At 63.6% G+C, this 56,360-nt stretch carries 56 protein-coding genes and 1 pseudogene (1 of these 57 running past the window's edge); 18 read left to right on the top strand and 39 right to left on the bottom strand.

All coding sequences use genetic code 11. The features are described from left to right. Together rffA and ING15_RS19985 are read right to left on the bottom strand one after the other, a co-directional pair. On the bottom strand, positions 1–260 hold the 5' portion of the coding sequence (gene rffA / locus ING15_RS15710) for a dTDP-4-amino-4,6-dideoxygalactose transaminase (RefSeq protein WP_206455782.1). 886 nt of this gene lie to the left of the window's left edge; only the first 260 of its 1,146 coding nucleotides appear in the window; its start codon is at positions 258–260; its stop codon lies beyond the left edge, outside the window. A gap of 291 nt (positions 261–551) precedes the next feature. Beyond that, positions 552–707 (bottom strand): annotated as a pseudogene (locus ING15_RS19985) (IS30 family transposase); the annotation flags it as partial. Positions 708–1,348: 641 nt separating this feature from the next. Here ING15_RS19985 and ING15_RS15705 point away from each other — a divergent pair. Then, positions 1,349–1,636 (top strand): hypothetical protein, encoded by a 288-nt coding sequence (locus ING15_RS15705; protein WP_206455781.1) that lies wholly within the window; start codon positions 1,349–1,351, stop codon positions 1,634–1,636. A 103-nt stretch (positions 1,637–1,739) separates the two neighbouring features. Further along, complete coding sequence (locus ING15_RS15700) at positions 1,740–4,643, top strand: S8 family serine peptidase (RefSeq protein ID WP_206455780.1); 2,904 nt, start codon at positions 1,740–1,742, stop codon at positions 4,641–4,643. A 277-nt stretch (positions 4,644–4,920) separates the two neighbouring features. On the opposite strand, the gene ING15_RS15695 is transcribed toward ING15_RS15700, so the two are convergent. From ING15_RS15695 to ING15_RS15665, 7 genes are all read right to left on the bottom strand, one after another. Continuing rightward, entirely contained in the window at positions 4,921–6,372 is a 1,452-nt protein-coding gene (locus ING15_RS15695; RefSeq protein ID WP_206455779.1) for a hypothetical protein, read from the bottom strand. After that, on the bottom strand, positions 6,360–6,548 hold the full coding sequence (locus ING15_RS15690) for a hypothetical protein (protein WP_206455778.1): 189 nt from the start codon (positions 6,546–6,548) through the stop codon (positions 6,360–6,362). The genes ING15_RS15695 and ING15_RS15690 overlap by 13 nt, the downstream gene beginning before the upstream one ends. Positions 6,549–6,997: 449 nt before the next feature. After that, on the bottom strand, positions 6,998–8,215 hold the full coding sequence (locus ING15_RS15685; protein WP_206455777.1) for a glycosyltransferase family 4 protein: 1,218 nt from the start codon (positions 8,213–8,215) through the stop codon (positions 6,998–7,000). After that, positions 8,212–10,194 (bottom strand): acyltransferase family protein, encoded by a 1,983-nt coding sequence (locus ING15_RS15680; protein ID WP_206455776.1) that lies wholly within the window; start codon positions 10,192–10,194, stop codon positions 8,212–8,214. The genes ING15_RS15685 and ING15_RS15680 overlap by 4 nt, the downstream gene beginning before the upstream one ends. 82 nt (positions 10,195–10,276) lie before the next feature. Beyond that, entirely contained in the window at positions 10,277–11,422 is a 1,146-nt protein-coding gene (gene wecB, locus ING15_RS15675) for a non-hydrolyzing UDP-N-acetylglucosamine 2-epimerase (RefSeq protein ID WP_232845809.1), read from the bottom strand. 66 nt (positions 11,423–11,488) lie between these two features. Continuing rightward, positions 11,489–12,631 (bottom strand): polysaccharide biosynthesis C-terminal domain-containing protein, encoded by a 1,143-nt coding sequence (locus ING15_RS15670; RefSeq protein ID WP_206455775.1) that lies wholly within the window; start codon positions 12,629–12,631, stop codon positions 11,489–11,491. Continuing rightward, complete coding sequence (locus ING15_RS15665; protein WP_206455774.1) at positions 12,628–13,677, bottom strand: polysaccharide biosynthesis protein; 1,050 nt, start codon at positions 13,675–13,677, stop codon at positions 12,628–12,630. The genes ING15_RS15670 and ING15_RS15665 overlap by 4 nt, the downstream gene beginning before the upstream one ends. A gap of 795 nt (positions 13,678–14,472) precedes the next feature. Between ING15_RS15665 and ING15_RS15660 the strand changes: the two genes are divergently transcribed. The 3 genes from ING15_RS15660 to galE all read left to right on the top strand — a co-directional run bounded on the left by ING15_RS15660 (position 14,473) and on the right by galE (position 18,139). Further along, on the top strand, positions 14,473–15,762 hold the full coding sequence (locus tag ING15_RS15660) for an MATE family efflux transporter (protein WP_206455773.1): 1,290 nt from the start codon (positions 14,473–14,475) through the stop codon (positions 15,760–15,762). A gap of 136 nt (positions 15,763–15,898) precedes the next feature. After that, positions 15,899–17,119 (top strand): glycosyltransferase family 4 protein, encoded by a 1,221-nt coding sequence (locus ING15_RS15655; RefSeq protein ID WP_206455772.1) that lies wholly within the window; start codon positions 15,899–15,901, stop codon positions 17,117–17,119. A gap of 18 nt (positions 17,120–17,137) precedes the next feature. Continuing rightward, complete coding sequence (gene galE, locus ING15_RS15650; RefSeq protein WP_206455771.1) at positions 17,138–18,139, top strand: UDP-glucose 4-epimerase GalE; 1,002 nt, start codon at positions 17,138–17,140, stop codon at positions 18,137–18,139. A gap of 117 nt (positions 18,140–18,256) precedes the next feature. Here the strand turns inward: galE and ING15_RS15645 are convergent, their stop codons facing one another. From ING15_RS15645 to ING15_RS15620, 6 genes are all read right to left on the bottom strand, one after another. Then, positions 18,257–19,267, bottom strand: coding sequence for a glycine--tRNA ligase subunit alpha (locus ING15_RS15645; protein WP_206455770.1), 1,011 nt, complete (start codon positions 19,265–19,267; stop codon positions 18,257–18,259). Between the two features lie 108 nt (positions 19,268–19,375). Next, positions 19,376–20,545 (bottom strand): zinc-dependent alcohol dehydrogenase, encoded by a 1,170-nt coding sequence (locus tag ING15_RS15640; protein WP_206455769.1) that lies wholly within the window; start codon positions 20,543–20,545, stop codon positions 19,376–19,378. Between the two features lie 153 nt (positions 20,546–20,698). Then, a complete protein-coding gene (locus ING15_RS15635) occupies positions 20,699–20,881 on the bottom strand; it encodes a hypothetical protein (RefSeq protein WP_206455768.1) in 183 nt (60 codons plus the stop codon). A gap of 91 nt (positions 20,882–20,972) precedes the next feature. Then, on the bottom strand, positions 20,973–21,848 hold the full coding sequence (locus ING15_RS15630) for a S49 family peptidase (protein ID WP_206455767.1): 876 nt from the start codon (positions 21,846–21,848) through the stop codon (positions 20,973–20,975). Positions 21,849–21,939: 91 nt separating this feature from the next. Next, on the bottom strand, positions 21,940–22,755 hold the full coding sequence (locus ING15_RS15625; protein WP_206455766.1) for a tRNA1(Val) (adenine(37)-N6)-methyltransferase: 816 nt from the start codon (positions 22,753–22,755) through the stop codon (positions 21,940–21,942). Beyond that, positions 22,742–22,960, bottom strand: a complete 219-nt coding sequence (locus ING15_RS15620; protein WP_206455765.1) for a putative signal transducing protein — start codon at positions 22,958–22,960, stop codon at positions 22,742–22,744. The genes ING15_RS15625 and ING15_RS15620 overlap by 14 nt, the downstream gene beginning before the upstream one ends. Before the next feature lie 240 nt (positions 22,961–23,200). Here ING15_RS15620 and ING15_RS15615 point away from each other — a divergent pair, with 240 nt between their 5' ends. From ING15_RS15615 to moaB, 4 genes are all read left to right on the top strand, one after another. After that, on the top strand, positions 23,201–24,217 hold the full coding sequence (locus ING15_RS15615) for a polyprenyl synthetase family protein (protein ID WP_206455764.1): 1,017 nt from the start codon (positions 23,201–23,203) through the stop codon (positions 24,215–24,217). A gap of 131 nt (positions 24,218–24,348) precedes the next feature. Then, positions 24,349–26,274, top strand: a complete 1,926-nt coding sequence (locus tag ING15_RS15610) for a tetratricopeptide repeat protein (RefSeq protein WP_332873844.1) — start codon at positions 24,349–24,351, stop codon at positions 26,272–26,274. A 16-nt stretch (positions 26,275–26,290) separates the two neighbouring features. Continuing rightward, on the top strand, positions 26,291–27,175 hold the full coding sequence (locus ING15_RS15605) for a 4-(cytidine 5'-diphospho)-2-C-methyl-D-erythritol kinase (protein WP_206455763.1): 885 nt from the start codon (positions 26,291–26,293) through the stop codon (positions 27,173–27,175). 18 nt (positions 27,176–27,193) lie between these two features. After that, a complete protein-coding gene (gene moaB, locus ING15_RS15600; RefSeq protein WP_206455762.1) occupies positions 27,194–27,742 on the top strand; it encodes a molybdenum cofactor biosynthesis protein B in 549 nt (182 codons plus the stop codon). A 24-nt stretch (positions 27,743–27,766) separates the two neighbouring features. On the opposite strand, the gene ING15_RS15595 is transcribed toward moaB, so the two are convergent. Next, positions 27,767–28,294: a glycosyltransferase family 2 protein gene (locus ING15_RS15595; RefSeq protein ID WP_206455761.1), complete on the bottom strand. Its 528-nt coding sequence runs from the start codon at positions 28,292–28,294 to the stop codon at positions 27,767–27,769. Between the two features lie 124 nt (positions 28,295–28,418). Between ING15_RS15595 and ING15_RS15590 the strand changes: the two genes are divergently transcribed. Beyond that, positions 28,419–29,576 carry a PA0069 family radical SAM protein gene (locus ING15_RS15590; RefSeq protein WP_206455760.1) on the top strand — a complete coding sequence of 386 codons (1,158 nt, stop codon included), beginning with the start codon at positions 28,419–28,421 and terminating at the stop codon, positions 29,574–29,576. Between the two features lie 116 nt (positions 29,577–29,692). Beyond that, on the top strand, positions 29,693–30,403 hold the full coding sequence (locus ING15_RS15585; protein ID WP_232845808.1) for a ribonuclease HII: 711 nt from the start codon (positions 29,693–29,695) through the stop codon (positions 30,401–30,403). Positions 30,404–30,513: 110 nt separating this feature from the next. Here ING15_RS15585 and ING15_RS15580 read toward each other — a convergent pair whose 3' ends face one another. The 8 genes from ING15_RS15580 to ING15_RS15545 all read right to left on the bottom strand — a co-directional run bounded on the left by ING15_RS15580 (position 30,514) and on the right by ING15_RS15545 (position 37,132). Continuing rightward, on the bottom strand, positions 30,514–30,993 hold the full coding sequence (locus ING15_RS15580; RefSeq protein ID WP_206455759.1) for a F0F1 ATP synthase subunit B: 480 nt from the start codon (positions 30,991–30,993) through the stop codon (positions 30,514–30,516). Positions 30,994–31,003: 10 nt separating this feature from the next. Then, entirely contained in the window at positions 31,004–31,609 is a 606-nt protein-coding gene (locus tag ING15_RS15575) for a F0F1 ATP synthase subunit B (protein ID WP_206455758.1), read from the bottom strand. A 73-nt stretch (positions 31,610–31,682) separates the two neighbouring features. Further along, a complete protein-coding gene (locus ING15_RS15570; RefSeq protein WP_206455757.1) occupies positions 31,683–31,910 on the bottom strand; it encodes a F0F1 ATP synthase subunit C in 228 nt (75 codons plus the stop codon). Positions 31,911–31,993: 83 nt separating this feature from the next. Further along, on the bottom strand, positions 31,994–32,752 hold the full coding sequence (locus ING15_RS15565) for a F0F1 ATP synthase subunit A (RefSeq protein WP_206455756.1): 759 nt from the start codon (positions 32,750–32,752) through the stop codon (positions 31,994–31,996). A 130-nt stretch (positions 32,753–32,882) separates the two neighbouring features. Beyond that, the gene (locus ING15_RS15560) at positions 32,883–33,254 is read right to left on the bottom strand and encodes an AtpZ/AtpI family protein (protein ID WP_206455755.1); all 372 of its coding nucleotides are present in this window, start codon (positions 33,252–33,254) and stop codon (positions 32,883–32,885) included. Positions 33,255–33,274: 20 nt separating this feature from the next. Next, positions 33,275–34,285 (bottom strand): TerC/Alx family metal homeostasis membrane protein, encoded by a 1,011-nt coding sequence (locus tag ING15_RS15555; RefSeq protein WP_232845807.1) that lies wholly within the window; start codon positions 34,283–34,285, stop codon positions 33,275–33,277. A gap of 285 nt (positions 34,286–34,570) precedes the next feature. Next, on the bottom strand, positions 34,571–35,863 hold the full coding sequence (locus tag ING15_RS15550) for a sensor histidine kinase (protein ID WP_206455753.1): 1,293 nt from the start codon (positions 35,861–35,863) through the stop codon (positions 34,571–34,573). A gap of 288 nt (positions 35,864–36,151) precedes the next feature. Further along, the gene (locus ING15_RS15545; protein ID WP_206455752.1) at positions 36,152–37,132 is read right to left on the bottom strand and encodes an aldo/keto reductase; all 981 of its coding nucleotides are present in this window, start codon (positions 37,130–37,132) and stop codon (positions 36,152–36,154) included. Between the two features lie 269 nt (positions 37,133–37,401). Here ING15_RS15545 and ING15_RS15540 point away from each other — a divergent pair, with 269 nt between their 5' ends. Further along, positions 37,402–39,939, top strand: a complete 2,538-nt coding sequence (locus ING15_RS15540) for a heavy metal translocating P-type ATPase (RefSeq protein ID WP_206455751.1) — start codon at positions 37,402–37,404, stop codon at positions 39,937–39,939. A gap of 55 nt (positions 39,940–39,994) precedes the next feature. Beyond that, positions 39,995–40,477 carry a DUF305 domain-containing protein gene (locus ING15_RS15535; protein ID WP_206455750.1) on the top strand — a complete coding sequence of 161 codons (483 nt, stop codon included), beginning with the start codon at positions 39,995–39,997 and terminating at the stop codon, positions 40,475–40,477. A 28-nt stretch (positions 40,478–40,505) separates the two neighbouring features. Here the strand turns inward: ING15_RS15535 and ING15_RS19765 are convergent, their stop codons facing one another. The 6 genes from ING15_RS19765 to ING15_RS19565 form a co-directional block, all read right to left on the bottom strand. Beyond that, positions 40,506–40,631 carry a hypothetical protein gene (locus tag ING15_RS19765; protein ID WP_269812752.1) on the bottom strand — a complete coding sequence of 42 codons (126 nt, stop codon included), beginning with the start codon at positions 40,629–40,631 and terminating at the stop codon, positions 40,506–40,508. Continuing rightward, positions 40,628–41,731 (bottom strand): alcohol dehydrogenase family protein, encoded by a 1,104-nt coding sequence (locus tag ING15_RS15530; protein WP_232845806.1) that lies wholly within the window; start codon positions 41,729–41,731, stop codon positions 40,628–40,630. The genes ING15_RS19765 and ING15_RS15530 overlap by 4 nt, the downstream gene beginning before the upstream one ends. 106 nt (positions 41,732–41,837) lie before the next feature. Then, positions 41,838–42,698: a 3-hydroxyisobutyrate dehydrogenase gene (gene mmsB, locus ING15_RS15525; protein WP_206455749.1), complete on the bottom strand. Its 861-nt coding sequence runs from the start codon at positions 42,696–42,698 to the stop codon at positions 41,838–41,840. Further along, positions 42,695–43,741, bottom strand: a complete 1,047-nt coding sequence (locus tag ING15_RS15520) for an enoyl-CoA hydratase/isomerase family protein (protein WP_206455748.1) — start codon at positions 43,739–43,741, stop codon at positions 42,695–42,697. The genes mmsB and ING15_RS15520 overlap by 4 nt, the downstream gene beginning before the upstream one ends. Positions 43,742–43,761: 20 nt before the next feature. After that, the gene (locus ING15_RS15515; protein WP_206455747.1) at positions 43,762–44,904 is read right to left on the bottom strand and encodes an acyl-CoA dehydrogenase family protein; all 1,143 of its coding nucleotides are present in this window, start codon (positions 44,902–44,904) and stop codon (positions 43,762–43,764) included. 73 nt (positions 44,905–44,977) lie between these two features. Next, positions 44,978–45,226 carry a hypothetical protein gene (locus ING15_RS19565; protein ID WP_232845805.1) on the bottom strand — a complete coding sequence of 83 codons (249 nt, stop codon included), beginning with the start codon at positions 45,224–45,226 and terminating at the stop codon, positions 44,978–44,980. Positions 45,227–45,294: 68 nt separating this feature from the next. Between ING15_RS19565 and ING15_RS15505 the strand changes: the two genes are divergently transcribed. Then, positions 45,295–45,558 (top strand): BrnA antitoxin family protein, encoded by a 264-nt coding sequence (locus ING15_RS15505; protein WP_206455746.1) that lies wholly within the window; start codon positions 45,295–45,297, stop codon positions 45,556–45,558. Between the two features lie 33 nt (positions 45,559–45,591). Here ING15_RS15505 and rpe read toward each other — a convergent pair whose 3' ends face one another. From rpe to ING15_RS15470, 7 genes are all read right to left on the bottom strand, one after another. Continuing rightward, positions 45,592–46,260: a ribulose-phosphate 3-epimerase gene (rpe, locus tag ING15_RS15500; RefSeq protein WP_206455745.1), complete on the bottom strand. Its 669-nt coding sequence runs from the start codon at positions 46,258–46,260 to the stop codon at positions 45,592–45,594. After that, positions 46,257–47,279 carry a CbbX protein gene (gene cbbX, locus ING15_RS15495; RefSeq protein WP_232845804.1) on the bottom strand — a complete coding sequence of 341 codons (1,023 nt, stop codon included), beginning with the start codon at positions 47,277–47,279 and terminating at the stop codon, positions 46,257–46,259. Before cbbX ends, rpe begins: the two co-directional genes overlap by 4 nt. 136 nt (positions 47,280–47,415) lie before the next feature. Next, positions 47,416–47,838: a ribulose bisphosphate carboxylase small subunit gene (locus tag ING15_RS15490; protein WP_206455744.1), complete on the bottom strand. Its 423-nt coding sequence runs from the start codon at positions 47,836–47,838 to the stop codon at positions 47,416–47,418. A 112-nt stretch (positions 47,839–47,950) separates the two neighbouring features. Continuing rightward, on the bottom strand, positions 47,951–49,411 hold the full coding sequence (locus tag ING15_RS15485) for a form I ribulose bisphosphate carboxylase large subunit (protein WP_206455743.1): 1,461 nt from the start codon (positions 49,409–49,411) through the stop codon (positions 47,951–47,953). Between the two features lie 163 nt (positions 49,412–49,574). Next, entirely contained in the window at positions 49,575–50,657 is a 1,083-nt protein-coding gene (fba, locus tag ING15_RS15480) for a class II fructose-bisphosphate aldolase (protein ID WP_206455742.1), read from the bottom strand. Positions 50,658–50,724: 67 nt separating this feature from the next. Further along, positions 50,725–51,600 carry a phosphoribulokinase gene (locus ING15_RS15475; RefSeq protein ID WP_206455741.1) on the bottom strand — a complete coding sequence of 292 codons (876 nt, stop codon included), beginning with the start codon at positions 51,598–51,600 and terminating at the stop codon, positions 50,725–50,727. A 55-nt stretch (positions 51,601–51,655) separates the two neighbouring features. Further along, positions 51,656–52,696 (bottom strand): class 1 fructose-bisphosphatase, encoded by a 1,041-nt coding sequence (locus ING15_RS15470; protein ID WP_206455740.1) that lies wholly within the window; start codon positions 52,694–52,696, stop codon positions 51,656–51,658. A 131-nt stretch (positions 52,697–52,827) separates the two neighbouring features. On the opposite strand from ING15_RS15470, the gene ING15_RS15465 reads away from it, so the two are divergent. Next, positions 52,828–53,778: a LysR family transcriptional regulator gene (locus ING15_RS15465; RefSeq protein WP_206455739.1), complete on the top strand. Its 951-nt coding sequence runs from the start codon at positions 52,828–52,830 to the stop codon at positions 53,776–53,778. A gap of 254 nt (positions 53,779–54,032) precedes the next feature. Here ING15_RS15465 and ING15_RS15460 read toward each other — a convergent pair whose 3' ends face one another. Further along, positions 54,033–54,470: a ferritin-like domain-containing protein gene (locus ING15_RS15460; RefSeq protein ID WP_332873843.1), complete on the bottom strand. Its 438-nt coding sequence runs from the start codon at positions 54,468–54,470 to the stop codon at positions 54,033–54,035. A 249-nt stretch (positions 54,471–54,719) separates the two neighbouring features. Beyond that, the gene (locus ING15_RS19980; RefSeq protein ID WP_210348917.1) at positions 54,720–54,797 is read right to left on the bottom strand and encodes a DUF2019 domain-containing protein; all 78 of its coding nucleotides are present in this window, start codon (positions 54,795–54,797) and stop codon (positions 54,720–54,722) included. On the opposite strand from ING15_RS19980, the gene ING15_RS15450 reads away from it, so the two are divergent. The 3 genes from ING15_RS15450 to ING15_RS15440 form a co-directional block, all read left to right on the top strand. Further along, positions 54,764–55,063 (top strand): type 2 periplasmic-binding domain-containing protein, encoded by a 300-nt coding sequence (locus ING15_RS15450; RefSeq protein ID WP_206455737.1) that lies wholly within the window; start codon positions 54,764–54,766, stop codon positions 55,061–55,063. The two genes, ING15_RS19980 and ING15_RS15450, sit on opposite strands and share 34 nt — an antisense overlap. Positions 55,064–55,183: 120 nt before the next feature. Continuing rightward, on the top strand, positions 55,184–55,384 hold the full coding sequence (locus ING15_RS19975; RefSeq protein WP_206455736.1) for a KTSC domain-containing protein: 201 nt from the start codon (positions 55,184–55,186) through the stop codon (positions 55,382–55,384). Further along, positions 55,381–56,360 (top strand): AAA family ATPase (locus ING15_RS15440; RefSeq protein ID WP_206455735.1); only part of this gene is annotated, 980 nt, incomplete at its 3' end. The genes ING15_RS19975 and ING15_RS15440, both read left to right, overlap by 4 nt.

Here is a 56,360-nt window from a genome sequence, read left to right as displayed (position 1 = left end):
AACGTATAAGACGGCATGATCACCTCATCGCCCGGCATAATGTCGAGCAGCAGCGCCGCCATTTCCAGCGCCGCCGTACAGGAATGGGTGAGCAGCGCTCTCGCCGCTCCGGTTTCCCGTTCCAGCCACGCATGGCAACGTTTCGTGAAATCGCCGTCACCAGCGAGGTGACGAGCAGCTACGGCCTCCGCCACGTATCGGAGCTCTTTGCCGGAGAGGTCGGGGGCGGTGAGAGGAATCGGAGCGGGGGAAGCAGCCATTCCCGCACAACTATCCTACCGACTGCGCCGGAGCAATTACGGATGCTGCCTTATGGCGTGATGTAACTGGCGCCGATCGTCACCGTGGTGTGTTAGGCGCGGGCCTGCTTGGTCAGGATGCCACGGCAGGCCGGCCGATGACGGCATCATCGCCCATGGGCGCGACGGTTGCCAGCGCCGTGTAGCGTGCGCCGGCCGGCCGATGCATCGCTGTGTTCCAGTAGCGGCGTGCCGACGAGGCGCACAACGGCCGCGTCATTCGGGAGGAGGCCGACGCCGTTCGTGCGGCAGCAGTTCCGGAGGCAAGGTTACGATGGTGCGCGTGCTCGCGTCACGACGGCATCGACGCCATGACCTGCGAGAGCCCCGTCCATTCTTGGCTCGCGGCGCGTTGTCATGACCTTCCGGTCGCGGCAGATGCAGCAGCATCATGAAGCGCGTTGTGCGCCCGGCGTTCTTCTCGCCATAACCGCCGCCGGTCGCAACGCCGACCTCCAGGTTCCATCAGCCGTTTGGCGGTAAAGCCGATCGTCTCGCGCGAAATGGCGGCGTCAGCCCTCTTCTCGATCACCTCGTGCAGGTCCATCATGATTTTGGTCATCGGCTCTGCGATCGGTTCGGTTGGGTCAGCAACTCGACCCTACCGCGGAACCTCGATGACGGCTCAGCTACACCGCCACGCGGGACACGACCCATGCCTCCCGCCTTCCGGCCTCCCCGGGGCGCCGGCAGGAGCCGACATGGCCGCCGCAACCGCAGCATCCTCGCTGGACATCCCCTCGGCGGCCTCCTTCATCTGCCCGTGACTGTCGTTTTCTACAAATCTTGACGCAACGTCGTTTTGGCCTTAGCCTCGTGATGCGGCCCAGTTCGATGGAAATTTCGACGGTATACTTTCGATGGAATTGGCTGCGGTATAATAATGGATGCCTTTGGTCCATTCTGCATCTACCAGTTCACGAAGTAACCAGGGGGATGGCGTGACGGGACCTATTCGAGCCTTCATACCGGCGGCGGTGGCGGTCATTTTCGCCGCCATGTTGTCTGCCTGCGGAGTGGAGAACGGTGGGTCTCCGCCGGATTTGCCCTTGGCGGAGATCGACGGGCTGCGCGCCGACAGAATGGGAGACCGCGTGGCGGAAGCGGAAAAGCCGGCCGGGTCGCAGGAGCGCGTGACGGTGACGGGCACCTACGCGACCCGCGGCGACGGCGTCGAATGTCCCAAGATCAGAACAGACGGCGGCGAGCTTGTCGGCGTCTCCTACGTTGCGACGGACGTGCCCCTGGGCGCGCGCGTCGAGATCTCCGGCTATTACGTCAACATGACGACCTGCCGCGGCCCGGTCGTCTATGCGGAGCAATTGCGGAAACTTTGAGCGGCCCCGCGCCAGCCGTTAGCAGCTGGTCGCGCGGACCTAAATTGGGACAGACGCCGCAGGCCATGCGCGTTCTGCCGAACCAGAAGAAGGAATCCGATCGATGTCCCTCCCCAACGACCCGATGTTCGGCCAGCAATGGCATCTGCGCAACACGACCCCCGGCCTGCTCGATCTCAACATCGTCAATGCGAACGGCCTGAACTCGCTCTGGGACGATTACACCGGCGCCGGCGTCAAGGTCTTCGTGATCGATGACGGTTTCGACTATCTGCACGAGGATCTGGCCGCGAATTACGACACCGTCTTCGACTACGACTGGTTCAACAACGACGGCGATCCGTTCGGGCTGAACAACAATTCCCACGGCACGGCCGTCATGGGAATCATCGGCGCGGTCGGCAACAACGGCATCGGTGTCACCGGCGTCGCCCACGGTGCGACCATGGTCGGGTACCAGACCGCTGCGTTCATCAACGATGGCTGGCTGCAGGACATTCGCGATTCCATTTACAGCGCTTCGGCCAATGGCGGCGACGTCATCAATATCAGCCAAGGCATCGCCAACGATGCCAATTCGGAATTCGGCTTCGGCTACAACGCGTTGCGTTTCGCCGAGATCGACAATTCGATCAATCTGGCGGTCAGCGCCGGGCGCGGCGGGCTCGGCACCAACATCGTCAAGTCGGCGGGCAATTCCCGCTTCGACAACTACGACGTGAACTCCGACCCCTGGACGAACAACACGCAGCAGATCGTCGTCGCGGCGGTCGACCAGAACGGCTTCGTCTCCTCCTATTCGTCCTTTGGCACAGCCAATCTGGTCTCCGGCTTCGGTACGCCGGGACAGGTGGTGACGACGGACCGGACGGGCGCTGCGGGCTATAACGCCACCAATTACACCAGCACCTTCAACGGAACCTCCTCGGCCGCGCCGATGGTTGCCGGCGTCGTGACGCTGATGGTGGACGCCAACGCCGGGCTCGGCTGGCGCGACGTGCAGGACATCCTGGCCTATTCCGCCCGCCACGTCGGCAGCGTTGTCGACGACGCGACGATCGCCGGTTCCGAACGCACCCCCTGGCACTTCAACCAGGCCGACAACTGGAACGGCGGCGGCCTGCATTACAGCAATGACTATGGTTACGGGCTGGTCGATGCCCACGCGGCGGTGCGTCTGGCCGAAACGTGGAATTTCTTTAATGCCGCGCGAACCAGCGCCAATCAAGTGATGACGACGGAAGACGCGATCGCCGGCGCCCCCGTGGTGATTCCGGATGGCAATTCGACCGGCACCTCGTTCACGCTGAACGAGGAGCAGGCCATCATCGTCGAGCGGCTGACGCTGGAGCTGGATTTTTCGACGACAGCTCTTGCCGACATGGATATCTACCTCACATCGCCAACCGGGGCGGAGCATGTCCTGATCAATGACCAGGCCGGCGGTGCCGCCTTTGATGGCCGCTACACCTTCGAAAGCCAGGCCTTCCGCGGCGAGTCGAGCTTCGGCGACTGGACGGTGCGGATCGTCGATGACGCAGGCGCTGACGTCCTCACCGTTCGCGACATCGACCTGAATCTGTACGGCCGTGCAGCCAGCAATGACGACCGTTATGTCTTTACCGAGGAATATTCCCAATACGCCGGCATGGCGGGGCATGGCACTAGCTTCAATGATCTCAATGGCGGCAGCGACGTCGTGAACGCGTCGGCGGTCATCTCCAACTCCACCATTCAGTTGACCGGGGCGGTGAGCACGATCGACGGTGTCGAGTTGCAGTTCTTCAATGTGGAACACGCGATCGGCGGCGACGGGGACGATTATCTGGTCGGCGACGCCGGGCAGAACACGCTCTTCGGCATGCGGGGAGACGATCTCTTGCAGGGCAATGCCGGTGCCGACACTTTGATCGGCGGCGCCGGCTCGGATACCGCTTATTTCATTTCCGCCCATCAAGGCGTCGTCGTCGATCTGTTCAGCGGCGTTTCGGACGACGGACTGGGCCTTGATACGCTGATCTCGATCGAGAACGCCATCGGTTCCAATTTCGCCGATCTGCTCATCGGATCGAACGAGGACAACGTGTTCATCGGCATGGGCGGCTCGGACATCATCAACGGATATGGCGGCTCCGATACGGTCTCCTTCCTGTTCACCGCGCTGGCGGCCGGTCCCTTCACCGCGCAGGTCGATCTGACCGCTCAGCTGGCCTATGATGGCGTGGCGCAGGACATTCTCATCTCGATCGAGAATGCCATCGGCTCGCAATTCGCGGATGCCTTGTTCGGATCGGCCGGCGACAACGTCTTCAATGGTATGGGCGGTGCCGACCTCATCAACGGGCTCGGCGGCATCGACACGATCAGCTATAGCGGTGCGGTAGGCGGCGTCTTCGTCGATCTTCTCGGCGGCGTGGGGGATGTCGGTAGCACGCGGGACCGCATCTACGAGTTCGAAAACGTCGTCGGCACCGATTTTACCGACCTGCTTTTCGGAACGAACGGCGACAATATTTTCGAAGGCGGAGCCGGTACGGACTTTCTCTATGGACTTGGCGGCAGCGACACGGTCACGCTCGGCAACGCCGATCGCGGTGTGCAGATCGATCTGACCGGCAACGTAACCTATGATGGAGTCAGCCAGGATTTCCTGAATTCGATCGAGAACGCCGTCGGATCGGCGTTCAACGACATCATCGCCGGCTCCGGCGGCAACAATTTGCTGACCGGCGGTGGAGGGGATTTCGACGTGCTGATCGGCGCCGGCGGCAACGACCGCTTCGTCTACGACGTCGCCGGTTCGGGTGTTGATCTCATCACCGATTTCGATGCCGATCCCGTAGGCGGGCAGGATCTTATCGACCTTTCAGGCCGCGGACTGACCTTCGCCGATATCGCCGTAAACCAATATGGGGCGGTCACCTATCTCACCTTCGGTGGCGATACCGTCATTCTGTCCGGCGTCAACGCCGCCGACATCTCCGCCAGCGATTTCGACTTCGTGTGAGAGCGAGGGTAAGCGGAATTCACAGCCGGTCCTGTAGCGCGCACAATCAAATGCCCACGCGCGCTACTTCAAATCACTCCGTTTTCGGCTTCGGATGATCGCTTCGAAGCCGGTTTGAACGATCAGCCGGCGAAGGCCCGTTGGCACCATGCCTAAGCGGCAGTTTTGGTGTCGACGCAGATCTCTGTGGCAGATTTTCGAAGTCTCGTCGAATGACGGTCCAGCGTGAAAATGTTGCTGGTGATAGTCGACGCTTGGCCGCGAGGTGGAGTCGCTGTCAGCGGGGTCGAACTGGCACCCCAACCCCAATGAATAGCTTATACGCGAGCCAGATCAGCACCCATGCGATCAGGGCGGCGTAGCCGTCGCCGATCTGCATGATCTGATTGCCTGCGGGGAGGTACACGAAGAACAGCGCCAAGAGGCAGAACACGACCCCGCCGGCCTGATTTCCAGCGAGAACCGCATCCTTCCACGCCGAGGCCCAAATCAAGGCGATCAAGCCAATAACCAACGCCGCACCGTAGACGCCGAAGTCGTTCGCCAGCCATGTGTAGGCGCTCGCCCACTGATAGCGCTGATCCCATCCTTCTTCGCCGATGCGATATGTGAGCGCCCGATCCGGGAAATCGACATCGCCGGTCAGTGCCACGTAGACCCGTGTCAAAATGTTCGAGTGGCCGAATCCGTACATCGAGAGGGTCGGCTTTTCCAGTGCGAGAGATAGCCCGTAATATCCCTGCGTGGCATAGGCGGTCGCCATCGAGAGGGCGAACTGGCGACCGACCTCCGCCTCCGATGCTACACCGGCCTGCGATGAGGCTTTGGCGCACACGTCGCCGGACATACAGAATAAATTTGGCGCTGCCTTGGCGCTCGCGGGCGGGACTTCAGCGGTCCCACCCGCGCTCGCGGGCGGGACTTCAGCGGTCCCACCGGACTCCCCCTCAACTGCTGCTGCGGCTTCGGCCTGCTCTTCCACGACCTCCGCTGCGTCAAATCCCAGCCGCTGCGCCTTTCTCTCGATGAAACTGCCGGCTGCGAAAAAGGCCGTCAACGCAGCGACCAGACCGAACATCACAAGCCGTTGCAGTGAAGGAAAGCCGGACGTGACGATGCGCCGACACAACACCACGGCGACGGCGGCGGCCTGCAGGATCAGAAGGTCAAAGATTTCCTTGTCGGTGCCCCGGAAGATCGAAAACGAGCAAGCCGCGAAGATACCTATCGCCGCGAGTACCTTGAGCCGTGAGCCGAGAGATCCCCACGTCAAGATTGCCAGAGCCGGTAGAACGAAGGTGACGGGGCCAAGCAGCATTCGCGCCGTGGCCACGACAGAACGCAAAGACTCAGGCTCGCGAAGCGTCTGCTGCATCTTCTCGTAGGCGAGCCGCTGATCGCCAAGCAGCGAAAAGAAATCCCAGGGCGCACTGTGCGTATAGACGTAGGCCGACGGAAACAGAAGAAGGATGCTGCCGACCGCGCCGGCCAGGACGGCGTACCTTACCCAGGGCATAGGCGCTGCTACCGGTGGCGTCATGATCCCGACCGCGAAGCCGCCTGCGATCAGAGCGAGCGCCGCCAGAAGATAAGCGGTCGTCAGAGACCAGTCGGGCACCGGCCAATCTATCGGGCCGAGGAGAAACAGGCCGATACCGGCTGCGAAGTAGACCAGTGCGAGGGTGACAGGCGTCACCAGAACCGCGTTCCTGAGCGTCACACCAGCCATAGGACAACCGCCCAGATCGTCGCAGCCAAGGCGTACATGCGAGACCACACGCCGACATGCAACGGTCGCCCATCTTCATCGACCGAGATCATCTGGGCGAGAAAAAGAGCACCGGTGGATATGAAGACCGTCGATATGAGCAATGACATGATGAAACCGTCTAGCGTGTCGCCCACGCCGGCTGCTCGTCAGGGGCACACGCTCTGTCATGACAGAACTCGGTCGAAACGGCGTTGATCACGATAGCGAATATGAAAAACGCCGCTGTTGCTGCTGCGATCGTAAGCGATTTCCCGCCGACCAGGAAGAGTGATTTTGCCATTTCATTTCCCGATCTAGAAGACGAGGGTAGTCTATCAGAAGCCATGCCAGAAGGTCCAGCAAATCAACTTCCGTAACGTTGTGCTCGCCTCATTGCTGGCTTGGATCACAAGGCGCCCGGATTCTGTTTCGCGCATAATCTCGACCGGGAAGCCTTCGGCGTACTCCATCACCCCACCCTGAGCGCTATCCGGATCGGTCAAGTATATAAATTGGCTTTGTTGGCGCGGCAACCTGGGCAATCGTCGGAAACGGATTCAGATGCGCCGGCACTTTCGGCTTGAAGCGCCCGTCCGCGACGGCGTCATCGCTCGGCCCCGGACCGGTCTTGCTCAGAAATATCGCTGCTATGCCCTTGTCCGGTTTCCAGCGTCCCGAACAGATCGAGCCAGCGGCGCCGCGCGGCCTCGCGCGAATAAAGCGGACGCCCGCTCTCCACCGTGCTCGCCCCGCGCCATCGCGCCGCCATGTTGACGACAATGTCGACCAGGCGGTCCATCTCGATGTCCCAGGGTGCCGTAACCCCGAGACGGTGTTCCTCGATATCCCGCGCCAGCGCGCTCTGCGGCTCGACCAGCGCCAGCACGGGAAGCCCCGCGGCGAGGTAGCTGAAGGTCTTGCTGGGGTAGGCAAACCGATAAAGCCCTGGCCGCAGGGTCACGATGCCGACGTCGTATTCCGCCATCAGGCCAAATGCTTCCTCGGACGAAACGCCGGGACGAAAGCGTACATTCTGGATGCCGTCGTCCTTCACCCGTTCCTCGAGGCTCCCCTTTTCGCGTCCCTCCCCCAAAATGTCTAGGACGGCGATGTTCGGATCGACGCGCGCGAAGACGTCGACGAGAGTCGAGAGATTCTGGAAGCGGCCGACATTACCGGCGAACAGGAAGCGGGCGGGGCCGCCCTCGTCGCGCGGCGCCCGTTCGCCAACGGGTTCCTGGGCGGAGAAATTGTTGATCGCGACGAGACGCCTGGGGCGCGTTCCGCGCTCGCGCACCACCGCCATCATGTCGTCGGACAGCACCACCACCACATCCGCGTGGTTCATGACGAAGCGGTCCAGCGCGACGAGAAGGCGCGACAACAGGCCGGGCTTCATGATCCCCATCAGGATCGCGATATCGGGATAGATGTCCTGCAGGAAATAGACGAAGCGCGCGCCGCGCAATTTCGCGGCCAAAAGCAAGGCGAGAGCCTGGACCACCGGCGGGATCGAGGTCGTCCAGACGACGTCGCGCCTGCGCCCGAAGACGATCGCCGCGCTGGCGAGCATCACGAACAGGAGGCCGTTGACGGCGCGCACCAGCCCATAGCCGCGCTCGGGCAGAAGCGGCAGCCGGCGAACCGTCGCGCCGTGCCATATGCTTCGCGAGGGTTGCCGGGGCATTTTCAGATGGGGACGGTAGTCCGGCTGGCCGGTCAGCACCTCGACCTCGTGTCCAGCCTCCACAAGCCAGCGCGCGATGTCGTTCATCAAAACCGTCTCGGGCCAGAAATACCGGAAGACGAGCGTCGCTTTCAATGTCCTGCTTCCTGCCTGAGGCCGAACTGCGCCGGCCAGTCCATCGTTGCAAGACGCTCCCCCAGATAAGCGGCGCCCTTTGGAGTCAGGTGAGCGAGATCGTAGGAAATCAGTACGCCCTCCTTTGTCACCCTTTGGCAGCCATCCTCATTGCACAGCGGTTGCAGGAGATCGATGACAGTCACAGCGGGGAGCGCCCGGAGTTTCCTATTGATTGCCAAATTGCCTTCGAAGTACGGCGTGCGGATCTCGTGGGCATCGGGTTTGCCGGCGTGATGAGCGAAGAACTCGATTCCGGTTCCGGTCAGTATTCTCCTCGCCGTGACAGCGATCTTTGCCGACGGATTGAGTGTGCGCAACACCGCCAGTTGCTCATCGAGGATATCTGCTGATGCATCGCTCCACTCGAACGCGACGACGATCGCGTCTGCTTCCGCGAAGATCGAACGGCGGAGATTCTTCGCATGCTGTCGCCGGCAGCTTTCTTCTACCTTCGGCAAATATGTCTTGTAATACTCGTCGGAGACCGGGAACAGCGTCTTGCAATTATCCACGACCGGAACCGTCGCGAGGTCCACCGAATTGGCCCACCCGCCTTCGCCAAGAATATTGACGAAATCCGCCGCCATGCTATCGCCCACCACCAGCAGTTTTTGACGGCCGCTGTCATCGAAGCCCCGCTCCTCGGCCAGAAAGCGTTTCCAGACGTACACGTTAAGCGCCTCGACGTCGTAGGAAAGCTGCTCCCGGACCCCCTCCGGATAGCGCCAGAGCCATCCATTCGAGCTCCAAAGCCCGGCCCAGCAAAGACCGGATACGATAACAGCAAGCGCGCTTTGCCGCAAAAATGCGGAGCTTCTGACTTCTTCCGCACCCCGCAGTCGGAACCGGCGTTCGACCAGATGGAACATCGGCACCGCAAGCAGGATCGACACGACGATCAATCCTGCCCCTTCACCGGCCGAGAGTGGTCTGAATGTCCAGTATCTGTAGAACACGATGGCAGGCCAGTGGACGAGGTAAAGCGAATAGCTAATCTTACCCAAGCCAATAGCCACCGGATTCGTCAGCACCTTACCGAAGATGGGAGGCGCTCCCGCGAGGATGACGAACGCTGCTCCCAGGCAGGGAAGCAAGGCATTCCATGAGGGAAAGGTCGCGGCCTCGTCAAGCAGCAGCACCGCAAGGGCAATCAGCGCTAGACCGATCGCCAGCAGAGCTTCTGCAAAGAGATCCGGCATCTTCCGATCAGCCGCGAGCCAGACGCACAGTGCCCCGATCGCAAACTCGAAGACCCTGAACGGCGCGAGAAAGAACACCGCCGCAGGACCATCGGCTCTCGCCGCATCCCCGATTCCGTACATCACATCGAGGATAGCGAGCCGGCCGTCGGCCATGTCCAGCGCGAACATGAAGCTGGCCACACCCGAAACGCCGATGCAGGCAGGACCGATCCACCCGGAACGGTTTCTGACCGCCAGCACCACCAGGACCGGCCACACGAGATAGAACTGTTCCTCGACGCCCAGCGACCAAGTATGCAGAAGCGGCTTCAGAATGGCATCCGGGTCGAAATATCCGCTTTCAGCCCAGAAATAGATGTTCGATACGCTGAACAGCGCGGCAACCAGTGCACCTCCGATTCGGCTCAGGAACTGGGGGGCGAACAGGAATGCCGCGCCTATGAAGCTCAGCCAGAGCGTCGCCAGAAGCGCCGGGAACAAGCGCCGCACGCGCCGGACGTAGAAGTGACCGAAGCGGAAGGTTCCCGTAGTGTGCACTTCGTTCACGATGAGACGGGTGATCAAAAAGCCGCTGATGACGAAGAAGACGTCGACCCCGGCGAACCCCCCGGAAAACGTCACGAAGCCGGCATGGAAGAGAAGCACCGCCGTCACCGCGAGCGCTCGCAACCCGTCGATTTCCGGCCGGTAGGGAAGCGGTCCATGTGCTCGCCCTTCGCTCCGATGCCGGTTCATCGTCCACCACTATCTATTGGCGCAGCGGGCGCGACTGCAGGAAAGCGAAAATGAATCCGGGCGCGTTGAACGGCGGGGCGGCTTAGCCCCGCGCTCCGTCCAGTCCATGCCAGCGGGCCGACAGCTTCGCGGTGCCGAGGATCAGTCGGACGACGCGTTGCGAGCTATTGTCGATGCGGTAGTCCTGCGGAACCGGCGGAAAGCGTCCGGCGCGGAAATCCGCGATCGCCATGTCCACCGAGGCCGCGATCACGTCGCGATCGAGGCCGGTGATGATGATCGAGCCGGTGTCCATCGCTTCCGGCCGCTCCAGCGCGTTGCGGACGGTCACGGCCGGGAAGCTCAGGATCGAGGATTCCTCGCTGATCGTTCCGGAATCGGAGATCGCGCAGAGCGACTCCATCTGCAGCTTGTTGTAGTCGTGAAAGCCGAAGGGTTTCAGGAACCGCAGTCGCTCGAGCGTCTCGATGCCGTAGGCCTCGAGGCGTTTGCGCGTGCGCGGATGCGTCGAGATGACGACGGGCATGTCGTGCCGTTCGGACAGCATCTCGAGCGCTTCGACGATGGCGCGCAGCTGCGGCTCCGAATCGACGTTCTCCTCGCGATGGACCGAGGCGATGAGATAGCCGCGCGGCTCGAGCTCCAGCCGCTCCAGGATGTCGCTGGCCTCGATCCGGTCGCGATAGAGCGTCAACACTTCATTCATCGGAGAGCCCGCCACGATGATGCGCCGGTGCGGCAGCCCTTCCGACAGCAGGTGACGACGGGCGTGTTCGGTATAGCAGATGTTGAAGTCGGACATGTGATCCACGAGGCGGCGGTTGAGTTCCTCGGGGACATTGAAGTCGAAGCAGCGGTTGCCCGCCTCCATATGGTATACGGGAACGCGGTTCTTGCGGGCCGCGAGGGCTGCCATGCAGGAATTGGTATCCCCGAGTAGAAGGACCGCGTCCGGCTTCTCCTTGCGAATGATCCGGTCGGCCCGGGCGATGACACGACCGATCGTCTCTGCCGCTGTTTCGCCGGCCGCTTCGAGGAAATGGTCGGGCGCGCGGAGGCCCAGATCCTCGAAGAAGACCTCGTTCAACTCATAGTCGTAATTCTGCCCGGTGTGGACGACGACGTGCCTGATGGAATCGACGGCGTCCAGCGCGCGGATGGTCGCCGACAGGCGGATCCATTCCGGGCGCGTGCCCGCGATGGTCATTACCTTCATCATCTCAGTCATTCTCGGCAAGCTCTTGGTAATTGGAGCAGGGGATTGTCGAAAGGAGCGGGAACGGCCCGCGCCGCATCAGGCCGAGCCGCCGTCAGGCAGAACGCGATCGCGATAGGTGTCTGGGGCCGCGGCGTCGAAAATCTCGTTGGTCCAGAAAAGGGTGAGCAACGGCTGCTCTCCGACATTCTCGATGCTGTGGGTGTGAAGCGTCGGCATGTCGACGGCCGCTGGCCGCTCGCCGGATACGCGGTATTCCCACACGGTGTCGGTGAGAACCCGTCTTATCCGGATGACCGCCTCGCCGGATACGACGAGAAAACGCTCCACCTTGTCGAGATGGAAATGATCGCCACGCGTTATCCCCGGCTCCGTCCAGGACAGAAAAGTCTGGCCGCCGCTGCCGCCACCGCCCTTGACGGCCTCGAAGAGTGTTCCCCTGGGATCGGTATTGAGCGTCAAAGGTCGCGGAAAGCCGTCGGGATAAAGGGCCGCGCGATAGCTGTTGAAGAGCGCCACATCGAAGGGATCGGAGAGATCCGGCACGATATTGGCCAGGTAGCTCCGATGAAATCCGGCGATCTTCTGGTGAAGATCGGGGACGCTGACCGGTTTGCCCGCAAGGAATTGGCGGCCGGTCTTTCCCGCCACCACCGCGTCGATGGCCGACTGGGCCGCGGCGCCCGCATGGAGGAGCTCGACACGCCCGTCCGGATTGATCGACGGCGTGGCGCCATCGATGACCTGGCGGCAAAGCGTCGCCGTCACATTGTTGTAGAATGGCCGGGCACACTCGCCGAAGATATGCGGAAGCACCAGATCGGTATAGGCGAGCCCCGACGCGCCGAAGGCTTCCCCCGCCCGTCGCTTGGACCGGCCGTAAGGCGTGTCCTTTTCGGCGTGGGTCGAATTGGCGTAGACGATGTGCGGCTTTGCGCCCGCCGCGTTGACGCTTGCGAGCAGGGCCTCGGCGATCCGCAGATTGGCGTCCTCGATATCGGCGTCCGGCGCGCGATTGACGCCGGCGAAGTGGAGGACGGCGTCCGCGTCACGAAACGCAGCGATCGCGCGGTCATGGTCGTTAAAGCCGGAGCGGTCGAGGGCGGCGACGGCGAAAGGCTCCGCTTCGTTCCTGAATTGCGCCATCGCATTGGCGGCCCGCAGCCGGCAGGCGGCATGCCAGCCGAGCAGCCCGCCAGCCCCGGTGACGACGACCTTCATTGCCGGGCACCGCCGTTCCAGCTTTCCAGTTCGCTCTGCATTTCCGGAAGTGTCATGAGCAGCGCTTTGACATCCTCGACACTCATCCGCTCCGAATTGTGCGAATGATAGTCTTCGTATTCGGCCGTTTCGCGATCGCCCTCGACGAAGTAGGATTTGTAGTTCAGGTCCCGATCGTCCATCGCGATGCGGTAGTAATCGCCCATGTCCTCGCTGTGCGAGAGTTCCTGCGCGTTGGCGAGCGTCTCATACAGCTTTTCACCGTGGCGCCAGCCGATCACGTCGACCGGGTGGTCAGGTCGCGAGAACAGCTGCTTGAGAGCCGTCACGAGATCCGCGATGGTTGCCGCTGGCGCCTTCTTGATGAAGAGATCGCCCTGGCGCGCGTGATCAAAGGCAAAACGCACGAGCGCGACCGAATCCCGCAAGGGCATCAGAAACCGCGTCATCGTCGGCTCGGTGATGGTGATGGGCAAGCCCGCCTTGATCTGCTCGATGAACAAGGGAATGACCGAGCCGCGCGAATACATGACGTTGCCGTAGCGCACGCAGGAGATGGTCGTCGCCGTGCTCTCGCCAACGATTTCGCGGGCCGCGGCCTGGGCGACCTTCTCCATCATCGCCTTCGACATGCCCATGGCGTTGACGGGGAAGACGGCCTTGTCGGTCGACAGGCAGACGAGGCTGCGCACGCCAGCCTCGATACCGGCCCGCACGACATTCTCCGATCCGATGATATTGGTGCGCAGTGCCTCCATCGGGAAGAATTCACAGGACGGCACCTGCTTGAGAGCCGCCGCGTGAAAGACGCAGTCGACGCCACGCATGGCGTGTTCGACCCCCGCTCGATCCCTGACGTCGCCGATGTAGAATCTGACGCGCGGATCGAGCAGCGTGCTGCGCAAGACGTGCTGCTTTTCCTCGTCGCGACTGAAGACCCGCACTTCTTCCACGTCATTTCCGTCGAGGAGGGTCCGTAGCATCGTCTTGCCGAACGATCCCGTCCCGCCAGTGATGAGTACCGTGCGTATGCGTTTTGCGGTCATAGGCTGCTGCTTGCCGTTTCAAAGGTTAAAAGTTCGCCACCCGCTGCTCTTAGTATGCGAGCGCTCGCGCTGACAAGGGGTTGGCGATGGCATTCCAGGGCTTTCGCATATGGCCGACGACTGATGTGGCGAGGTCGTCGGACGACTGGAGTTTCCCCGCTTCAGCGGACAGTCATAGGCTTACAGACTGCGACGCGGCTTCGGCACTCCTTTCGTCGTCGATCGGGATCTGTTCGGGCTGAGTGACGACGCCCGGGATTTCGCCTACCCTAGAGGAAGCTGAAGACGGCCACGCGGACCTCGGCCGTGGTCGCGAATTTCCGGCGATCTCGCGTCCATCCTTGCCCACGGATATCTCCTTCTTCCCAGAACCGGGAGATGTCTCGCGAGTACCGACAATCCTATAGTGGCAGGAAGTGTAGGCGCAGCGGATGACGCCGCACGCGGTGCAGACTTCGGTAGGGAGGGGTGTGCGCGAGCAGGAGCTGGATGATGCGGAAGGTCGGCGCTTGCCGATCGGCAAGCCGAATGCAGAACCTGCCCGTCGATCGGCTTATCCTCGTCGCGACCGGGACACGGCAACGGGCTGGCCGGGCCAGACGCCAGCAGGTGCGGAATAGTGGATAGCAATGCCATCGACATCTCGGTGCGATCCTTGCCGCCCTTGCCGCATTCCGTCCGAGTTGTGCATGAGCGGGTCGCCGTGTATGGGATGGGCGACAAGCCGCAGGCGGTCCGCCCGCGCCGCGAACGAACCTCTCGAACGTCCACATCGTTAAAAGGCGGCTGAAGCGAATGTCGCAAATCGCCTCGATGACCATTTTGGTGGCGATGGTCGGCCTTCGGACGGGTGCCCTGCTGGCCTTGTTCAAATTCCTGGCGACGAGTTTCGGCCCGGAGGGGTTCGGCCAGTTGAGCCAGATCATGGCGGTGGCCGCCGTCTTTTACATGATTGCCGGCGGTGGTCTGACCAACGGTATCGTCAGAAACGTCGCCGCCGCCCCCGACAGGGATAAAAGCGCGTCGTGGCTGAAGGCGGCGCTTCCGATCGTCGCGATATTCGCCGTAGCCCTTGCGGCGGCGGCGCTCGCCATTTGGCTGTGGGGATCGTCGTTCCTGTTTCCCGAACAGGATATGGGATATGTCCTGCTCGCTGTCGGCCTTGCTCAGATCGTCGTCGGAGCAGGCAATCTTGCCTTGGCCTATCTGAGTGGTATCGGCGCCATTCGCACCTTTGCTGCGGCCAATGCCGGCGGGACGATCGTCGCGACCGGACTGATCGCCGTCCTCGCGCTGACGACGGGTTTCCGGGGCGCCGCGGTGGGGGTCGCCTGCCTCGCCCTGGCGCCCGCGCTTCTCGGACTGGTCGCCTTCGGACGACATATGGACTGGAAAGTGGTGTGGGACGCCGCCTTCGTCCGACGCCAGATGGGTGAACTCCTTCAATACAGCGGCAGCATGTTTCTCGCCGCCGGTGCCGTGCCTCTGGCGCTCGTCTACATGCGCGCGGATCTGGCCGAGTCGATCGGATGGAAGCAGGTCGGTCTTTGGCAGTCGGTCGCCCGTATTTCGGATGCCTACATGCAGGTTTTCGGCGTTCTGTTCATGAACTATCTCCTGCCGCAGCTGGCCCGCCTGCCATTGGCGGCGCGGGGGCGGAGGTTGGGCGAGATCGCAATCGTCATCCTCGGATTGTTTCTTGTCGGCGCGGCGGTGTTTCTGGCCTTTTCCGACACGGTGCTGCGCCTGGCCTTTTCCAGCACCTTTCGCACCGCCAGCGTTTACGTGGCCCCGCAGTTGTTGGGCGACGGGCTGAAGCTGGGCGCTCTCGCATTCGTCTATTATTTCGTCGCGGTCGGACGGGCTTCGGTCCAGGCTGGCGCCGAGGTGCTGGTCGCGGTGGTCATGGTCGTCGCCTACGTCGTTCTGCTGCCAAGGCTCGGCGCGCTGACGCCGCTCGTCAGCTATGCGATCGCCAGCTCGGTCTTGCTGCTTGTCATGGCCGTGGTCTATACGCGGCATCGACTTCGCCAGCCCCGGCTCGCGGCACAAGATGGCGACCCGCCGCGGAAGGGGATGATGTAAATCCGCAGTTGGGGCGTCTGGGACCTCGGCCGCGCCTGCACCCGCGCGGATCGTCCACATGCATGGCCGCGCTCGCCCAACCGTTCCGGATCGCGCCGTGTGCCAATCCAGAACGAACCTGTACATGGACTCGTTGATGAAGATTTTGATGCTGTGCGTGCGTTACCCGCTAGGGCCGGGGGACAGCTATATGACAAGCGAGCTTGCCGACGCGCTCACCGCGGCTGGGCATGAGGTCACGGTCTTCGTCACCGACTGGGAGGCGCCTGGAGGTAAGGCGCTCCATGTTCGGGACGAAGCCGGTCGGCCCAAGGTCTACCGGACCGGTACGACCGCGGTTGCCGGCCTCGGCAAGATTATGGAGCGGGTTACGAAATGGATCGCCTCCCCTCTCGCGGCCGCGCGCACCATGCGCAAGACGCTCGGAGACGAGCGTTTCGATCTGGTCCTGGGGTTTACCCCATGCGTGACGATCGGCCCGCAGCTCGCTTGGCTCAGGCGCAATTACAACCCACCCAGCATGTTGTTCATACACGACTTCTTTCCCTATCATCACCGCTCGATCGGCCTCGTGCCGTCCGGACCGCCGTTTGCTATGGCACGGCGTCTCGAGGAGAACCTTATCCGCGGTTTCGACGTGATCGGCTGCAATTGGCCGTCCAACATCGACTATCTGCGATCCCACTATCGTCTCCGGCCGGAGCAGAAGACACTGTGGACACCCTTGTGGACCGACATCACCCCGGTTCCTCAAGAGGATTCGCAGGCGATCAGGGAAAAATGGAACCTGCCGCTCGATCGCCGGATCGTCGTCTATGGCGGCCAGATTACCGAAGGCCGCGGCATCCCGGAACTGCTTGCCGTGGCGCAACGGGCCGAACGGGAACGGCCCGATCTGGCGTTCCTGTTCGTCGGCTCCGGTCGCCTGACTGACCTCGTCACCAAGGCGGCCGGCGAACACGGCAACGTCCATCATATCGGCTGGGTGGAGCGGGACAACTATCTCCGTTTGATCCGCGCGTGCGACATCGGCATTCTCGCTACGGTCGAGGGAGTGGATTCCTCGTCGTTTCCCACCAAGGCCATTGACTATCTGCGCGCGGGTCTGCCAATCATCGCCGCGGTCGAGGCGGAGAGCGACCTTCGCTCGTTCCTCGATGAGTGGCGGATCGGCGACTCCATCGCCGCCGGCGATACCGATGCGCTCTACGCGGCCTTGATCCGGCAGGCCGACGCAGTTGCAACGACGACGCAGCCTCAGGACCAGGCGCGGAAATGTCTGGAGGAGGTCTTCGACGTCGGCCACATGGTGCGTCGAATCGAATCGGAATTCGCCGCTTCTGACCGAACTGCTTAGCGAAGAAAGCGATTACTGATGACGATTCTCGTTACGGGCGGCGCCGGATATATCGGCGGCCATATGGTTCTTGGGTTGCTCGACGCGGGCGAGGACGTGGTGGTCCTCGACAATATGACGAACGGCACGAGCCTTGCCGTGCAGGATAAGGCTCCGTTGATTGTCGGAGACATCGGCGACTACGAGACCGTGTCCTCCGTGCTGAGAACCCACGAGATCGAGGCGGTGATCCATTTCGCGGCGCAACTGATCACGCCCGATCTCTACGAGGATCCGCTGCAATACTATCTGGCGAACACCACAAAAAGCCGGACCCTTCTGGCGGCGGCAAGCGACCATGGCATTCGTCGCATTATCTTTTCGGGAACAGCGGCGGTTTACGGCGATCCCGAAGTCAATCCGGTTCCCGAGACCGCGCGGATCAACCCGATCTCTCCCTATGGAACATCCAAGCTGATCACCGAATACATGCTGCGCGATCTGTCGGCCGTCAGCGATCTGAATTACGTCACATTGCGGTACTTCAACGTGGCGGGAGCCGATCCACGCGGCCGATACGGGCAGTCGACGACGAAGACGACGCTGCTCGTGCAGATCGCCGCGCAAGCGGCGCTGGGTCTGAGACCGCGCATGGAAATATTCGGCGACGACTATCCGACGATCGACGGAACCTGCGTCAGGGACTACATTCATGTCACGGATCTCATCGACGCTCATCTGGCGGCACTGCGGCACTTGCGCGGCGGCGGCGATAACCTGACGCTGAACTGCGGCTACGGGCGCGGCTATTCGGTCAAGCAGATTCTCGAGATGGCGATGCAGGTCTCCGGCAACACGTTCGAGATCCATAAAGGGCCCCGTCGACGCGGCGACGCCGTCGAGGTCGTCGCCGACGCAAGCCGGATTCGCGAGGTGCTCGGATGGACGCCACGGTTCGACGACGTCGAAACCATCGTGTCCCACGCGGTGAACTGGGAAAAAACGCTGCAGCGGCGTCGTGAGTTCGACAGGCGGCTTTGATCGCGAAGACAGCCGGTCGACCTTGCGCGGGCGCTAGTGTTCAGTCGTGCCGGCGGCCGGCCAGGGCGCGGCGGGTCCTTTTTGTGCGTCCGGATAGACGCACCGCACTCTAGGCGCCTATCCACCGGGCCTTTGGACCAGCGCCCCACCCGCGTCGGTCAGCAAGAACGCCTCGCCGCAGGCCTTGGCGAGGGTCCGCACGCGCAAAATATAGCTCTGGCGCTCGGTGACCGAGATGACGCCCCGCGCGTCAAGCAGATTGAAGACGTGGGAAGCCTTGATGCACTGGTCGTAGGCCGGCAGCACGCATTTGTGGAGAAGACGGTTCTCGCTTGTCTGAGACGCTGCCGTGTCCAGCAGCGCCCCCGGGACGTAGGCGGGATCGGAGTGATCCGGCGCTCCAGCCTGCAACAGCGCCAGGCATTCTGCCTCGGCGTCGTCGAAATGCTTGAGCAGCATCGCCGTGTCGGCGAACTCGAAATTATAGCGCGAATATTCCTGCTCGGCCTGCAGGAAAACGTCGCCATAACTGACCTTTTCCTCGCCCTCGCGGCCGTTGAAATTGAGGTCGTAGACGTTGTCGACGTTCTGCACATACATGGCGAGGCGTTCGAGGCCGTAGGTCAGTTCGCCCGCCACCGGCGCACACTCGATGCCGCAGACCTGCTGGAAGTAGGTGAACTGCGACACCTCCATGCCATCGCACCAGCACTCCCAGCCGAGCCCCCAGGCGCCCAGCGTCGGGCTTTCCCAATCGTCTTCGACGAAGCGGATATCGTGCAGCAACGGGTCGATGCCGATCGCCTCCAGCGAGCCGAGATAGAGCTCCTGCAGGTTCGACGGGTTCGGCTTCAGGATCACCTGATACTGGTAATAATGCTGCAGCCGGTTGGGGTTTTCGCCATAACGCCCGTCCTTGGGCCGCCGCGAGGGCTGGACATAGGCCGCGTTCCACCGCTTTGGCCCGAGCGCCCGGAGCGTCGTCGCCGGATGGAAAGTGCCGGCGCCGACCTCCATGTCGTAGGGCTGCAGCACCACGCAGCCATAGTCGGCCCAGTAGCGGTGGAGCGTCAGGATCAGCGCCTGGAAGGAGCGGCGCGGGTCCATATGCGGGGCAAGGTCTGGCATGGAGCGAATTCCGGGTGGCGAGCCCGCGTGCGGGCGAAAACACAGCCGCAGGTGCCATGGCGGCGGCGGAGCGGTCAAGCCGTTCGCCCTCCGGCGCCGCCCGTCCGGTCAGGGCGTCAGGACCACCTTGACACATCCGTCCTTCTTGTCGCGAAACGTCTTGTAGAGGTCGGGTCCGTCTTCCAGGGAGCCGCGGTGGGTAATCATGAAGGTCGAATCGAACTGACCGTCCTGCACCCGGTTCAGCAGGTCGCCGGCCCATTTGTTCACGTGGGTCTGACCCATGCGGAAAGTGAGCGACTTGTTCATCGCGGCACCGAACGGGATCTTGTCGACCATCCCGCCATAGACGCCGGGCACCGAAATGATCCCGCCCGGACGGCAGACATAGATCATCTCGCGCAGGACGTGCGGCCGGTCCGTCTCGGCCATCACCGCCTGCTTGGCGCGGTCGTACAGGTGCTCAGCGCCGTACGGCGCGTGCGCTTCCATGCCGACGCAGTCGATGCATTTTTCCGGACCCTTGCCACCGGTGAGCTCGTTCAGCCGGTCCACCACGCTCTCTTCCTGGAAATTGATCGTGATCGCGCCCTTGCTCTGGGCCAATGCCAGCCGCTCCGGCACTTCGTCGATCATCACCACCTGCTTGGCGCCCTGGATGATCGCGCTCTGGAGGGCGAAGAGGCCGACCGGGCCGGCGCCCCATATCGCCACTGTGTCGGTCGGCTGGATGTCGCAGTTTTTCGCGCCCTGCCAGCCGGTCGGCAGGATATCGCCGAGGAACAGAACTTCCTCGTCGCTCATACCGTCCGGGATTTTCACCGGGCCGACATCCGCATACGGGACGCGGACAAATTCGGCCTGACCGCCCGAGTATCCCCCCGTCAGGTGGGAATAACCGTAGAGGCCGGCGGTGGTGTGGCCGAACATCTTGGCGGCGGTCTCGGCGTTGCGGTTGGTGCGTTCGCAGACGGAAAAATTTCCACGCCGGCACTGATCGCATTCCCCGCAGACGATGGTGAACGGCACGACAACGCGGTCGCCCACCTTCAGCTTGCGGTTCTCGCGGCCGACCTCCACGACCTCGCCCATGAACTCGTGGCCCACGATGTCGCCGGACTCCATGCCCGGCATGAAGCCATCATAAAAGTGCAGGTCCGATCCGCAGATCGCGCAGGCGGAGACCTTGATGATAGCATCGCGACCGTCCTCGATTTCGGGATCGGGCACGCTTTCGCAGCGCATATCGTGTTTGCCGTGCCAGGTGATGGCCTTCATGGATGCCTCCGCGGGGCTGAACGTCGGGTAACGATCATGCAATCCCTCAAGGAAGCCGAGAGTTCCTTAGGTGCGGCGCGCGAAGAAGTCAGGCAGCTATGCAAAAGGCGCCGCTTCCCCAGTAGCCGACGGCGCTGCATCTGCCGCGGAGGGTCAGTCCTTCTTGATGCGGTAGATCCCGTCATCGCCGCGCACCAGCGTGCCTTGCGCGCCGGTCTTCATTTCGGCTTCGGCACGGCGATTGCGCTCAGCCAGACGATCGGCGTCCCGCTTCATCTGCCTGTAGCCAAACAAGGCGGCGGCCCCGACGAGGCCAAGAAGAAGAAACTGCGGCATCTTCGACCATTCTCCTGAAGGTCCGGCGATTATGCGCGGCGGGGCGCGCCTCGGCAATAGAAAGGCGGTGCGCCGCGCGGTTCCCGCCGTCTTAAAGACCGAAGCGAGCCCACAGGGCGCGCTCCTCGGCGGTGCTCAATATTTCCGAGGCGAAGCCGGCGCCGATCGACGACAGCCCGGCACCCGCGACCATGTCGGCGCGAATGCCCGGCTGCTTGCGGCCGAACAGGCTGCGGCTCGCCTGGATCAACACCGGTTTGACCTTGTCCCCGAAGCGGGCGCGCAAGGTGCCGCGCAAATCGCCGATCTGATCCACAAGGCCGAGGTCGCGCCCGCGCCGTCCCGACCAGAACAGGCCGGAAAACAGGTCGTCGTCCTCGACCAGCCTGTTCCCGCGACTGTTCTTGACGAGATCGATGAAGGTCTGGTGGACCTCGCGTTGCAGCGCCTTCAGATGCTCGACGTCCTCGGCTTTTTCAGGCTGGAACGGGTCGAGCGTCGCCTTGCTGGTGCCGGCGGTATGCACCCGGCGCTCGATGCCGAGCTTGGCGATCGCCTCGACGAAGCCGAAGGAGCCGGAAACGACGCCGATCGAGCCGACAATGGAGGACGGGTCGGCGATGATCTCGTCGCCGGCGCAGGCGATCATGTAGCCGCCGGACGCCGCGACATCTTCGACGAAGATCAGAACCCGCTTGTCCTTCTCCTCGGCGAGATCGCGAATCCGCTGATGGATCAGCCGCGATTGCACGGGAGAGCCGCCGGGCGAGTTGACGACGATCGCCACCGCCGGCGCCTTCTTGTGGTCGAAGGCCTTTTGCAGGACCGGCGCGGCGGTTGCCAGCGACAGGGTCGGCCGCAGCGCGCTCTGCGAGGTCATGATCGCACCCGACAGCCGAACCACGGGGATCACGATCGCATCGGAGCGGAAGCGCTTGGGAAGGATTTTCTGGAGGGGATTCGCCAACGGAGCGCCTTTGCTGCTGGGACAAGATCAGGCTTGGCATGTAAGCGTGATCGGCCGCTTCGCAACGCGTCCACATGCGCCACCCGTCAAATCAAGGATCGAGCGAGAGGTGGGCCGTGCCGGCGGCGATTGCCTCGGCGAAAGGCTCCAAGCCGCCGTCGGGGGCATGCAGCGCGCGGCCGGGCAGCACCGTGAGGGGCGCGCGCGATCCCTTGCGCCCGGCCACCATCAGGCGAATCGCCGGTGCCGTGGGGCGTGAATGGATGGGTAGCCCGCATATTCCGCCGAGCCGGCCTTCGCTCGCCTGCAGCATCGCCGGCAGCGCGTCCGGCCGCACGATGGCGGTGAACAGGCCGCCATGGTCGAGCAGCGCGGCACAGGCACGCACCCAGCGCGGCAGGAAGTCGGCGTCGGCGACACTGAGGGCCTCGGCGCGCAGCGCATTGGGCGAGGCGCGGTGGCTGTGCGGATAAAACGGCGGATTGGTGAGAACATGCTGAAACGCACCGTCGCAAAGGCCGCTGGCCTCGCGCCCGGCGCGTCCGGCGAGGATGTCCGCCTCGACGACGCGCACGCGATCGCGATAGGGCGCGTTTTCGGGCAGGGCGAGCCCGCGTCGTGCGAGATCGACCATGGCCGGGCTCTTTTCGACCAGCGTCACCGCGACCCGTTCGGCCCGGCAGGCCGCGGCGAGGCCGACAACCCCTGCCCCGGCACCGATATCGGCAATGCTGCCCGTCGCCGACTCGGGAAGCGTGGCGGCCAGCAGCATCGCGTCGAGACCCGACCGGTAGCCGCCGCTCGCCGGTTGCAGCACCATGAACCGGCCGCGATAAAAGGCGTCGCGTCGGACCGGCGACGGGTTCGCGTCGTCGTCGACGGCGGAGGCCGGATCAGGACAGTTCATGGCCGAGTTCAGCGTCCTTGAGGATTCTGCGGGCCTGGTCGAGGTGATCGGGGTCGACCAGGATGCGGCGCGGCAGGACGCCGATCGACCCGTCGAGAATACTCATGTGGACATCGGCGACAAAATGCGGAATGTCCGCATCATTCAGGAGAGCGTCGACGAAGGATATGAGAACAGCGTCATTGGACCGCATCAGTTCTTGCATGATTTGCACCGCTTCGAAAAAAGGGACGACCGAAGCCGGGAGAAAGGTGAGGCCGCATGCGGGCCAACCGGATTATAGGTGCCCGAATTGCGCCCGTCATAGCAAGGGCCGGGGCGAATCGGACACGCGTTCTCCCGGCGTGGCGGGGCCGAGGCCTTTATATCGGCGGCGCCTACGCCATCTTCGGGATCGATGTTCGGCAATAGCCTCGCGGCCCGCGAGGGAAACCAACGGAGTGACATGGTGAGCTTGGCCAGCCCCGTCGGGCGGATTGATACCCGCGGCTCGATCGAACCGATCCTCGCGGTCACGGCGTCCGACATGACCCGCGTCAACGAGCTGATCCTTGCGATGGCCGGCTCGAATGTGGAGCTGATCCCCGAGATCGCCGAGCACCTGATCTCCTCCGGCGGCAAGCGGCTGCGGCCGATGCTGACGATCGCATCGGCGCTGGCGCACGGCTATGACGGCGACGCGCATGTGAAACTCGCCGCGAGCGTCGAGTTCATGCACACGGCAACGCTGCTCCATGACGATGTCGTCGACGAAAGCGATCTTCGGCGCGGCAAGAAGACCGCCCGCACGATCTGGGGCAACCAGGCCAGCGTTCTCGTCGGCGATTTCCTGCTCGGCCAGGCCTTCAAGATGATGGTCGAGGTCGGCTCGCTCGATGCGCTCGACATTTTGTCCACAGCGTCCGCCGTCATCGCCGAGGGCGAGGTCTGGCAGCTTTCGGCGGCCAAGCACATGACGACGAGCGAGGTCGATTATCTCGCGGTCGTCAACGCCAAGACTGCGGCGCTATTTTCCGCCGCAGCGGAGGTCGGCCCGGTCGTCGCCGGGGCCGGCGCGGCCGAACGCGAGGCGATGCGCCACTATGGACGCAATCTCGGCCTCGCCTTCCAATTGGTCGACGATGTGCTCGATTACGACGGATCCGCCACCGATCTCGGCAAGAACACCGGTGACGATTTTCGCGAAGGCAAGATCACCCTGCCGGTGATTCTCGCCTACCAGGCGGGCGGCGACGAGGAACGGACCTTCTGGCGCGACGCCATGGAAGGGGGCCGGAACGACGACGAGGCGCTGCAACGCGCCAAGGCGCTGATTCGCCGTCACGGCGCACTGGAAGCGACGATCGCCCGAGCCCGGCTCTACGGTGAAGCGGCGCACGAAGCCGCGACCTCGCTGCCTGCCACGCCAAGCCGCGACGCGCTGCTGGGCGTCGTCGCGTTTTGCATCGACCGCGTCAATTGAAAGGTGCGGACCGCCCTGTTCCACCGCTATCGCAACATAGCCGCAATCCCGACAATCTCTCGGTGCAACAAGAAAGCGCCTTTGCCTATTTGGCACCGCTTGGCTTCACCTCCATAGGTCACTGGACTAAGGTGAGCCAGGATTTCGGCAACAAGCCGCCGCGCATTGTCGCGGGCCGGCGCGGCCCGGAAAGAGGATTTTACGTGCAGACATCGCGCTTTCTGACGTTGCTGACAGCCACTGTCCTATTCGCCGCCACGGCGGCCCCGGCCGCGCACGCCGCGGGAACCGCCGGAGACGGAGCGAAGGCGAGACCGACCTTGGCCCGTGCCCAGTCCCTCTCGGGCGCCTATCTCGCCGCCAAATCCGCGCAGCGCGACGGCGACCTCGAGGCCGCCACCGATTTCTTCGCGCAGGCCCTGTCGATGGACCCGACCTCCAACCTGTTGCGGCAGGATGCGATGTTCGCCTTTCTAGCCGACGGTCGCTTCAAGGACGGCGTCGATATGGCCGCGAAGCTGCGCGACGCGCCGGAGGCCAGCAAGGTCGCGCGCATGGCACTGGGTATTGATGCCTTGGGGCGGGGAAATTTCGATGCCGCCATCGCCGAATTCGACCTGCCTAATCCGAGCGATCTCGACTCGCTGCTCATCGGCCAGTTGATCGCCTGGGCGGAACTTGGCGCCGGACGGATCGATGCCGCCCTGTCCCGTCTCGACGGTCTGGACGGGGCGCCGTGGTTCGCGATCTTCAATGATTACCAGAAGGGCCTCATCGCCGACGTTGCCGGGCGCTCGGAAGTCGCCCGCGCCGCGCTTCGCAAGGTCGTCGACGACCAGGAATCGGCCCGGACCTCACCGGACGCCTATCTCGCGGCTTCCGAAGCACTTGCGCGGCTGGAAACGCGCGCCCGCAACACCGACGCCGCGCTTGAGGCGATCGAGGCCGGGCTGAAACTCGTGCCGACCTACGATCCGCTGCTGCATCTCAAGGGACGCGTCGAGAAGGGCGAGACGATCGAGCCTGCCGTCGCCACTGTTCAGGAAGGTGCCGCCGAAACGCTCTACATTCTCGGCCAAGCGATCAATCGGGGCGATGGCCAGCAGGTCGCGCTCTTGTATTTTCAGCTGGCCCGCGCCGTCGCGCCCCGCAATCCGGCGCTACTGACCGCCCTGGCCGGCATCGCCGAGCGCTCCGAACGGCTGGATCTGGCGATTTCCTACTATCGGGAAATTCCGGAAAACTCGGCCTATCGGCGCACCGCCGAACTGCAGATCGGCCTCGACCTTTGGTATGCCGAGCGCAAGGATGAGGCCAAGGCCCACCTGACCCGGGCCGTGCGCGACTATCCGGACGACATCAAGGCCTATACCGCTCTCGCCGACGTCCTTGCTGCCGACAAGGACTATGCAAAGGCCGCCGAGGCCCTGAACAAGGCGATCGCTCTTTCCGAACCCGGACAGACGGCGAACTGGAACCTCTATTACCAGCGCGGCATCGCCTTTGAACGGACCAAGCAGTGGGACAAGGCTGAGGCCGACTTCAAGACGGCGCTGGTGCTCTCGCCGAACCAGCCGCAGGTCCTGAACTATCTCGGCTATTCCTGGGTCGACATGAACGAGAACCTGAAGGAGGGTCTCGACATGATCAAGAAGGCCGTCGAGTTGCGGCCGAACGACGGCTACATCATCGATTCGCTCGGCTGGGCCTATTTCCGCCTCGGCCGGTTCGAGGAGGCCGTCGAGCAACTCGAACGCGCGGTGCTGATCACGCCGATGGATCCGACCATCAACGACCATCTCGGCGACGCCTATTGGCGGGTCGGCCGCACGCGGGAAGCGCGTTTCCAGTGGGAGCGTGCCCTCGTCGGCGAGCCAAAGCCGGAGCAAGAGGCTGCCCGGACCATCCGCGCCAAGCTGGCAAGAGGCCTCGATCCGGCGGATGTGAAAGCCAAGGCACCCGCCGGCGACACGGCGACGAATACCGAGCGGGCGGCCCGCAACAACACCGCGAGCGACCCTGTCAAGGCGCTCGGCTCCGATACCAAGGCCGATTGAGCCCGAGCGCCGGTTCTTGCCACCTCTCGCCATACCGCCGATCCGGCTGCTCGCCCCGGCGAAGATCAATCTGGCCCTGCATGTCGTCGGACGCCGCGCAGACGGCTATCACTGCCTTGAAAGTCTGGTTGTCTTCGCTGCCGATATCGGCGACCGCATCACGGTCGCCCTATCTCCGGAGGCGGAAGACCGGCTGGAGTTCGGTGGCCCTTTCACGGCCGATGTGCCGGCTGGCGCCGACAACATTCTGCTGCGCGCCGCTGGCTTCGCCCGGACGTTGCTGGCCGAACGGGGCGTTGCGCTGCCGCCGCTGGCAATCCACCTCGACAAGCAGCTTCCGGTCGCCGCCGGCATCGGCGGCGGATCGGCGGATGCGGCGGCGCTTCTTCGGATGATCGCGGATCGCGTGCCCGACGCGGCGAAGCGCCTCGCCCGCGAATCGATCGCGCTCGGCGCCGACGTGCCGATGTGCCTCGACGGACGCGCCGCGCTGATCACCGGAATCGGCGAAACCGTGTCGCCGCTGGCGGGTCTCCCCTCCCTGCCCCTGCTCATGGTGAACCCGCGCGCGCCGGTGTCGACCGCCGCGGTGTTCGCGCGGCTACCACGTTGCGACAACCCGGCCCTGCCGCCGTTGCCGCCGGGCGGATTCCGCGATATTGCGGCGCTCGCCGCATGGCTTTCGCAGACCCGCAACGATCTAGAGCCGACGGCGGTAGACATGGTTCCGACGATCGACGACGTGCGCCAACGGCTTATCGACGAAGGGGCCCGCTTCGCCCGCATGTCCGGCTCCGGCGCGACCGTCCTCGGCCTCTTCGAGGACGAGGACCACATGCGAAGGGCGGGAAACCGGATAAAGGCCGCCAATCCCGGCTGGTGGGTGTCGGGAACGAATTGAGATGAGGATTTGCACGACATGAGCACGGACAAACCCTTCATTCCGCTGTCGATCGCGGTTCTGACCGTCTCCGATACGCGGCGCATCGAGGACGACAAGTCCGGTTCTGTGCTCGTCGCGCGGCTTGAAGAGGCCGGCCATAGGCTCGCCGACCGCAAGATCGTCCGCGATGAGGTCGAGGAAATCCGCAACGTCGTCACCGCCTGGTGCGAACGTGACGATGTCGACGTCGTCATCACCACCGGCGGCACGGGTTTCACCGGCCGCGACGTCACGCCGGAAGCTCTGGAGCCGCTGTTCGAAAAGCGCATGGACGGCTTTTCCGCCGTTTTTCACCGGATTTCCTACGACAAGATCGGGGTGTCGACGATCCAGTCCCGTGCCACTGGCGGGGTCATCGCCGCCACCTTCGTCTTCGTTCTTCCCGGCTCACCGGGCGCCTGTCGCGACGGCTGGGATCATATTCTCAAGGCGCAACTCGATTACCGGCAGAAGCCGTGCAATTTCGTCGAGATCATGCCCCGGCTCGACGAGCATCTGCGCCGCGGCGCTGGCGGCAACGCCTGATACGACTGCGGATTCGCCTGAAACCTACTTTGCCCGGAGCGCGGGCCTGATCTCCACGGCCAGACGCTCTACTGCGACGCCCTTGGCGACCTCCTCGAGATTGAAGGCGAGCCTGGACAGGCCGATCGCCTGCGGCTTTTGCACCAGAAAGCCCTCCGCGAGCGCCGTGCGGATCTGCCGGAACCGCTGCAGGAAGCTCGGCCGGTCCATCCGCGCCCGACGAAACCGCGCCGCCGGGATCTTCGCGGTCCCCCGCGCCACTTCGTCGGCATGTTCCACCACGGCGCCGATCCATCCCGGCAGTAGCCGGGCACCGGGCTCCATCAGCAACAGCCAGTCGCCCTTGGCCGTCTCGATCGCGGCGCGGAACTCCTTCTCCGTGACCACCCGGCAGCCGGCATGATCGGCAACCCGATGCGCCTCCGGCCCCATTCCCCGATCGACCAGCACCACCTCGCGAACGACGCCCTCGACCGCGCCCGGAATGAGCGTGGCGAGACTCGCCGCAAGCTGTCTGTCGTCCGGTCCGCAATCCATCAACACGCTCAGCATATCCCCGCTTAGCCGAGCCTGTTCCCAAAAACCAGCGGCGGAACCTTTTTGTTCTTGTATTGTTCCTTTTTCCGGATTAGGACTCTATTCATACATCGACAGAGAGAGCCGGAAGGTTCACACCATGCAGGACATCAAGAGCGCCGATCGCGCGGCTTTCGCCGCCCCTGATGGCGTCGACATCGCCAATCACATCATCGCCGAATCGGGTCTGCGGGTCGGCTTCGAGCGGCGGCGCGGGCGTGGCGCGGCAATCAACCCCAGCGGTCGCTACGAGCCCTTCGCGCGCAGCGTCGTCGACGACGGGTGGAACAGCCTCGACGATCTTCCGGCGTTCAAGACCGACGTCCAGGTCGAAAAACCCAAAACGATCATCACCCGCAACAGTTCGCCGGACATTTCGTTCGACCGTTCGGTGAATCCGTATCGGGGCTGCGAGCACGGCTGCGTCTACTGCTTCGCCCGGCCGACCCACGCCTATATGGGGCTCTCCGCAGGGCTCGACTTCGAATCCCGGCTGTTTGCCAAGCCGAATGCCGCCGAGCTTCTGGAAAGAGAGCTTTCCAAGCCGGGCTATGAGGTAAAATCCATCGCCATCGGCACCAACACCGACCCCTATCAGCCGGTCGAGAAGACCTGGCGGATCATGCGCGAGATTCTCGAAGTGCTGGAAGCGGCCAACCATCCGGTTGGGATCGTCACCAAGTCGGCGCTCGTCCTGCGCGACATCGACATTCTCCAGCGCATGGCGACCAAGGGATTGGCCAAGGTCGCCCTGTCGGTGACGACCCTCGACCGGACCCTTGCCAGGGCGATGGAGCCGCGCGCGGCGACGCCGGCCAAGCGGCTGGAGGCGATCAAGACGCTCAGCGCAGCCGGCATTCCGACGATGGCGATGATGGCACCGATCATTCCCGGCCTGACCGATTCGGAAATCGAACGGGTGCTCGAATCGGTCAGCACCGCCGGCGCCCGCGAGGTCGGCTACGTGCTCTTGCGCCTGCCGCTCGAAGTCTCGCCGCTGTTCAAGGAATGGCTGCTGCGCCACTACCCCAACCGTTATCGTCAGGTCCTGTCCCTGCTGCGCTCCATGCGCGACGGCAAGGACTACGACGCCGAATGGAACAAGCGGATGCGCGGCACCGGCCCCTATGCGTTCCAGATTCGGCGGCGCTTCGAAATGACGGCCCGGCGGTTGGGCCTCAACGAAACGCGCACCGAACTCAGATGCGACCGGTTCACGCCGCCGAAGGGGGCCGGCGTCCAACTGGCGCTGCTCTGATCCCACCCCGGGGAAGACTTTTCCCCGCTCGATCGTCTGGCCGCCAGCCCCTCGCGGTCCGGCGCACTCGCCGGTTCTTCCCCCGGGACGCGGCGAGACTTGTGGAGAATCGGAGAATGCGCGAGTCTTGCCGCATCATGGCTCGCCGTTCCTCCGATTCTCCCGTTCTTTCCAAACCCGCAGGGCGCCGCAAGGCCGCGATGCGGGCCGGACCGGACTTTGTCCGGGAGACGGTTCTGATCGGCAGCGGCTTGCGGCGCATCGCCGGCATCGACGAGGCGGGCCGCGGCCCCCTGGCAGGTCCCGTGGTCGCCGCGGCCGTCGTTCTCGACCGCAACCGGTTGCCGGACGGCCTCGACGATTCCAAGAAGCTGGATGCCGCCCAGCGCGAGCGTCTGTTCGTCGAAGTTCTCGCATCGGCCCAAGTCGGCATCGCTTCGGCGAGCGCTGCGGAGATCGACCGCTTCAACATTCGCGGTGCGACGCTGATCGCCATGCGGCGGGCGCTGCACGCGCTGCCTCAGGCGCCCTGCCATGTTCTCGTCGACGGCCGCGACATACCGCCGCTGCTGCGCTGCCCCGGCACCGCAGTGATCTCCGGCGACGCGCTGTCGCTGTCTATCGCGGCGGCCTCGATCGTCGCGAAGGTCACCCGCGACCGGATCATGCGCCGCGCCTGCCGGGCCTACGCAGGCTATGGCTTCTCCCGCCACATGGGCTACGGCACGCCCGAGCATCTCGCGGCGATCGTCCGCCTCGGCCCAAGCCCGCTCCACCGGATGAGCTTCCGGCCCTTACGCGCCGATCTTCTGGACGCCGCCGAATAGAGTCTCGGTCCGGTCGCGGAAGACTGTCCGCAACGAAAAAGGGCCGCCAATGGCGACCCTTTGTCAAAATTTTTTTTACGCGCCGCCGGTCGCCGGTTTCGCAGTGGCGGTCAGTTCAAGCGCTTGCGGACTTCGCCGATCGATTCGTCGATGAAACGGCCGGCCTCACTTCCCGAATTGCGATCCGCCAGCACCTTGGCGGCCGCAGCGACAGCCAGATTGACGGCTGCTGCCCGCACCTCGGCCAGGGCGTCGCCTTCGGCCTGGGCGATCTTGGTTTCCGCCATGGCCGTGCGCCGGGCCACATATTCCTCGTTCTTGCGATTGGCGTCCTCGAGCAACAGCGCCGCTTCGCGCTTGGCGGCGGCGACGATGTCCTTGGCTTCCTGCTCGGCCTCCTGACGACGGCGCTGATATTCGGCCAGCTGCTGCTTGGCCTCCTCCTTCAGCTCCCGTGCTTCCTCGATCTCGTTGCGGATCCGCGCGGCCCGCTCGTCCAGCGACTTGCCGACCTTGGCGGGCGTTTTGAGATACCAGACGATTCCCAGAAAGATGACGAGCGCAACGAAAGCCCAGAATGAATTGTCCATCGTCGTCTCCTCAACTCCGGACGGCCGTCACGGCGCCGGCCATCTCTTCACGCGAGACCTCGAGCTGCGCAACCTCGCGCAGGATGGTCTCGGCGGTTTCCTCGGCGATCGTGCTGACATCCTTCATCGCCTCGGCCTTGATCTCGGCGATGCGCGCCTGGGCCGCTTCGAGCTTTTCGTCCAGCTGGCCGTCGAGGCGCTTGCGCTCCCGCTCGGCGTCTTCGCGTGCCGAATCGCGCGCGTCATGGGCGATCTTGTGGGAGCGATCGCGTGCCTCCGCCAGTTCCTGCTCGTAGGCTGCCTGGGCTTCGTCCGCATCGGATTTCATCCGCTCGGCGGCTTCGAGATCGAGCGCGATCCGATCCCGCCGGTTTTCCAGCACGCCCGCGATCCGCGGCAGAATCACCTTCTGCAGAATCAGGTAGAAGACGCCGAAGGTGATCGCGAGCCAGAGCAGCTGCGAGGCAAAGAATTCGCTGTTGAAGGGCGGGAAAACGCCTTCGTGTTCGCCTTCGATGGCGATCGTCTCACCATGTGCGGCAGCCGTATCGCTGGCCGGCGGCAGATCGATGGCGTCAGGATTTTCAGTCTGCGCCAAGGCTTGACTTACGAACATCGGTGGCTCCGGCAAAGCGGACCGGCGGCAGGATTTGCCGCCGGTCGTCTCGTCTCAAATTGGCGAATGCCGATCAGACGGCGAACAGCAGCAGAAGCGCGACCAGCAGCGCAAAGATGCCGAGCGCTTCCGTCACCGCGAAGCCGAAGATCAGGCGGCCGAACTGGCCGTCGGCGGCTGACGGATTGCGCAGCGCGCCCGCCAGATACTGACCGAAGATGGTGCCGAGGCCGATAGCCGCGCCGCCCATGCCGAGCGTTGCAAGACCGGCGCCGATGAACTTTGCTGCGTCCGCTTCCATGTCGAAACTCCTTTGAAATTGTCCGATTGCGGTGGATGTCGGCGGCCTCGCGGGCCACCATGGGTTTATTTTAAGGCCCGTTCTCAGTGGCCCGGATGGATCGCGTCGTTCAGATACATGCAGGTCAGAACGGCGAAGACGTAGGCCTGCAGCGCGGCGACCAGGAATTCGAGCGCCGTTAGTGCCACAGCCATGGCCAGCGGCAGGATCGAACTGGCGATCCCGAGCGCGCCGAAGGCGCTCAGCGACACGACGAATCCGGCAAACACCTTCAGCGTGATGTGGCCCGCCAGCATGTTGGCGAAGAGACGAACCGAGAGCGAAACCGGCCGGGACAGAAACGAGATCACCTCGATCATCACCACCAGCGGTAACAAGACCCCAGGCACGCCCTCCGGCACGAAGAGTTTGAAGAAGCCCAGCCCGTGCTTCATGAAGCCGTAGACGACGACCACGCCCATCACCAGCATCGCAAGGGCGAATGTCACGATCAGATGGCTGGTCACCGTCAGGAAATACGGAAACATGCCAAGAAGATTCGCGACCAGAATGAACATGAAGAGCGAGAACACGAACGGGAAGAACTTCATCCCCCCAGTTCCCGCCGCGTCACGCAGCATATTGGCGACGAACTCGTAGGAGAGCTCCGTCACCGACTGCACACGGCTCGGCACCAAGCCGCGACCACGCGTCGAATAATACAGGAAGGCCGTCGTGACCGCGACGGTCAGCACCATGAACAGCGCCGAATTGGTGAACGAGAAATCCAGATTGCCGATCTCGATCGGAACAATCTTGGAAATCTGAAACTGGTGGATCGGATCGGTCGGATCGGTTTCCAAGCTCTCGGGCCCTTCATCAACTCATAGCGTGGCCCGGCGTGGGCCGCCATGCCCATAGCGTCCCGAACCGCGCTTCGCAACTCCCCCGACGCGAGTTTGCGACGCACGGACTCTCCCGCGGGGCGATCTTTCAGAGCTGACCGGGGTCGTCGGGGGAGCTGTTGCCGGAAATCCCCCGGATCACGTTCAAGACGCCGGCGGCGAATCCGAGCAGCAGAAACACGATGAGACCGAAGGGGCTGGTGCCGGCGAGCTGGTCGATGAAATACCCGGTCGCCGCCCCGACGATGATGCCGGCGACGAACTCGCTGGCGACCTTGAGGCCCTGGGCGGCTCCCCGCATGCCCTGGGAGCGGTTCGCCGGCTCACGATTTTCGGGCAGGCGCCGGCGCTGTTCGGCCAGTCGCTTCGCCAGCGTGTCGCGTCGCGCCGACCACTCGGCATCCTCGCCGGAAGACGCTGTCTCTGGCTCGACGCCGTTCGAATCGCGTTCCGATGGCATTGGCAGTCCCCAGTTTTCGGTCAGGCTTGCTCTTCGGCCCGTGCCGCATGCTTGACGGGTTTCGATCCATTCCGACTCGCGACGAGACTCGCGATCGTTGTGATGGCGAGAATGGAAACGATGATCCCCAGCGACAGCCAGGTCGAGATGTGAGGTACCGCCTCGATGCCTTCGCCGCCATTGATGAAGGGCAGCGTGTTCTTCTCCATGGCATGGAAGATCAGCTTGACGCCGATGAAGGCAAGGATCAGCGCCAGGCCGGTCCCGAGATAGACGAGCCGATCGAGCAGACTGCCAATCAGGAAATAGAGTTGCAAAAGCCCGAGCAGCGCGAAGGCGTTGGCCGTGAAGACGATATAGGGCTCCTCGGTCAGACCGTAGATCGCGGGGATGGAATCCAGCGCAAACAGGAGGTCGGTCACGCCGAGCGCGACGATGACGACGAACATCGGCGTGACCAGCAGCCGCCCCTTCTCGCGGACGACGAGGGCGGCGCGCCGGTAGTCGTCGGTGACCGGGAGTCGCCGCTCGATGAAATGGACGAGAGCGTTGGGCTCATAGTCCTCTCCCTGAACATGGCTGCCGGTCAGACTCTCCTTGGCGAGGGTATAGGCGGTCCACAAGAGAAAAATCCCGAAGAGATAGAATACCCAGGAAAACTGGTCGATCGCGGCCCCGCCGATCGCGATGAAGATGCCGCGCATGACAAGTGCGATCACGATGCCGATCAGAAGCGCCTTCTGCTGGAAGTTTGCCGGCACCTGAAACTTCGCCATGATGATGACAAAGACGAACAGATTGTCGACCGAAAGGCTTTTTTCGGTGATGTAGCCGGCCAGATATTCAACGCCGTGGTCGTGCCCCCACACCCACCACAGCCCCGCGCCGAACAGAAGCGCGACGACGATGTAGAAGGTCGACCAAACACCCGCTTCCTTGAGCGAGGGATGGTGGAGCTTGCGGACGTGGACCAGAAAATCGAACAGGAACAGAGCGGCGATCCCTCCGATCGTCGCCAGCCACACCCACATCGGCACATCCATGCCATCACCTCTGGCAACCGGCCTAGGCCGTAAACGATAAAGGACGCCTGCTTGGCGTTGGACCGGCTCGCTCTCGACAAGACATGATGGCCGAAGCCGTTCGCCCGTCGAATTCGGGACAGGCCCAGCCAAGCACGCCCCCGGAACTCCGCCAGGTCACGAGCCGGACACCGTAGATGTGACGCCAGTGTCCGTTTGGAAAGGCGTGCGACATTGTTTCAGGTTTCCCGCCGCGCAATCCACTAGGAAACCTGGATGGCTCGATCGCATCCGCTACCCGACGCTAGGCAGGGAAAGGGGGCCGAACGGCGACGCGAAGTTTTCCCAGATGTTGTCGGTGAGATCGAGGCCCAGACGGTCCTTGCCTTCGGCGCCTGGGATTTCCGCAACGATCCGCGCGAGCGGGATCGTCAGTTCGTAGTGGAGTCCGCCCGCCTCATGGTTCCGTTGCGCTGTTCCGTGCAACATCGCGGGGACCGCGCGGGTCAACAGGGTTGTTCCAAATCCGCCGGACGTTGAAGCCTCTTCCCTGGCGGCGTGGACACTGGAATCAGATTCCTGCCAGACGAAATGCAACGTCGCATCAGCAGCCGGTTCACCGGAAATCTCCCATGCCAGCCGAACAGTTCCGCCGAGTGTTGCAAGGGCGCCGTATTTCACCGCGTTCGTGGCGAGCTCGTGGGTGGCAAGGGCAAGCTGCTGAGCAGCTTCATTGTTAATTTCCACTGCTGGACCGACAATGACCACCCTTTCGCCGTAAGTCTCGGTGATCGGCTGGAGTTGGCGGCGGACGACGCTGTCCAGCGTGGCATATGCGCTCGAGGGATCATCCATGACCGCCGCGGTCGCGTTCGAAAGCGCGTGGATTCGCCCGGAGAACCGCTCAAGGAAGGTATCGATCTCCGGCGCGCTGCGCGCCGTTTGACGCGCCAGCGAATCGACCACGGTGAGAAGATTTCGCCCACGATGCACGGCCTCACGGGTGACGACCGTCAATCTGCGATTCGTCTCGGTCAGCTCACCGGTGCGTTTCCTGACCTTCGCCTCGAGATCGCGCTGCGCCTCCTGCAGTTGGGCTAGCGTTCGCTCATGCGCGGCGACTTCCGCGCGCAACTGCGCATTGGCCTCTTCCAGCTGCGATGGGCTGGGGATCGCGACTAGCCGGGGGATCAAAGAAAAAAGCACCACGGCCGTGATCGCCGAGACGATGCCGGTGAACAGCTTCACCAAGCCGTGGAGCGGATAAATGGGCACCCAAAGCGTCAGGATCGAGATGAGATGGGTGATGCCGCAAAGCATGATAAAGGCCGCGAAAAGTGCCACGAGCTTGCGGTATCGCAGGTCTGGGCGCCGACGCAAGAACATCAGAAGCGCGATCGGGATCGCCGAATACGCGAGAAAAATCAGCAGATCCGAACCAGCATAGAGTATAACCAGCCATGGCTGCCAATACAGACAGTACCCATGCGGCATGTAGGATGCGTAGTCGAATAAGGCCTGCATCAGCGGATCCGCCTTTTCTCGGCCGGAGGAAATCACCCAGCCATAGCAATCGGGCCCATCCATAGCCGAAAACACCGCAATCGCTATAGGGAGGAGCCTTGAATTGCGCGGATCGGTGGATTGATCCGCCGTTCGACCCGGAAACGTTGCAGCGGCGGCGGACTTTCCGGCGCCGGTTGCGGTCGCTCGCGTGCCCGCCTTGGCCGCAATATCTGGCTTTCTGCCCAGACGCGGCCGGCTGCCTCTTGGCAACCCTTGAGTGTCATCCGACCGCGACGGAGGAACCGACGCGCAAGGCGCCATGCCGCCGCACGCATCGATCCCGGGTCAGCCCGAACTTGCGGTGATCGCCTAGCGGAAACCGGCGACGGCGCGCGGCAGATAGGGCGCTTCCAGCGCGGCGATCTCGTCCGCGGTCAAGTCGATGTCGAGAGAGGCGACGGCATCGTCGAGATGCTGCATCTTGGTCGCTCCGACGATCGGCGCCGTCACGCCCGGTTTCTGGCGCGTCCAGGCTAGCGCCACCTGAGCCCGGGCGACTCCCCGTGCCTTGGCGATCTCGCCGACGGCGTCGACGACCGCCTTCTCGGCATGGTCATGGGCGGTGTAGAGCCTCTTGGCGACCTCGTCGGTTTCAAAGCGGTTCGTCGCTTCGCCCCAGGGACGGGTGAGGCGCCCGCGCGCCATCGGCGACCAGGGGATGACGCCGATGCCTTCGTCCTGGCACAGCGGCAGCATTTCGCGCTCCTCCTCTCGGTAGAGCAGATTGAGGTGGTTCTGCATGGTCACGAATCGCGTCCACCCGTGCTTTTCCGACAGATGCAGCGCCTTGGCGAACTGCCAGGCATGCATGGAGGACGCGCCGATATAACGGGCCTTGCCGGCCTTGACGACGTCGTGTAGCGCTTCCAGCGTCTCCTCGATCGGCGTGCGATAATCCCAGCGGTGGATCTGGTAGAGGTCGACATAGTCGGTGCCGAGCCGTTTCAGGCTCTTGTCGATCTCGCTGAAGATCGCTTTGCGTGACAGTCCCATGCCGTTCGGGCCGTCATGCATCCGATTGAAGACCTTGGTGGCGATGACCAGTTCGTCACGGTTGCCGAAGTCTTTCAGCGCCCGCCCGACGATCTCCTCACTGGTGCCGGCCGAATAGGTGTTGGCGGTGTCGAAAAAATTGATGCCGAGCTCGATCGCGCGGCGGATGAACGGCCGGCTCTCCTCCTCCGGCATCGACCAGGAATGGGTACCGGCGTCGGGTACGCCATAGCTCATGCAGCCGAGGCAGAGCGGCGTGACATCGAGACCGGTGCGGCCAAGCTTGATCGTCTTCATGGCGGATTCCTTCCAGGGCGCTAGCTATACGGAGGATCGAGCAGCCCCCGCCGGCGGGACCATACAGCGCAATTCGCCAAGGAAAAGTCCGGCCTGGGCGAAGTTCGCGGCGCGCAGCCTGTGTCCGGGGTCGGTGGCGGCCCCGTCGGCACTCCCGGAACTAACCGCCGAACGCCCCCTTGACCTTCCAGTAACCGGAAGGTCCAAATGGACCGAACGGCTCTCTGTCGCAGCTTGTCAGCCTTCCTCTTTTCAAGAAGGACACCCGCATGTCCGCCACAAAAACCTACGCCGGCGCCACCGTCTCGCCTGGCGATCAGGCCCACGATCACCGCGAACCTTCCGCACCGGAAACCAGAGCCGACCCCGTCCTGTTCCGCGATCCGGTCTGCGGCATGACGGTCGACCCCGAGGCCGGCAAGCCAACGGCGGTCCACGACGGCCATACGTTCCACTTCTGCTCCGAGGGTTGCCGCAAGAAGTTCGAGGCGGCGCCCGAGGACTATGTCACCGCCAAGGATCCGGTCTGCGGCATGACCGTAGAGCGGGCCAGCGCCAGGCACATGGCCAAGCATCAGGGCGAGCGATTCTATTTCTGCTCCGAGCGCTGCCATGAGAAATTCGAGGCCGAGCCCGAGAAATATCTCGGCGACCGTCCCGCGCCCGAGCCGATGCCCGAGGGGACACTGTACACCTGCCCGATGCATCCCGAGATCGTCGAGGATCATCCCGACGACTGTCCGATCTGCGGCATGGCGCTGGAGCCGATGGGCGTTCCAACCGGCGAGGAAGGGCCTAATCCGGAGCTGGTGGATTTCACCCGCCGCTTTTGGATCGGCGGCATCCTCACCGTGCCGCTTCTGGTCGTGGCGATGGGCGAATATGTTGGCCTCGCCGTGCGCGGCTGGACGGGCGAGTATGTGGCGGCCTGGATCGAGCTGGTCTTGGCCACGCCGGTGATCCTGTGGGCCGGCTGGCCGTTTCTGGTGCGAGGCTACAAGTCGTTCAAGACGATGAACCTCAACATGTTCAGCCTGATCGGCATGGGCGTCTTGGCGGCGTATCTGTTCAGTGTCGTCGCCGTCCTGTTCCCGCAGATCTTCCCGGCCGGCTTCCGCACCGCCGACGGCACCGTCGGCGTCTATTTCGAAGCCGGCGCGGTGATCGTCGTGCTGGTCCTGCTCGGCCAGATTCTGGAACTCAGGGCGCGCGAGCGCACCGGTTCCGCCATCCGCGCATTGCTCGATCTCGCCGCCAAGACCGCGCGGGTGATCCGTCCGGACGGCACCGAGGAGGAAATTCCGCTCGAAAACGTCGCGCTCGGCGACCGGCTGCGCGTGCGCCCCGGCGACAAGGTGCCAGTGGACGGCGAAGTCGTCGACGGCCGCTCCTCGATCGACGAATCGATGCTCACCGGCGAGCCGATCCCGGTGGAGAAGACGCCCGGAGACAAGGTCACCGGCGCCACCATCAACAAGAACGGCAGCCTGGTGATCGAAGCGAAGCGCGTCGGCAAGGACACGATGCTCAGTCAGATCGTCGAGATGGTGGCCAATGCCCAGCGCTCGCGCGCGCCGATCCAGAAACTGGCCGATGCGGTGGCGGGTTACTTCGTGCCGGCGGTCATCGGAGTCGCAATTCTATCGTTCATCGCCTGGGCGATCTGGGGACCCGAGCCGGCGCTGGCCTATGCGCTGGTCTCGGCGGTCGCGGTATTGATTATCGCCTGCCCCTGCGCGCTCGGCCTTGCCACCCCGATGTCGATCATGACCGCAACGGGTCGCGGCGCCCAGGCTGGCGTCCTGATCAAGAACGCCGAGGCGTTGGAGCGCTTCGCCAAGGTCGACACGCTGATCGTCGACAAGACCGGCACGCTGACCGAAGGCAAGCCGCGGCTGGTCGCGGTGCTGCCGGAATCCGGCCATGACGAGGCCGAGGTGCTGCGCCTCGCCGCTTCGCTGGAGCGCGGATCGGAACATCCGCTGGCCGAGGCGATCGTCGCCGGGGCCGAGGAGCGCGGCGCCGCCCTCACCCCGGCGACCGACTTCGAGGCGATCACCGGCATGGGCGTGAAGGGTATCGTCGACGGCAAGGCCGTGGCGCTCGGCAACGCCCGATTGATGCAGGAGCTTGGCCTCAACGGCGCGGCGCTGATCGAGTCCGCCAACGCCCGGCGCGATCAGGGCGAGACGGTGATGTTCATCGTCGTCGACGGCGAGATCACGGGTCTCGTCAGCGTCGCCGACCCGATGAAGGAGACGACGCCGGCGGCGATCAAGGCGCTGCATGCGGAGGGATTCCGCATCGTCATGGCGACCGGCGACAACGAGCGCACGGCCAAGGCGATCGCCGGCCGGCTCGGCATCGACGAAATCCGCGCCGAGGTGCTGCCGGAGGACAAGGCCCGCATCATCAAGGAAATGCAGTCGGAGGGACACAAGGTGGCGATGGCCGGTGACGGCGTCAACGATGCGCCGGCGCTGGCCCAGGCCGATGTCGGCATCGCCATGGGCACCGGCGCCGACGTCGCCATCGAGAGCGCCGGCATCACTCTGGTCAAGGGCAATCTCGACGGCATCGTGCGGGCCCGCCGGCTGTCGCAGGCGACCATGCGCAATATCAAGCAGAACCTGTTCTTCGCAATGATCTACAATACCGCCGGCGTGCCGGTGGCGGCGGGGATCCTCTATCCCTTCCTCGGCATCCTGATCTCGCCGGTGTTTGCCGCTGCCGCGATGAGCCTTTCGTCGGTCTCGGTCATCGGCAACGCGCTCAGGCTCAGGTCAGTCCATCTTGACGCCCGATAATCCACCTAGTTGACGGCCATCTCCTTGCATCCTCGAAGTAGAAGGTGAATAACCTATGTCTCCCTATCTTAAACTGTTCCTCATGGTCGCAACATCCGTCGTTCTGATGTTCGGAATTACCTATCTCGAGAGCTACGACATCATCGATCATGCGTTCTTCAGCGAGACGCGCGGCTACGTCGCCTTGTTGATGGGAACAACGATGGTCGTCGTGATGCTGGCCTATATGATCGGAATGTTCCCCAACAAGGGCGCGAATATCGGCATCTTCTTCGGTGCCTTCCTGGCCTTCGCCGCCGTTCTCTATCTTGTCCGAAGCCAGGTGACCGTCGACGACGTGGATTACATGGAAGCGATGATTCCGCACCATTCCATCGCCATCCTGACCAGCGAGCGGGCGCAGATTTCCGATCCGCGCGTCCGCAAGCTCGCCGACGAGATCATCAAGGCGCAGGTCCTCGAAATCGCCGAAATGAAGGCGCTGATCGCCGACTTGGAAGGCGGACCGAAGGCAACGCCGGAGATCGACGGCAAGTAAGCACCTCGATCAGACCGCTACGGCCCCCTCAGATCAGCCGGCTGTAGCGCAGACGGTCATGGATCGCCGCGTGGATATTGCGCGCGGCGATCGCCCCCTGCCGTCCCGCCGGCGAAATGGCGACTTGTTCGACGCTGGAAGCGGTGCTCTTCACGCCTCGTCAGCCGGCGGCAGGAGGACGATCTTGCCCGCATAGGTCTTGGCCATGAAGGCGTCCTGCGCGGCGCGGATATCCGCGAGCGGGTAGGTCTTGGACACCATCGGCCGCAGCCGGCCAGAATTCACGTATTCGATGATCGCCGCGAAGACGGATGGCGGCTGGAACGTGCTGCCGAAAAGGGAAAGATCCTTCAGATACAGATCGCGGACGTCGAGCGCGACCATGGGGCCGGCGATCGCGCCGGCGGTCACGTAGCGGCCGCCGCGCTTCAGCAGCGCAATCGAGGTCGCAAACCCCGGTCCGGCCACCACATCGATCACCACGTCGATGCTCTGTGCGCCAGGGTGCATCAGCAGATCGGCGTCGCGGTCGACGACGTCATCCGCGCCAGCCTCGCGAACCGCTTCAGCCTTGGATGCACTCGCCTGCGCAACGATTCGCGCGCCCCGCAACCGCGCCAGCTGAACAGCGGCCATGCCCACGCCGCCGGACGCTCCGGTGACGAAGACCCGATCCGCCCCGGTTACGCCGGCCCGCTGAAGCATGCCCTCGGCGGTCGAGAAGGCGCAGGGGATCGCCCCGAGTTCGATGTCGCTCAGATCGGTATCGACGGCATGGGTCTCGACCGCGATGGCGATGCAATATTGCGCGAAGGCACCGTCGCGTTCCGAACCCAACGTTCCCAGGTCGAAGGCTCCGCCGTCTCCGAGCGAGGCCTGCATGCTGGCCACAATGACCCGTTCTCCGACCCGTGCCTCGTCCACCCCCTCGCCGACCGCGACGATCGTCCCGCAGCAATCCGCGCCCTGTATGCGGGGCAGTTGCAGCGGCGTGCCTGACCAGGAGGCATCCTTGGCCTCTCCGGTCCCGCCTTCGTCGCCGCTCGCCCCGGTGACGGCCTTGGAATACCAGCCCGTGCGGGTGTTGATGTCGGTGTTGTTGATTCCGGCCGCGTGGACGCGGATCAGGACCTCTCCGGCGCCCGGCCGCGGCACGGCGAGATCGGTGCGGTAATCGAGCTTGTCCAGCCCTCCATGGCCGGTCAGCAAGACGCCGTGCATCGTTTGTGGAATGGGCCTCGTTGTCAGTACCATGTGTCCTCCATCGAGCGCGTCTTGCGGGCGACGAGGTCGCGCATTGCCTCGTCGATAGCGAGGTCGAGCGGCGGCACGCAAGGATGGCCGGGCCTTTCCACGCGCTTCAGTCCTTCGACAGCTTGTCCAGAATCGCCGAGAAATCGCGGCCCTTGCCGCCCGCGGCGACGAAGGCGTCGTAGATGTCGCGGGCGTGGCCGCCGAGTTCGGTGGTCGCGCCGGCGCTTTCGGCCGCCTCCTGCGACAGGTTCAGATCCTTCAGCATCAGCTCGGCGGCAAAACCTGGCTTGTAGTCGTTGTCGGCCGGGCTCTTCGGGCCGATGCCCGGCGCCGGGCAATAGGTGTTGATCGACCAGCACGAGCCGGACGAAGTCGAGGCGACGTCGAACATCGCCTGCCGGTCGAGGCCGAGCTTGTCGGCGAGATGAAACGCCTCGCAGACGCCGATCATGGAAATGCCGAGGATCATGTTGTTGCAGATCTTCGCGGCCTGTCCGGCGCCCGCCGCGCCGCAATACACCGCCTTCTGGCCCATGATGTCGAACAGCGCCTTGCCCTTGGCGAAGGCGTCCTCGCCGCCGCCGACCATGAAGGTCAGCGTGCCGGCCTCCGCCCCGCCGGTGCCGCCGGAGACCGGCGCGTCGAGCGACAGGAGCCCCGCCGCTTCGGCCAGCGTGTGGACCGCGCGGGCACTGTCGACGTCGACCGTCGAGCAATCGATGATCAGCGCGCCCTTGTCGGCGACCTTGACGATGTCGCCATGCACGGCGCGGACGATCTCGCCATTGGGCAGCATGGTGATGATGGCGTCCATGCCCCGCACCGCCTCATTCAGGGAGCCGCCTGCCGCAACGCCGTCGACCGAGACGCCGGCCGGGTCGAAGCCGGTCACATCGTGGCCCGCCTTGGCGAGGTTTTTCGCCATCGGCGCGCCCATATTACCGAGACCGATGAAACCGATCCTCATGCTTGATCCTCCCACGTGAGTTCGTCGTCGCCGAGCGGCGCCAGGATCGCGTCCACCCGCTCCTGCGGCAGGTCCTCGATCCGCGCCACCGACCATTGCGGCTGGCGGTCCTTATCGATCACCGCCGCGCGAATGCCTTCGAGGAAGTCGCCTTGTTCCTGGCTGCGGAAGGTGAAACGGTACTCGCGGGCGAGCGCGTTCTCGATCGTCGGATCGTCGCGCACCGCGCGCAGGATCGCCAGCGTCGCCGCCACCGAGATCGGCGAGCCGCGCCGGATCGCCTTCAAAGTCGTTTTGGCGAATTCGCTGCCATCCGCCTCCAGCGCCGCGACGATCGCGGCGGCGGACGGGCCGCCAAACAACTGGTCGATCGCGTCACGCCGCCCGGCCAGCTCACCTTCGGGCGGCGTCTCGGCGAAGGCATCGATCGTTGCGGCATCGCCTGTCTCGATCAGCCGATCGACGAGGTCGGCCAAGCGTTCGGACGGCACGCAGACATCCGCGAAGCCGGCGAGGATCGCGTCCGCCGACCCCATGCGAAAACCGGTCGTGCCGATATATTCCCCCAGCCGCCCCGGCGCCGTCGCCAGGATCAGCGAGCCGCCGACATCGGGCACCAGACCGATGCCGCATTCGGGCATCGCCACCATCGAGCGCTCGGTGACGATGCGATGGCCGCCATGGGCCGCCAGCCCGACGCCGCCGCCCATGACGATGCCGTCCATCAGCGCGACATAAGGCTTGTCGTAATGGGCGATCAGCCGGTTCAGGCAATATTCCTCGGCCCAGAAGCGCTGGCCATAGGCGAAATCGCCGGCACGACCGTACTGGTAGAGCTCGGCGATATCGCCGCCGGCGCAAAATGCCCGCTCGCCGGTCGCATCGATGATCACCAGCGCCACGGCATCATCCGCCGCCCAGTCGCGCAACGCCGCCTCGATCGCCCGCGCCATCTCCCAGGTCAGCGCGTTCAGCGCCTTCGGCCGGTTCAGCGTGATCCGCCCGGCCCAACCCTCGACCCGGATCAGCACGTCGTCGCTCATCGTCTCGTCCCGCATCGCGCTCACCCGTGCTCGGCCAGAAGCGCGCGGGCGGTGATCATCCGCATGATCTCGTTGGTGCCCTCGAGGATCTGGTGGACGCGTAGATCCCGGACAATCTTCTCGATGCCGTAGTCGGCGAGATAGCCGTAGCCGCCATGCAGTTGCAGCGCCATGTTGGCGACGTTGAAGCTGGTATCGGTGACGAAGCGCTTGGCCATGGCGCAATGCTTGGTCGCGTCGGGCGCCTTGGTGTCCAGCTTCCACGCCGCCTGACGCAGGAAGATGCGCGCCGCCTGCAACTCGGTCTCCATGTCGGCGAGCCGGAACTGCAACGCCTGGAACTCGGTCAGATTCTTGCCGAAGGCCTTGCGCTCCTTCATGTAGGCGACCGACTTGTCGAGCGCCGCCTGTGCCGCCCCCAGCGCGCAGGCGGAAATGTTCAGCCTTCCGCTGTCGAGCCCCATCATGGCATAGGCAAAGCCCTTGCCCTCCTCGCCGAGCAGCGCGCCGCCCGGCACCTTGCAGTCCTCGAAACGCACTTCGGCGGTCGGCTGGGCGATCCAGCCCATCTTCTTTTCCTGCGCCCCGAAGGAGAGGCCCTCGGTGCCCTCTTCGACCAGGATCGCCGAAATCCCCCTCGGCCCCGCCTCGCCGGTCCGCGCCATGACGACATAGAGGTCGGAAAAGCCCGCGCCCGAAATGAAGCTCTTGGTGCCGTTCAGGACATAGCCATTGCCGTCGGGCTTGGCGCTGGTGCGAAGCGCCGCCGCGTCGGAGCCAGAACCCGGCTCGGTCAGGCAGTAGCTCGCCACCTTGTCCATACTGCCGAGCTTCGGCAACCATTCGGCCCGCTGCTCCTCGGTCCCGAACGCGTCGACCATCCAGGCGACCATGTTGTGGATCGACAGGAACGCTGCCACCGACGGGTCGCCATAGGACAGCGCCTCGAAGATCAGCGCCGCGTCGAGCCGCGCGAGACCCGAGCCGTAATCGTCGCGCACGACGATCGCCGCCATGCCGAGGCCGGCGAGTTCGACAAGCACGTCGCGCGGCAACGCCTTGTCTTCCTCCCAGCTTGCCGCGTGGGGCGCCATCTTCTGGGTGGCGAAATCCCGCGCCACCGCGAAGATCTGGCCCTGCTCGTCGCTCAGCGCGAAATCCACCGGCGTCTCCTCCCCTGCCGCGGCTGGAGTGCGCCGCTGCCGAGAACAGGTCTAGAAGGCTGAGGGCAGCGCTTCAAGGGCGGGAGGGGCGCGACGCTTGCGGATGGGTACACAATTCGTGTATTATCCAAACTTCGGCGGAGGGTCCATCCATCGAGTTCGAATGGGATGATACGAAGGCTGCGTCCATCTCGATAAGCACGGTGTCGACTTTATCGATGCCGCGCAAATCTTCGCTGGATCCACCGTTGAAGCGATAGACGATCGCGCGGACAATGGTGAAATCCGAATTCGCGCCATCGGGAGGCACGACGGTCAGCATTTACGTCGTGATCTACACATTTCGAAACGAAACGAGACGCCTCATTTCGGCGAGGAAGGCGGGCAGAAATGACCGAGACCGTTACGACAAGAGTATCGCTCGGCGAGCTGCGCGGACGAAAGGGCCGAACGAGAGCTGATGCGCCGGACGCTCCGGACCTCGGCCAGGATTTCTGGGACAAGGCGAAAATCGTTCAGCCGGAGCCCAAGAAGTCTGTGCATCTGCGGGTCGATGCCGATGTGCTGGATTTCTTCAAGGCGCAAGGCAAAGGCCATCTGACCCGGATGAACGCAGTCTTGCGCAGCTATGTCGAGGCGCGACGCGGAAGCTAGGTGAATTGCGGGCGCGTGATTTCTTTATGGACGTCATCCCCCCGCCGCATCCCGTATCGCCTTCATGTTGGCTTCGTAGTGCGCCGGCGTGCCGCCCTTGAAGATCGCCGAGCCGGCGACGAGCACGTCGGCGCCGGCCTCGACCACCAGCGGGGCCGTCTCGGAGGTCACGCCGCCGTCGATCTCGATATGGATGTCGCGGTCGCCGATCATCGCCTTGACCCGCCGCACCTTGTCGATGACCGAGGGAATGAAGGCCTGCCCGCCGAAACCCGGATTGACCGTCATCAGGAGGACGAGGTCGAGCCGGTCGAGCACGTACTGGATGACGCTTTCCGGCGTTGACGGATTGAGCGAGACGCCGGCCTTCTTGCCGAGCGCGCGGATCGCCTGCAGCGAGCGGTCGAGATGTCTAGTCGCCTCGGCATGGACCGTGATGATATCGCAGCCAGCCTCGGCGAAGGCTTCCAGATACGGGTCGCACGGCTCGATCATCAAATGGCAGTCGAACACCTTCTTCGACGAAGTCCGTACCGCCTTGATCACTGGCGGGCCAAAGGTGATGTTCGGTACGTAGTGCCCGTCCATCACATCGAGATGGATCCAGTCGGCGCCGGCCTTGTCGACCGCCGCGACCTCTTCGCCAAGGCGCGCGAAGTCCGCCGAGAGGATCGAGGGTGCGATGATGACAGACTTGGTCATGGGGTCTCCTGCGTGCTGGCGTCGTCCCGGCCGGGCGGTTCGTTGAAGACCCGGCTGGCGGAAATGTCTTCCGCCTCGATGCGCGAAAGCTTCTCGGCATTCAAGGGACTTTCGGCGGTTTCGAACAGCCGGTTGGCCTGTCTGAGCCGCGCCCGATCGAGCGCGTTGCGGATCGAGCGGGCATTGGCGAAATGCGGCTGGGCCCGGCGCCGCTCGATATAACGCGCCAGCACCGCCTTCGCTTCGTCGGCGAGGTGATAGTTCTGCCGCTCCAGCATGCCGACCGAAATGCGCAAAAGCTCGTCGTTCGAATAGTCGGGAAAGTCGATGTGGTGGGCGATGCGCGAGCGAAATCCCGGGTTCGACTCGAAGAATTTGTCCATCCGGTCGGCATAGCCGGCGAGGATGACGACGAGGTCGTCGCGCTGGTTCTCCATCACCTGCAACAGGATCTCGATCGCCTCCTGCCCGTAGTCGCGCTCGTTCTCCGGACGGTAGAGATAATAGGCCTCGTCGATGAAGAGGACGCCGCCCATCGCCTTCTTGAGGATGTCCTTGGTCTTCGGCGCGGTGTGGCCGATATATTGGCCGACGAGGTCGTCCCGGGTGACCGAGACGAGATGGCCCTTGCGGATGTAGCCGAGGCGATGGAGGAGGTTCGCCATCTTCATCGCCACCGTCGTCTTGCCGGTGCCGGGATTGCCGGTGAAGCTCATGTGCAGCGTCGGCGTCTCGTGGGCGAGGCCAAGCCGGCGGCGGGCCCGCTCGACCAGAAGCAGCGCCGCGGTCTCGCGAATCCGCTTCTTCACCGGAGCGAGGCCGATGAGATCGCGATCGAGTTCGTCCAGCACCTCCCTGACGCCGGCATCCTCGTATTCGCGCCTGAGGTCGACGGTTATGGGGGCGGTTTCGTCAGCGTTGTCACCAATCGCGGCTGCTTGCGGCTCCGCCGTCGTCGTCGAGGGCGCGGTTTCGCGGTCGGACTTTCCGCCTTTGTTCAATTCGTCGAGGTAGCTCATTGGGTGACCTCCCGTTTGCTTGGGTTTGCGCCTTGAGCGCAGCGGCTGCGGCCGCGCTATCCTTACAGAAAGGCCGCTGACCCCGACGCTTCGTCATCCTCGGGCTCCGTCCCGAGGATGACGGTGGCTGGGGTGATTACACCGCGTACCGTTCGCCTTCCGGCTTGTCGGTGGCGTAGGTCTCGGTGGTGTAGCGGATGTTGCGGCCTTCCATCTCCTGCCGGCGCAGGCGGAAGCCGGGCTCTTCCTTCGGCCGGTTGACGATGAAGCTGAGCTTCACCGATTCCCAGCCATGGCTGGAATCGAAAGCCGACATGCGGATGTAGCGGTCGCCATGGGCCTTGCGGCACGCCGTCAGCTCCATCATGACACCGGCCGCGTCCGCGATGTCGAACATCGGATGGCCCCACATGTCCCAATAGGTGTTTCGCGGATGCGGGTCGTCGGTATATTCCAGATTCACCGCCCAACCATTGTCGAGACAGTATTGCACCTGGCTGGTGATCTGCTCGTCGGTGAGATCGGGCAGGAACGAAAAGGCTCCCTGGGTGATGCGCATGGATCGAGTTCCTTAGTCTGGCGGCGAGCGGCGCTGCGCGCCGGGGCGGCCGCTGTGAGGGAATGATGACGGGCGGAGCGCGGAAGAGGAGGCGCGCTCCGCCCTGGGCGGCTCAGGCCGAAGCCGTCGCCGTCACCTGGTAATCGGGCGAGTCGGTCGAGGTGTAGTTGAAGGTCACGTCCTTCCAGGTATCGAGCGCCTGTTTCAACGGCGTGCAGCTTTTCGCCGCCTCGTTGAGGATGTCCGGCCCCTCGTTGACGATGTCGCGGCCCTCGTTACGGGCGAGGATCATGCATTCGAGCGCCACGCGATTGGCCGTCGCGCCGGCGGCGATGCCCATCGGGTGACCGATCGTGCCACCACCGAACTGCAAGACGACGTCCTCGCCCAGAAGGTCGATCAGCTGGTGCATCTGGCCGGCGTGGATGCCGCCTGAGGCGACCGGCATCATCTTGTTCAGCGAGGCCCAGGGCTGGTCGAAGAAGATGCCGTTCTCCAGCTTCTTCGACGTGAACTCGTCGCGGCAGATGTCGTAATAGCCCTTGGTCGTCGCCGGATCGCCCTCCAGCTTGCCGACGACCGTGCCGGCATGGATGTGGTCGACACCGGCCAGACGCGACCATTTGGCGATGACACGGAACGACACGCCGTGGGTCTTCTGGCGCGTATAGGTCGAGTGGCCGGCGCGGTGCAGGTGCAGGATCATGTTGTTGCGGCGTGCCCACTTGGCCATCGACTGTATCGCCGTCCAGCCGATGACCAGGTCGATCATGATGATGCTCGACCCGAGCTCCTTGGCGAACTCGGCGCGCTCGTACATATCCTCCATGGTCGCAGCGGTGACGTTGAGATAGCTGCCCTTGATCTCGCCGGTGGCGGCCTGCGCCTTGTTGACCGCCTCCATGCAGTAGAGAAAGCGCTCGCGCCAATCCATGAAGGGCTGCGAGTTGATGTTCTCGTCGTCCTTGGTGAAGTCGAGTCCGCCCTTCAGCGCCTCGTAGACGACGCGGCCGTAATTGCGCCCGGAAAGACCGAGCTTCGGCTTCACCGTCGCGCCGAGCAGCGGCCGTCCGAACTTGTCGAGGCGCTCGCGCTCGACGACGATGCCGGTCGCCGGCCCCTGGAACGTCTTCACATAGGCGGTCGGCAGCCGCATGTCCTCGAGCCGTAGCCCTTTCAGCGGCTTGAAGCCGAAGACGTTGCCGATGATCGAGGCGGTGAGGTTGGCGATCGAGCCGGATTCGAACAGGTCGAGATCGTAGGCGATATAGGCGAAATATTGATCCTCGGTGTTCGGCACCTGGTCGACGCGATACGCCTTGGCGCGGTACTTTTCCGCCGCCGTCAGCCGATCGGTCCACACCACGGTCCATGTGGCCGTGGAGCTTTCGCCCGCCACGGCGGCGGCCGCCTCGATCGGATCCACCCCGTCCTGGGGGATGATCCGGAAACAGGCGATGACGTCGGTTTCCTTCGGCTCGTAGTCGGGCTCCCAATAACCCATCTTGCGGTATTCCATGACGCCGGACTTATAGCGGTCCTTGCCCTTGATGGTCTGCGAGGCCTGTTGCATAGCGCTCTCCTTCCTGGATCCCTGGTTGGGTGCCATCGCCAGCTCGGCAAATTTCGGCACGACTTCTCCGTTCGCCGCGAGGGGTGCCTCGCGCCGTTGTGATTCAGCTTTGTCTCGGTTCGTTTGCCGCCCGGCCGATCAACCGGCCAGGTGACGGCCCGCCCTACTCGGCGGCCTGGCGCACTGCGATGCGCGGTTCGAGTTCGCCCTTGGCGTAGCGCGCCGCCATGGCGTCGAGCGACAGCGGCCGGATCTTGCCCGCCTGACCGGCACAGCCGAAGCGCTCGTACCGGTCGAGGCAGAGCGTCTTCAGCGCGTCCATCGCCGGCACCAGGAACTTGCGCGGATCGAACTCCTCCGGCTTTTCAATCGCCACCCGGCGGAACTGGCCGGTCATCGCCATGCGGCAGTCGGTGTCGATATTGACCTTGCGGACGCCGTGCCTGATGCCGCGGACGATCTCCTCGACCGGTACGCCGTAGGTCTCGCGCATCTTGCCGCCATATTTGTTGATGATCGCCTGCAGGTCCTCCGGCACCGAGGAGGAGCCGTGCATGACCAGATGCGTGTTCGGCAGCTTCTGGTGGATCGCCTCAATGATGTGCATGGCGAGGATCTCGCCGTCGGGCTTGCGGGTGAACTTATACGCGCCGTGCGAGGTACCCATGGCGATGGCGAGCGCATCCACCTTGGTCCGGCGGACGAAGTCGACGGCCTGCTCCGGGTCGGTCAGAAGCTGGTCGGTTTCCAGCTTGCCCTCGAAGCCGACGCCATCCTCCTTCTCGCCTTCGCCGGTCTCCAGCGAGCCAAGCACGCCGAGTTCGCCCTCGACCGAGGCGCCGACCCAATGGGCCATCCGGGTTACCCGCTCGGTGATGTCGACATTGTAGTCGTAGGAGGCGGGCGTGGTCATGTCGGCTTCCAGCGAACCGTCCATCATCACCGAGGTAAAGCCGTGGCGAATCGCCGACAGACAGGTCTGCTCGTTGTTGCCGTGGTCCTGGTGGATGCAGACCGGGATCTGCGGAAACATCTCGACCAGCGCGTCCATCATCTTCGACAGCATGATGTCCTTGGCGTAGGAGCGCGCCCCGCGTGAGGCCTGCATGATCACCGGGGCGTCGCTCTTGGCGGCCGCCTCCATGATCGCCAGTCCCTGCTCCATGTTGTTGATATTGAAGGCGGGAACGCCGTAGTCGTTCTCGGCGGCGTGATCGAGAAGCTGGCGGAGGGTGATCTTGGCCATAAGGGTCTGGTCTCCTTGATACGGGCCGCGTCGGTCCTGGTCGACGGGCGAGCCCGTCGACCAGCGCTCAGGACGCGCGGCGTTTCTTTTCCATCAGTTGCATGATCAGCGGCGTCAGGATGAGTTGCATGGCGATGTCGAGCTTGTTGCCCGGGGCGACGATGGAATTGGCGCGCGACATGAAGCTGCCGGGGATCATCGACAGGAGATACGGAAAGTCGATGCCGCGCGGGTTGGCGAAGCGGATGACAATCATTGATTCGTCCGCTGTCGGGATCCAGCGCGCGATGAACGGGTCGGACGTGTCGACGATCGGCACGCGCTGGAAGTTGATGTTGGTGCGGGCGAATTGCGGGCAGATGTATTTCACATAGTCCGGCATGCGGCGCAGGATCACGTCCATCACCGCCTCGGTGGAATAGCCGCGCGAGGCCTTGTCGCGGTGGATCTTCTGGATCCATTCGAGATTGATCACCGGCACCACGCCGATCTTAAGATCGGCGAGCACGGCAAGATCGACCGTGTCGGTCTTCACGCAGCCATGCAGGCCCTCGTAAAATAGAAGGTCGCTGCCCTCTTCCAGTCCCGCCCAGTCCGAGAACGTGCCGGGCGCCGCGCCATAGAGCTTCGCCTCGGCATCGTCGTGAATGTAGTGTCGGGTCTCGCCACCGCCCTTGCGGCCATAGTCGGAAAACACCTCCTGCAGCTTGTCGAGGATGTTCGCCTCGGGGCTGAAATGCGAGAAGTTGCGGTTACCGTTGCGCTCCTCCTCGGCCATCTTGTCCTTCATCGCCTGCCGGTCGTAGCGATGGAACGCGTCGCCCTCGATGAACACCGCCTTGACCTCCTCGCGGCGGAAGATCTGGTCGAAGATGTTCTTCACCGACGTCGTCCCGGCGCCGGACGAGCCGGTAATGGCGATGATCGGATGCTTGGCCGACATGTTTTAGTGTCTCCTCCCGGACCCGAAGCACTCCCGCTTCGGGTCCTTTCTTCCCTCAGGCTCTGAACAGGCTGCGCTTGCCGAACAGTGGCGAGCGCTCGCTCAGCGCCGCCGGATCGGCGATGTAGCGGCCGACCCGTTCGACCTCGCGCCGCGAGCCGAACACCAGCGGCGTGCGCGCATGCAGCCCCTCCGGCACGATGTCCAGAATGCGGTTGATGCCGTCGGTCGCCTTCCCCCCGGCGTTCTCGACGCAGAAGGCGACCGGATTGGCCTCGTAGACCAGCCGCAGCCGGCCCTTGGCATAGCCCTTCCGCGCGTCGCCCGGATACAGAAAGATGCCGCCGCGCACCAGGATGCGGTAGCCGTCGGCGACCATCGAGGCGATCCAGCGCATGTTGAACTCGCGCTCGCGCGGCCCCTCCGCGCCGGCGAGGCAATCGTCGATATAGTTGCGGATCTGCGGGTCCCAGTGCCGATAGTTCGACGCGTTGATGGCGAACTCGCTGGTCCGGTCCGGAATCTCCACCGCCCCCTTCAGCTCGACGAAGCCGCTGGCGCCGGGCGAGAAGATGAAGACCGCCGTGCCGTTACCGAGCGACAGCACCAGCAAGAGTTGCGGCCCGTAGATGAAGAAGCCGGCGCCCAGTTGGCGCGAGCCCGGCTGCCGGAACACCGAGCCCGGGTCCGCCCTGTGTTCCTCAGTCACCGGCAGGATCGAGAAGATCGTGCCGACCGACACATTGGTGTCGATGTTGGACGAGCCGTCCAGCGGATCGATCGCCAGAGCGAGCGTCCCGGCCGGGTCGAGCGTCACCGGCTCGTCCTGTTCCTCCGAACCGTAGAAGGCGATGGCCGACGCCTTCGCCGCGTCCATGAACAGCCGGTCGGCGACGACGTCGAGTTCCTTCTGCACATCGCCGCCGGCGTTGGTCGCCTCGCGCGACGAGCCGAGATTGTCGCCGCCGCCGGCGATGATCGTGTCGCGCAGCTTGATCGCGGCCGAGCAGAGCTGACGGACCGTTTCGGCGACCGTTTCGCGGGTCGGGTCGGAGCCCGCGGCGGACTGAAGATAGGCGTCGAGAGACGAGGGCATGGTTTCCTCCTGGGTGGCGTCGAAGCTCCGCGTCGCCGTTCACCCGTCGTTGGAAGGATGTTGGATGGCGCTCGTAGCTAAGTAAAATTCATTATCTTTACCCGATCGATAAATTAAATTATGGATCGGTTATGCGTAACCTCACATTGCGACAGCTGCGATCGATCCAGGCGATCGACCAGCACGGGACGATCGCCGCCGCCTCCCGGCAGCTCGGCCTCACCGCGCCGGCGGTGACATTACAGCTAAAGCAGCTGGAAGACGATTGCGGACTGGCATTGTTCGACCGCACCCGCGAGGGCATGCGCCTGACCGTTGCGGGTGCGGCGGTGCTGGACGCCGCCAATGCCATCGAAACGACGCTCCGGGCGCTCTCCGACGAGATCCTGGCGATCAAGGGCGTGCGCTCGGGCACGATCCGGCTCGGCGTCCTGTCGACGGCGAAATATTTCGCGCCCCGGCTGATCGCCGCGTTCCGGCGCGAATACCCCGACATCGAGATCAAGCTGATCGTCGGCAACCGGTTGGAGATCATCCGGGATCTGAAATCCTATCAGCTCGACATCGCGCTGATGGGGCGGCCGCCGATCGAGTTTCCGGTCGACGCGATGGTGTTCGGCGACCATCCGCTGGTGATGATCGCGGCCCCCGGGCATCCCCTCGCCAGGGCCCGCGACATCGACCGGGCGCGGCTCTTGAAGGAAACCATCATCATTCGCGAGCCCGGCTCTGGCACCCGCGCCTCGCTGGAGGGATTCTTCGCCGGCCATCCCGGCGAGCTGGACGAGGTCAGCGTCGAGATGGGCTCCAACGAGACCATCAAGCAGGCGGTGATGGCCGGGCTCGGCATCGCCTTCATATCGGCCCACACGATTGCCTTCGAGGTGGAGATGGGGCGGCTGGTCGTCCTCGACGTGGCGCATCTGCCGATTCGCCGGCAGTGGTTCGCGGTCTGCCGCAAGGAGCGCATGGCCGCCCCGGCCGAGATCGCTTTCAAGGAGTTTCTCATCAAGCGCGGCGCCGCCCATCTGCCACTGCTCGGCAAGCTCTACCCGGCCGAGGGGCTGGTGGCCGAGGGCTGAGGAGGCCGCTTCGTCACATGGGAGCAGCGACCGGACGCGTATTCGGTAATGGCATATCTGGCAGCGGCATCCCCGCTCCGGTCCGGTCGCGCGCGGCAGGCTTGCCGCCCGCTTGCGCAAGACCGACCTGAATTGCGCTGGGAGGAAGCGGGAGCGTCAGCGACGCGCCCGACTTCGCTTTTCGGGAAGCCGCTCCCGCGGGCTGGCGAGGGCGATGCGCCCTCGCCAGCCTCGTCTCCACCGGGACCTTCGTGTCAGTCGAACTGCTTTTCCAGCCGATCGGCCAGCCGCTCGCCGGCGCTGATCTCGGCATGCGCGCGTTCGACCACGCTCCGGGTCTCGGGGGCCAGGTCCGAGCGTTCCAGCGCCTCCTGGAACTTCTTGGCGATGTAGTCCTCGCCCTCTTCCACCCGCTCTGCCGCCGCCTTGTCGCTGTCCTGGAACGCGTCCGCCAGGCTGGTGAAGGCACGGTGCGCGGCACCCAGGGTGCTGCCCTTTTCGCGTCTGTCGCCACCGAGACGAACGATTTCGTCGTTCAGCATGCGCACGGTCTCGCGGCGTTTGGTCGCCTGCTCGCGAAGGGTCTGTTTCAGGCCCGGGTTCCTGGCCTTCTCGGCGGCGGTCTCGTACCCCAACGCGCTGTCTGCGGCGGTGTCGGTGAGTGTCCCGAGAATCGAAAGTCCATTGTCCACGATCATGCTCCTTGGTTCTTTTGCGTGTCTGCGTCTCGGAACGCACGAGCCGGGTTCCCGTTCCGCGATGGCGGACGCCCGCAGCGGGCGGCGGAAGGCTCGGCGGGATCGGTGCGAGGGTCACGGTCGCAGCCTTCGGCTGCGCCGTCTGTCAGGTACCTCTTGAGCGCTGGACCCTCACTTCGGCACGAACCGCCCGTCGTCGAGCATGTGAATCGCCATTCCCGCATCCATTGCCTGCGGTCCTGACTACCGCGCCGAGATTGTTTCCAGCGCCTCGCGCGCCAGCGCCGGTGCCACGGCGAGCGTGGCATGAGCCGCGTTCAACCGGATTTGCGCGTTGGGATGAGGCGCAGGCCATCACCTTCATCTCGGCCCACACCATCGCCTTCGAGGTGGAGATGGCGCGACTGGTGATCCTCGACGCCGCCGACCTGCCGATCATGAGGCAATGGCAGGCGGTCAGCCGCCAGGAGCGCATGGCCGCCCCGGCCGACATCGTCTTCAAGGAGTTTCTCGTCAAGCGCGGCGACGCCCATTTGCCGCTGCTCGACAAGCTCTACCCGGCCGAGGGAATGGCGCCGGAGGGCTGAGGGGGCGGCATGGTTCGATTTGATCGAAAAGGATCAGCTTTCGATCTATGCCTTTTTGAACCTTGGCGAAACGGAATGAATCGTGCACCCTAGCAGTGTATTCATCTGGAGGATCAAGGGATGCCTGCAGTCTCCTCAAGTGCGATGACGTACGTCGAATATCGTGATCATTCCGAAGAACTCGATATCGTCTTCACGTCCGGACGCTTATATACGTATTATGGCGTACCTCGAGATGTATACGAAGGTCTTTTAAGATCGAGTTCGAAAGGGCAATTCTATAACGAACACATAAGGGACATTTTTACGGATCAACCATGAAGCTTGATAAATTGCAATTTACCAATTTCCGCTGTTTTAGAAGAGAAGAAATCGAACTGGCTGATTACGTCTCATTTGTCGGTCCGAACAATTGCGGAAAGTCGACCATTCTTACGGCGATTTCCGCGCTCTATGACGAGTCAGTGCGCGGATCAACGCTAGCGAGCGCTGACTTTCATGTCGACGCAGGTGAAGCTGATCTGCATATACGATATGAATTCTCTGATCTCACAGAACAAGCATGCGCAGATCTCTCACATTACGTTAGAAACGGCCGCGTCGTATTTGATTTGGTAGCGTCGAGATCCGCCTCGGGCGGTGTCTCGACCAAGTGCCGAGGCGTCCGATACGGCTTGCCCCAACTTGCTCCTTTCTTTGCGGCTCCCAATGCCACTGCTAAGAAATCCATTTATGAGCGGCTTCGCGGAGAAGGCGCGCACCTTCCACCTTGGAAGAACATGGGTGACGCCGAGGCTGCTCTGAGAGATTTTGAGGGGAAAAGGGATTCCGAACACGTGGCAATTCCTAGCGAAGAAAACGCTTACGGTGCGGCGGGTCCAATACATAAAATCCGACGACATCTTGACTGGATTTACGTTCCAGCAGTGAAAGACGTTTCCGCAGAGGCCTCTGAATTACGAAACTCCGCTTTTTCCAAGCTGATACTTTTAGCAATCAGATCTAAACACAATTTTTCCGAAAAAATCAAAGAAATTCAAGATAATGCAGGCATAGAACTAAAGAAAGCTATTGAGGATTCTGGTGATGCCCTGAAAGATGTCGGGGGCGATATTGACAAGCTTTTTAAATCCCTTACCACCTCTAGAGTCGATGTCGCGCTTCAGTGGGATAATCCAGAAACTTTGATCTTACGCGAACCGACGATTAGCACAATCTTCAAGGACGGCCGCGTACTCGGTGCTCCGGAAATTTTCGGGCACGGCCTGCAAAGAACGTATTTGATGGCCTTACTAGG

This window comes from Aurantimonas marina (genome assembly GCF_017183135.1).
GTDB lineage: Bacteria > Pseudomonadota > Alphaproteobacteria > Rhizobiales > Rhizobiaceae > Aurantimonas > Aurantimonas marina.
This window is presented reverse-complemented; position numbering and strand designations above follow the sequence as displayed.

What these genes read in the sequence shown, in the direction of transcription:
- ING15_RS15520 (WP_206455748.1), bottom strand. Translation starts at nt 43,741, where the DNA reads ATGAGCGACGACGTGCTGATCCGGGTCGAGGGTTGGGCCGGGCGGATC.
- ING15_RS15665 (WP_206455774.1), bottom strand. Translation starts at nt 13,677, where the DNA reads ATGACCGCAAAACGCATACGCACGGTACTCATCACTGGCGGGACGGGA.
- ING15_RS15585 (WP_232845808.1), top strand. Translation starts at nt 29,693, where the DNA reads ATGCGCGAGTCTTGCCGCATCATGGCTCGCCGTTCCTCCGATTCTCCC.
- ING15_RS19565 (WP_232845805.1), bottom strand. Translation starts at nt 45,226, where the DNA reads ATGCTGACCGTCGTGCCTCCCGATGGCGCGAATTCGGATTTCACCATT.
- ING15_RS15530 (WP_232845806.1), bottom strand. Translation starts at nt 41,731, where the DNA reads ATGGTACTGACAACGAGGCCCATTCCACAAACGATGCACGGCGTCTTG.
- ING15_RS15555 (WP_232845807.1), bottom strand. Translation starts at nt 34,285, where the DNA reads ATGTGGGTGTGGCTGGCGACGATCGGAGGGATCGCCGCTCTGTTCCTG.
- ING15_RS15640 (WP_206455769.1), bottom strand. Translation starts at nt 20,545, where the DNA reads ATGAAGGCCATCACCTGGCACGGCAAACACGATATGCGCTGCGAAAGC.
- ING15_RS15680 (WP_206455776.1), bottom strand. Translation starts at nt 10,194, where the DNA reads ATGAACCGGCATCGGAGCGAAGGGCGAGCACATGGACCGCTTCCCTAC.
- ING15_RS15620 (WP_206455765.1), bottom strand. Translation starts at nt 22,960, where the DNA reads ATGCAAGAACTGATGCGGTCCAATGACGCTGTTCTCATATCCTTCGTC.
- ING15_RS15580 (WP_206455759.1), bottom strand. Translation starts at nt 30,993, where the DNA reads ATGGACAATTCATTCTGGGCTTTCGTTGCGCTCGTCATCTTTCTGGGA.
- fba (WP_206455742.1), bottom strand. Translation starts at nt 50,657, where the DNA reads ATGGCCAAGATCACCCTCCGCCAGCTTCTCGATCACGCCGCCGAGAAC.
- ING15_RS15670 (WP_206455775.1), bottom strand. Translation starts at nt 12,631, where the DNA reads ATGAAGGTCGTCGTCACCGGGGCTGGCGGGCTGCTCGGCTGGCATGCC.
- ING15_RS15570 (WP_206455757.1), bottom strand. Translation starts at nt 31,910, where the DNA reads ATGGAAGCGGACGCAGCAAAGTTCATCGGCGCCGGTCTTGCAACGCTC.
- ING15_RS15550 (WP_206455753.1), bottom strand. Translation starts at nt 35,863, where the DNA reads ATGGATGGGCCCGATTGCTATGGCTGGGTGATTTCCTCCGGCCGAGAA.
- ING15_RS15470 (WP_206455740.1), bottom strand. Translation starts at nt 52,696, where the DNA reads ATGCCCTCGTCTCTCGACGCCTATCTTCAGTCCGCCGCGGGCTCCGAC.
- ING15_RS15485 (WP_206455743.1), bottom strand. Translation starts at nt 49,411, where the DNA reads ATGCAACAGGCCTCGCAGACCATCAAGGGCAAGGACCGCTATAAGTCC.
- ING15_RS15545 (WP_206455752.1), bottom strand. Translation starts at nt 37,132, where the DNA reads ATGAAGACGATCAAGCTTGGCCGCACCGGTCTCGATGTCACGCCGCTC.
- ING15_RS19975 (WP_206455736.1), top strand. Translation starts at nt 55,184, where the DNA reads ATGCCTGCAGTCTCCTCAAGTGCGATGACGTACGTCGAATATCGTGAT.
- ING15_RS15575 (WP_206455758.1), bottom strand. Translation starts at nt 31,609, where the DNA reads ATGTTCGTAAGTCAAGCCTTGGCGCAGACTGAAAATCCTGACGCCATC.
- galE (WP_206455771.1), top strand. Translation starts at nt 17,138, where the DNA reads ATGACGATTCTCGTTACGGGCGGCGCCGGATATATCGGCGGCCATATG.
- moaB (WP_206455762.1), top strand. Translation starts at nt 27,194, where the DNA reads ATGAGCACGGACAAACCCTTCATTCCGCTGTCGATCGCGGTTCTGACC.
- ING15_RS15535 (WP_206455750.1), top strand. Translation starts at nt 39,995, where the DNA reads ATGTCTCCCTATCTTAAACTGTTCCTCATGGTCGCAACATCCGTCGTT.
- ING15_RS15490 (WP_206455744.1), bottom strand. Translation starts at nt 47,838, where the DNA reads ATGCGCATCACCCAGGGAGCCTTTTCGTTCCTGCCCGATCTCACCGAC.
- cbbX (WP_232845804.1), bottom strand. Translation starts at nt 47,279, where the DNA reads ATGAGCTACCTCGACGAATTGAACAAAGGCGGAAAGTCCGACCGCGAA.
- mmsB (WP_206455749.1), bottom strand. Translation starts at nt 42,698, where the DNA reads ATGAGGATCGGTTTCATCGGTCTCGGTAATATGGGCGCGCCGATGGCG.
- ING15_RS15505 (WP_206455746.1), top strand. Translation starts at nt 45,295, where the DNA reads ATGACCGAGACCGTTACGACAAGAGTATCGCTCGGCGAGCTGCGCGGA.
- wecB (WP_232845809.1), bottom strand. Translation starts at nt 11,422, where the DNA reads ATGACTGAGATGATGAAGGTAATGACCATCGCGGGCACGCGCCCGGAA.
- ING15_RS15645 (WP_206455770.1), bottom strand. Translation starts at nt 19,267, where the DNA reads ATGCCAGACCTTGCCCCGCATATGGACCCGCGCCGCTCCTTCCAGGCG.
- ING15_RS15560 (WP_206455755.1), bottom strand. Translation starts at nt 33,254, where the DNA reads ATGCCATCGGAACGCGATTCGAACGGCGTCGAGCCAGAGACAGCGTCT.
- ING15_RS15700 (WP_206455780.1), top strand. Translation starts at nt 1,740, where the DNA reads ATGTCCCTCCCCAACGACCCGATGTTCGGCCAGCAATGGCATCTGCGC.
- ING15_RS15615 (WP_206455764.1), top strand. Translation starts at nt 23,201, where the DNA reads ATGGTGAGCTTGGCCAGCCCCGTCGGGCGGATTGATACCCGCGGCTCG.
- ING15_RS15625 (WP_206455766.1), bottom strand. Translation starts at nt 22,755, where the DNA reads ATGAACTGTCCTGATCCGGCCTCCGCCGTCGACGACGACGCGAACCCG.
- ING15_RS15660 (WP_206455773.1), top strand. Translation starts at nt 14,473, where the DNA reads ATGTCGCAAATCGCCTCGATGACCATTTTGGTGGCGATGGTCGGCCTT.
- ING15_RS15695 (WP_206455779.1), bottom strand. Translation starts at nt 6,372, where the DNA reads ATGGCTGGTGTGACGCTCAGGAACGCGGTTCTGGTGACGCCTGTCACC.
- ING15_RS15540 (WP_206455751.1), top strand. Translation starts at nt 37,402, where the DNA reads ATGTCCGCCACAAAAACCTACGCCGGCGCCACCGTCTCGCCTGGCGAT.
- rpe (WP_206455745.1), bottom strand. Translation starts at nt 46,260, where the DNA reads ATGACCAAGTCTGTCATCATCGCACCCTCGATCCTCTCGGCGGACTTC.
- ING15_RS15595 (WP_206455761.1), bottom strand. Translation starts at nt 28,294, where the DNA reads ATGCTGAGCGTGTTGATGGATTGCGGACCGGACGACAGACAGCTTGCG.
- ING15_RS15590 (WP_206455760.1), top strand. Translation starts at nt 28,419, where the DNA reads ATGCAGGACATCAAGAGCGCCGATCGCGCGGCTTTCGCCGCCCCTGAT.
- ING15_RS15635 (WP_206455768.1), bottom strand. Translation starts at nt 20,881, where the DNA reads ATGCCGCAGTTTCTTCTTCTTGGCCTCGTCGGGGCCGCCGCCTTGTTT.
- ING15_RS15655 (WP_206455772.1), top strand. Translation starts at nt 15,899, where the DNA reads ATGAAGATTTTGATGCTGTGCGTGCGTTACCCGCTAGGGCCGGGGGAC.
- ING15_RS15465 (WP_206455739.1), top strand. Translation starts at nt 52,828, where the DNA reads ATGCGTAACCTCACATTGCGACAGCTGCGATCGATCCAGGCGATCGAC.
- ING15_RS15475 (WP_206455741.1), bottom strand. Translation starts at nt 51,600, where the DNA reads ATGTCGGCCAAGCATCCGATCATCGCCATTACCGGCTCGTCCGGCGCC.